Origin of the sequence: Mesorhizobium sp. M0571, assembly GCF_040320985.1 — a bacterium.
In the GTDB taxonomy this organism is placed as follows: domain Bacteria; phylum Pseudomonadota; class Alphaproteobacteria; order Rhizobiales; family Rhizobiaceae; genus Mesorhizobium.
Genome location: NZ_JAMYQT010000038.1, coordinates 1 through 50,335, shown reverse-complemented (window position 1 = coordinate 50,335; position 50,335 = coordinate 1). Strand labels below are relative to the sequence as shown.

38 protein-coding genes and 10 pseudogenes are annotated in these 50,335 nt (G+C 60.6%); 15 read left to right on the top strand and 33 right to left on the bottom strand.

Annotated elements, in window-relative coordinates:
- The first annotated feature begins 271 nt into the window (after window positions 1-271).
- Entirely contained in the window at window positions 272-943 is a 672-nt protein-coding gene (locus NKI85_RS29085; protein WP_352779618.1) for a transposase, read from the top strand.
- 32 nt (window positions 944-975) lie between these two features.
- On the opposite strand, the gene NKI85_RS29080 is transcribed toward NKI85_RS29085, so the two are convergent.
- From NKI85_RS29080 to NKI85_RS29035, 9 genes and pseudogenes are all read right to left on the bottom strand, one after another.
- A complete protein-coding gene (locus NKI85_RS29080) occupies window positions 976-1,968 on the bottom strand; it encodes an adenosine kinase (protein ID WP_352458263.1) in 993 nt (330 codons plus the stop codon).
- Between the two features lie 109 nt (window positions 1,969-2,077).
- A complete protein-coding gene (gene metK, locus NKI85_RS29075) occupies window positions 2,078-3,253 on the bottom strand; it encodes a methionine adenosyltransferase (RefSeq protein ID WP_352779617.1) in 1,176 nt (391 codons plus the stop codon).
- A gap of 61 nt (window positions 3,254-3,314) precedes the next feature.
- Window positions 3,315-3,687: pseudogene (glyA, locus tag NKI85_RS29070) on the bottom strand (serine hydroxymethyltransferase); the annotation flags it as partial.
- Between the two features lie 890 nt (window positions 3,688-4,577).
- Window positions 4,578-4,964 (bottom strand): hypothetical protein, encoded by a 387-nt coding sequence (locus NKI85_RS29065; protein WP_352610601.1) that lies wholly within the window; start codon window positions 4,962-4,964, stop codon window positions 4,578-4,580.
- A 79-nt stretch (window positions 4,965-5,043) separates the two neighbouring features.
- A pseudogene (locus NKI85_RS29055) lies at window positions 5,044-5,836 on the bottom strand (type I restriction enzyme subunit R domain-containing protein).
- A gap of 63 nt (window positions 5,837-5,899) precedes the next feature.
- Window positions 5,900-7,309 (bottom strand): prenyltransferase/squalene oxidase repeat-containing protein, encoded by a 1,410-nt coding sequence (locus NKI85_RS29050; RefSeq protein ID WP_352779611.1) that lies wholly within the window; start codon window positions 7,307-7,309, stop codon window positions 5,900-5,902.
- A gap of 175 nt (window positions 7,310-7,484) precedes the next feature.
- On the bottom strand, window positions 7,485-9,017 hold the full coding sequence (locus NKI85_RS29045) for a Fic family protein (RefSeq protein ID WP_352779609.1): 1,533 nt from the start codon (window positions 9,015-9,017) through the stop codon (window positions 7,485-7,487).
- Between the two features lie 400 nt (window positions 9,018-9,417).
- Window positions 9,418-9,628 (bottom strand): annotated as a pseudogene (locus tag NKI85_RS29040) (bifunctional hydroxymethylpyrimidine kinase/phosphomethylpyrimidine kinase); the annotation flags it as partial.
- 14 nt (window positions 9,629-9,642) lie between these two features.
- On the bottom strand, window positions 9,643-10,803 hold the full coding sequence (locus NKI85_RS29035) for a porin (protein ID WP_352779608.1): 1,161 nt from the start codon (window positions 10,801-10,803) through the stop codon (window positions 9,643-9,645).
- A gap of 1,044 nt (window positions 10,804-11,847) precedes the next feature.
- On the opposite strand from NKI85_RS29035, the gene hemN reads away from it, so the two are divergent.
- On the top strand, window positions 11,848-13,188 hold the full coding sequence (gene hemN, locus NKI85_RS29030; RefSeq protein WP_352779606.1) for an oxygen-independent coproporphyrinogen III oxidase: 1,341 nt from the start codon (window positions 11,848-11,850) through the stop codon (window positions 13,186-13,188).
- Between the two features lie 227 nt (window positions 13,189-13,415).
- Here hemN and NKI85_RS29025 read toward each other — a convergent pair.
- A pseudogene (locus NKI85_RS29025) lies at window positions 13,416-13,756 on the bottom strand (PIN domain-containing protein); the annotation flags it as partial.
- Window positions 13,757-14,480: 724 nt separating this feature from the next.
- Here NKI85_RS29025 and NKI85_RS29020 point away from each other — a divergent pair.
- Window positions 14,481-15,167 (top strand): isopentenyl transferase family protein, encoded by a 687-nt coding sequence (locus NKI85_RS29020; RefSeq protein ID WP_352458542.1) that lies wholly within the window; start codon window positions 14,481-14,483, stop codon window positions 15,165-15,167.
- 166 nt (window positions 15,168-15,333) lie between these two features.
- Here NKI85_RS29020 and NKI85_RS29015 read toward each other — a convergent pair whose 3' ends face one another.
- On the bottom strand, window positions 15,334-15,618 hold the full coding sequence (locus NKI85_RS29015) for a hypothetical protein (RefSeq protein WP_352452632.1): 285 nt from the start codon (window positions 15,616-15,618) through the stop codon (window positions 15,334-15,336).
- Between the two features lie 119 nt (window positions 15,619-15,737).
- Between NKI85_RS29015 and NKI85_RS29010 the strand changes: the two are divergent.
- Window positions 15,738-16,037, top strand: a pseudogene (locus tag NKI85_RS29010) (transposase); the annotation flags it as partial.
- A gap of 73 nt (window positions 16,038-16,110) precedes the next feature.
- On the opposite strand, the gene NKI85_RS29005 reads toward NKI85_RS29010, so the two are convergent.
- Window positions 16,111-17,073, bottom strand: a complete 963-nt coding sequence (locus NKI85_RS29005) for an NUDIX hydrolase (protein ID WP_352779603.1) — start codon at window positions 17,071-17,073, stop codon at window positions 16,111-16,113.
- 147 nt (window positions 17,074-17,220) lie between these two features.
- Between NKI85_RS29005 and NKI85_RS29000 the strand changes: the two are divergent.
- Window positions 17,221-17,436, top strand: a pseudogene (locus tag NKI85_RS29000) (3-methyl-2-oxobutanoate hydroxymethyltransferase); the annotation flags it as partial.
- Window positions 17,437-17,715: 279 nt separating this feature from the next.
- On the top strand, window positions 17,716-18,315 hold the full coding sequence (locus tag NKI85_RS28995; RefSeq protein WP_352492847.1) for a cold-shock protein: 600 nt from the start codon (window positions 17,716-17,718) through the stop codon (window positions 18,313-18,315).
- On the opposite strand, the pseudogene NKI85_RS28990 reads toward NKI85_RS28995, so the two are convergent.
- The 7 genes and pseudogenes from NKI85_RS28990 to groES form a co-directional block, all read right to left on the bottom strand.
- Window positions 18,290-18,824, bottom strand: a pseudogene (locus tag NKI85_RS28990) (ABC transporter transmembrane domain-containing protein); the annotation flags it as partial. The gene NKI85_RS28995 and the pseudogene NKI85_RS28990 overlap by 26 nt on opposite strands.
- A 46-nt stretch (window positions 18,825-18,870) precedes the next feature.
- The gene (locus tag NKI85_RS28985; protein ID WP_352779602.1) at window positions 18,871-20,526 is read right to left on the bottom strand and encodes an MFS transporter; all 1,656 of its coding nucleotides are present in this window, start codon (window positions 20,524-20,526) and stop codon (window positions 18,871-18,873) included.
- Between the two features lie 1,584 nt (window positions 20,527-22,110).
- Window positions 22,111-23,193 (bottom strand): HPP family protein, encoded by a 1,083-nt coding sequence (locus tag NKI85_RS28980; RefSeq protein WP_352779621.1) that lies wholly within the window; start codon window positions 23,191-23,193, stop codon window positions 22,111-22,113.
- A gap of 674 nt (window positions 23,194-23,867) precedes the next feature.
- On the bottom strand, window positions 23,868-24,071 hold the full coding sequence (locus NKI85_RS28975; protein ID WP_352779600.1) for an ABC transporter permease family protein: 204 nt from the start codon (window positions 24,069-24,071) through the stop codon (window positions 23,868-23,870).
- 96 nt (window positions 24,072-24,167) lie between these two features.
- Complete coding sequence (locus tag NKI85_RS28970) at window positions 24,168-24,317, bottom strand: hypothetical protein (protein ID WP_352779598.1); 150 nt, start codon at window positions 24,315-24,317, stop codon at window positions 24,168-24,170.
- A gap of 309 nt (window positions 24,318-24,626) precedes the next feature.
- Entirely contained in the window at window positions 24,627-26,282 is a 1,656-nt protein-coding gene (groL, locus tag NKI85_RS28965) for a chaperonin GroEL (RefSeq protein ID WP_352671077.1), read from the bottom strand.
- 65 nt (window positions 26,283-26,347) lie between these two features.
- Window positions 26,348-26,644, bottom strand: a complete 297-nt coding sequence (groES, locus tag NKI85_RS28960) for a co-chaperone GroES (RefSeq protein ID WP_352453535.1) — start codon at window positions 26,642-26,644, stop codon at window positions 26,348-26,350.
- A gap of 424 nt (window positions 26,645-27,068) precedes the next feature.
- On the opposite strand from groES, the pseudogene NKI85_RS28955 reads away from it, so the two are divergent.
- Window positions 27,069-28,049, top strand: a pseudogene (locus NKI85_RS28955) (S46 family peptidase).
- A gap of 566 nt (window positions 28,050-28,615) precedes the next feature.
- Here the strand turns inward: NKI85_RS28955 and NKI85_RS28950 are convergent.
- The 13 genes and pseudogenes from NKI85_RS28950 to NKI85_RS28890 form a co-directional block, all read right to left on the bottom strand.
- Window positions 28,616-29,767 (bottom strand): porin, encoded by a 1,152-nt coding sequence (locus tag NKI85_RS28950; protein ID WP_352779595.1) that lies wholly within the window; start codon window positions 29,765-29,767, stop codon window positions 28,616-28,618.
- A gap of 315 nt (window positions 29,768-30,082) precedes the next feature.
- Complete coding sequence (locus tag NKI85_RS28945; RefSeq protein ID WP_352577960.1) at window positions 30,083-30,739, bottom strand: antitoxin Xre/MbcA/ParS-like domain-containing protein; 657 nt, start codon at window positions 30,737-30,739, stop codon at window positions 30,083-30,085.
- Window positions 30,740-31,362: 623 nt separating this feature from the next.
- Window positions 31,363-31,527, bottom strand: a pseudogene (locus tag NKI85_RS28940) (NrtR DNA-binding winged helix domain-containing protein); the annotation flags it as partial.
- Window positions 31,528-31,630: 103 nt separating this feature from the next.
- Complete coding sequence (locus tag NKI85_RS28935; RefSeq protein WP_352496597.1) at window positions 31,631-31,873, bottom strand: aspartate 1-decarboxylase; 243 nt, start codon at window positions 31,871-31,873, stop codon at window positions 31,631-31,633.
- Window positions 31,874-31,965: 92 nt separating this feature from the next.
- Window positions 31,966-32,949, bottom strand: coding sequence for a 3-oxopimeloyl-[acyl-carrier-protein] synthase BioZ (gene bioZ, locus NKI85_RS28930; RefSeq protein WP_352779593.1), 984 nt, complete (start codon window positions 32,947-32,949; stop codon window positions 31,966-31,968).
- Complete coding sequence (locus tag NKI85_RS28925) at window positions 32,946-34,211, bottom strand: adenosylmethionine--8-amino-7-oxononanoate transaminase (protein ID WP_352779591.1); 1,266 nt, start codon at window positions 34,209-34,211, stop codon at window positions 32,946-32,948. Before NKI85_RS28925 ends, bioZ begins: the two co-directional genes overlap by 4 nt.
- On the bottom strand, window positions 34,211-34,846 hold the full coding sequence (gene bioD / locus NKI85_RS28920) for a dethiobiotin synthase (protein ID WP_023679599.1): 636 nt from the start codon (window positions 34,844-34,846) through the stop codon (window positions 34,211-34,213). The genes NKI85_RS28925 and bioD overlap by 1 nt, the downstream gene beginning before the upstream one ends.
- 11 nt (window positions 34,847-34,857) lie before the next feature.
- A complete protein-coding gene (locus NKI85_RS28915) occupies window positions 34,858-35,997 on the bottom strand; it encodes an 8-amino-7-oxononanoate synthase (RefSeq protein ID WP_352779589.1) in 1,140 nt (379 codons plus the stop codon).
- On the bottom strand, window positions 35,994-36,992 hold the full coding sequence (gene bioB / locus NKI85_RS28910; protein ID WP_352779619.1) for a biotin synthase BioB: 999 nt from the start codon (window positions 36,990-36,992) through the stop codon (window positions 35,994-35,996). The genes NKI85_RS28915 and bioB overlap by 4 nt, the downstream gene beginning before the upstream one ends.
- A gap of 95 nt (window positions 36,993-37,087) precedes the next feature.
- The gene (gene nadC, locus NKI85_RS28905) at window positions 37,088-37,942 is read right to left on the bottom strand and encodes a carboxylating nicotinate-nucleotide diphosphorylase (protein ID WP_352779586.1); all 855 of its coding nucleotides are present in this window, start codon (window positions 37,940-37,942) and stop codon (window positions 37,088-37,090) included.
- Entirely contained in the window at window positions 37,942-39,483 is a 1,542-nt protein-coding gene (locus tag NKI85_RS28900) for an L-aspartate oxidase (RefSeq protein WP_352779583.1), read from the bottom strand. Before NKI85_RS28900 ends, nadC begins: the two co-directional genes overlap by 1 nt.
- Window positions 39,480-40,454: a quinolinate synthase NadA gene (gene nadA / locus NKI85_RS28895; RefSeq protein ID WP_352508058.1), complete on the bottom strand. Its 975-nt coding sequence runs from the start codon at window positions 40,452-40,454 to the stop codon at window positions 39,480-39,482. Before nadA ends, NKI85_RS28900 begins: the two co-directional genes overlap by 4 nt.
- Window positions 40,455-40,520: 66 nt before the next feature.
- On the bottom strand, window positions 40,521-41,489 hold the full coding sequence (locus NKI85_RS28890; RefSeq protein ID WP_352515987.1) for an NUDIX hydrolase: 969 nt from the start codon (window positions 41,487-41,489) through the stop codon (window positions 40,521-40,523).
- Between the two features lie 173 nt (window positions 41,490-41,662).
- On the opposite strand from NKI85_RS28890, the gene panB reads away from it, so the two are divergent.
- From panB to NKI85_RS28850, 8 genes are all read left to right on the top strand, one after another.
- Entirely contained in the window at window positions 41,663-42,523 is an 861-nt protein-coding gene (gene panB / locus NKI85_RS28885) for a 3-methyl-2-oxobutanoate hydroxymethyltransferase (RefSeq protein ID WP_352779580.1), read from the top strand.
- Complete coding sequence (panC, locus tag NKI85_RS28880; RefSeq protein ID WP_352779577.1) at window positions 42,520-43,380, top strand: pantoate--beta-alanine ligase; 861 nt, start codon at window positions 42,520-42,522, stop codon at window positions 43,378-43,380. The genes panB and panC overlap by 4 nt, the downstream gene beginning before the upstream one ends.
- 94 nt (window positions 43,381-43,474) lie before the next feature.
- A complete protein-coding gene (locus NKI85_RS28875; protein ID WP_352779574.1) occupies window positions 43,475-44,200 on the top strand; it encodes a LuxR family transcriptional regulator in 726 nt (241 codons plus the stop codon).
- Window positions 44,201-44,293: 93 nt separating this feature from the next.
- Window positions 44,294-44,938, top strand: a complete 645-nt coding sequence (locus NKI85_RS28870) for an acyl-homoserine-lactone synthase (protein ID WP_352764637.1) — start codon at window positions 44,294-44,296, stop codon at window positions 44,936-44,938.
- Window positions 44,939-44,941: 3 nt separating this feature from the next.
- Complete coding sequence (locus NKI85_RS28865; RefSeq protein ID WP_352779571.1) at window positions 44,942-45,316, top strand: transcriptional regulator domain-containing protein; 375 nt, start codon at window positions 44,942-44,944, stop codon at window positions 45,314-45,316.
- A gap of 58 nt (window positions 45,317-45,374) precedes the next feature.
- Window positions 45,375-45,785 carry a DUF2285 domain-containing protein gene (locus NKI85_RS28860; protein ID WP_352779568.1) on the top strand — a complete coding sequence of 137 codons (411 nt, stop codon included), beginning with the start codon at window positions 45,375-45,377 and terminating at the stop codon, window positions 45,783-45,785.
- A 796-nt stretch (window positions 45,786-46,581) separates the two neighbouring features.
- Complete coding sequence (gene glmS, locus NKI85_RS28855; RefSeq protein WP_352779565.1) at window positions 46,582-48,405, top strand: glutamine--fructose-6-phosphate transaminase (isomerizing); 1,824 nt, start codon at window positions 46,582-46,584, stop codon at window positions 48,403-48,405.
- A 415-nt stretch (window positions 48,406-48,820) separates the two neighbouring features.
- Window positions 48,821-49,081: a helix-turn-helix domain-containing protein gene (locus tag NKI85_RS28850; protein WP_352496595.1), complete on the top strand. Its 261-nt coding sequence runs from the start codon at window positions 48,821-48,823 to the stop codon at window positions 49,079-49,081.
- Window positions 49,082-49,775: 694 nt separating this feature from the next.
- Here the strand turns inward: NKI85_RS28850 and NKI85_RS28845 are convergent.
- A pseudogene (locus NKI85_RS28845) lies at window positions 49,776-50,335 on the bottom strand (transposase); the annotation flags it as partial.

The window sequence follows — 50,335 nt, the reverse complement described above, 5'->3', positions numbered from 1 at the left end:
ACGGGTGATTTCAGTCCAGGCCATCGTGATCTCCATCGAATCTCGCAAATCCGACAGAATCACAACCTGCTGAAATCACTCAACTCTTTTTGGAACGGACACTTACAGGCATGCGCAGGACGCGCGAAGCCGCTCAAATCTCCCCAGATGGGTCAGCCATCGAAGACCGGCATCACTTGCCCGTTGAGCGGCTATACGATAATGCTCCGCGCTAAGCAGGAAGCGCCAAAAATTCGAGCGGCGACTTCATTCTCCTATTCAGGAAGGAACTATGAGGCGGCAGACGCGACCATTCACCGTGGAAGTCAAACAAAAGCGCAATTATCAAAAATCCGCACGTTCCATCTGGGGCAATTTCGACATCGCCGCGGCGATGGCCGAGACAACAAAGGAAGTCGAGCCGTTAAATCGTCAGCTTGTTGACTCTACTGTAGTGGTCCTTGATGCTGAACCTTTGCACGAACCGCGAGTGGAGCATTTCATGGCCAATCCCCTGGACACCGAGTCAGCAGTAGTTAGCGAACCGGCAGACAAAACGGAAACGCCAAAACCGAAGGCGAGAGCGCGGCGGTCGAGGAAGCCAGAAGCTGAGGCGAGCTCGCCTGCCCGCAAGAACGGCGCCAAGCCGATATCCGCGGCCACTGAAGCACCGCCGTCAGCGCGAACAGGCCGAAAGAGCTACTCCGCGAAGGATCGTGCCCAGAAGCTGGCGCAGATCGAGACCTCGATCGGCGGCGGCGCTACTCTCAAGAGTGCGGTGAAGCAAGCCGGCATCTCGGAACAGACATATTATCTTTGGAAGAAGGCGGCGCCGCCGGCGGACAGTGACGGGCTGAAGGATCTCGTCGCGCTCGAGGAAGAAAACAAGCGGCTAAAGAGCCTGCTTGCCGATCGTCTCCGCAAGGAGAATGCGGAACTGAAGAAAAGGCTCGGGCTGGATTAAGGAGGGTGGGCAGCTGGTTCTTGGCTCGCCACCTACAGCAATCCCGCCTGCTCGGCCTCTCGGCGCAGATTCTGCCGTGGCCTTGGGCCGATCTGCTGGATGACCAGCCCGGCTGCCAGCGAGCCGAGATCGCCGCAATCCTTCAGGCTGCGGCCTTGCGTGTAGCCGTATAGGAAGCCGGCAGCGTAGAGGTCGCCGGCGCCGGTGGTGTCGACCAGCTCGCGGATCCTGGTCGCATTGATGGTCACGGTCTCGTCGCCGCGCACGATGACCGAGCCCTTTTCCGAGCGGGTGACGGCGGCGATCTTGCAATCCTTGCGGATCTGGGCCAGCGCCTCGTCGAAGGACGCGGTCTGGTAGAGCGACTTGATCTCGTGGCTGTTGGCAAAGACGATATCGACGGTGCCGGAGCGCATCAGATCGAGGAATTCGTCGCGGTAGCGATCGACGCAGAACGAGTCCGACAATGTCATCGACACTTCGCGCCCGGCGGCGTGGGCGAGCTTAGCCGTCTGCCGGATCGCCTCCTTGGCGCGCGGCGGGTCCCACAGATAGCCCTCGAAATAGGTGACCGCGGCGCCCGACGCCTTGTCGGCCTCGACGTCCTCCGGGCCGAGCTCGACGCAGGCGCCGAGATAGGTGTTCATCGAGCGCTCGCCGTCCGGCGTGACGAAGATCATCGAGCGCGCTGTCGGCGGTTCGCCGTTAAGCGGCCTGGTGTCGAAGGCGACGCCCTGGGCATGGATGTCATGCGCGTAGATTTCGCCGAGCGCGTCGTTGGAGACCTTGCCGAAGAAAGCGGCGCGACCGCCGAAGGAGGCCACGCCCGCCGCCGTGTTGCCGGCGCTGCCGCCCGAGGCTTCAATGGCCGGGCCCATGCGGCTGTAGAGCAGTTCGGCGCGCCTCGTGTCGATCAAATTCATCGCGCCCTTGATGATGCCGTTGGTCTCCAGGAACGCCTCGTCGCACTGGGCGATGATGTCGACGATGGCATTCCCGATACAAAGCACGTCATAGTCCGGCATCAATTCATGTCTCCGCCAAAAACCCACCGGCTTTCTGCCACGCCGGGCGCGGGCGGGTCTGGCCAGTGGGAATGGGCTTTCCGCTTGCCAATCCGTTCGGCGCCAGCCCTCACGGGGCGGCAAGTCCTGCCTCGCGACGCAATTCGTCGGCCCTGTCTGTCTTCTCCCAGGTGAAGTCAGGCTCTTCACGGCCGAAATGGCCATAGGTCGCGGTCTTGCGGTATATAGGGCGTAAGAGATCAAGCATCTTGATAATGCCCTTCGGTCTGAGATCAAACAACTCAAGAATGAGGCGCTCGATCCTTCTTTCCTCAACCCTCGCTGTCCCGAACGTGTTGACCATGACAGAAACCGGACTGGCCACGCCGATTGCGTAAGCAAGCTGCACCTCGCAGACGTCCGCAAGTCCGCTAGCGACGATATTCTTTGCGACATACCGGGCCGCATAGGCAGCTGAGCGGTCAACCTTGGACGGGTCCTTGCCCGAAAAAGCGCCGCCGCCGTGACGACCCATCCCACCATACGAATCGACGATGATCTTGCGTCCAGTGAGACCGCAGTCGCCGCGCGCCCCGCCGACTACGAACCTCCCCGTCGGGTTGACCAGAATTCTGATGCCTTCCGTCTCCAGGTGGGTCGGCAGGACAGGCTTTATGATTTCCTCAATGACGCCCTCGCGGACCGTCTCTTGCGAGACCTGCTCGTCATGTTGGGTCGATACGACGATGGTATCCAGGGCGACCGGGCGCAACCCCTCATAGCGCACTGAGACTTGGGATTTCATGTCAGGACGCAACCAGCCAAGCTGTCGTGCTTTCCGGACATCTGCCTGTCGTTTCGTCAAGCGATGAGCGAGCTGGATCGGCAAAGGCATCAAGGTATCGGTTTCGCGGCATGCGTAGCCGAACATGAGGCCCTGATCTCCCGCTCCCTGCTGGAGGTCCTGCCCTCGTCCCTCGTCAACGCCCTGGCTAATGTCGGGCGATTGCTCGGTGAGTGCATGAACGACGGAGCAACGCCGGCCGTCAAAGCCGACGGCCTCATCGTCGTATCCAATATCGAGAATCGTATCGCGCGCAACTTGGCTATAATCCACCCGCGCATCGCTGGTAATCTCGCCAGCCAGAACGACTATCCCTGATTTTACCAACGCTTCACAGGCGACGCGCGCCTTGGGATCGGTGCGGAGGATGGCATCGAGGATGGCATCCGAGATGTTGTCGGCCAACTTATCCGGGTGTCCCGCGCCAACCGATTCGGAAGAGAACACGAACTGCCTAGCCATGAAATGCCTCGTTTCGGGTGTTGGAGTTGTATGGGGCATTTTGCTTAGCCCACCTTGCGCTGTTGGTGATGCCCGGGACCTCGAACGCAGCGCACAAATCGGCAACGTCTCTTCGCACGCAGGCATGGAGATCTTCGTCATCAGGCCGCCGGAGGACGCAGTCAATGAAGCCAGCAATTTGCACCATTTCCACATCGCGCATGCCGATGGACGTCACTGCTGCGACCCCAAGCGAATTCCGCTTGTGACCGCCGGATCCCGCGGGTCGCCAGGCACCATTTAAAGTTCGTAATGATGCCTGCCTTCGCTAACCGCTCGGCATAGGCCTTGCCTGATAGTGGTCGATCGCGAAGATCAAGGATCAGCATGTGATTGTCAGTGCCCCCGGTGACCAGGTCATAACCTCGGTCCAGAAGCGCGTGGGCCAGAGGCCGCCAAGCGAGACCGTCCGCAAGTGTCGGGCGGCGCGATGGCGCCGTCGGCGGAGTTGTCCATGGTGGTTTCGCGCTCCAATTGGATCTATTTCACGGTCAAGCATGCGATCCCCTTCGACGGCGCGTCTTGTGTCGCTTCGAGCCGTTGAAGGTCTCGTTTGTGATAGCCATCGCTGTGGGGCAGGAGATCAACCAACAACTGAACCAGCCCGCCGTCCTTACCTGCTGCTTTGAGATGGTACGAGCACCACGGGCGTTGTTCGTTGCAGTAGAGAAAGTCGGCTCTGGCCAGCAGCCGGACGTGTCGTACAACGTGCTCACGACGCAGACCCAGAATCTCCGCTAGCTGGCAGACAGTTAGGTCCGCGTGCGCGCAAAGACCTAGGATTCGAAGGCGATCTAAATGCGCTGCCGTCCGTAGGCGACTGACCAGTGTCAGCATTGGTCAGGACCAAGCCACTTGGAAAGCCTAGGCACTCGTCCTACTGAATTTGTCATTTCGCGTTCTCCACAGATGTTGCGGCTTTCGAACCAAATTATATGGTTGATTGTCCACCGACCGGACAATGTCGGTGGCCGTGAAGATACTGTTTTGAGCCGATATGGCTGTGTCGAACAAACAAGATGGGCGCTCTTCTTGCCATTGCCTTTAGCCGAAATTGCACGCAGTTCGGCGGGTCGGAGAATAAGCGGCGCCACGGTTTGGACCCCACTGACCTCAGACGTTGCAATAAGCCTACCATTCACAGCGAACCGGAGTTGCTAAGAGTCAATGAATTTCCTTGAAGGATCTGTTGCAACGTTTGCCCAGCCCGCTCGTGCTCCCGGTTTGCAGCGGTCAATCTCGAGCAGACTGACCGTGATGCAAAGATGACAAAGAAAGTTCCCTTTCAATCCGATCTTCTTCCGGCGCCAAGGGATACGGCCTGTCCCCTTGTAGTAAAGCGTAGTGAGAAGATTCCATGTGCGGTCAGCTTGATCCTGGATTTTACGCTCGCTGGACTGCTTGATTTTGCGGGGAATGGTGACCCTATCGTCCAGCACGTCCTACCAAACGAGCTGAGCTCAAGGAGGCTCATGCCGTCGAATGGTGAGATTTTGCGAGGCTCATCGGCTTTGAAATATGTGTCGATCAAGTGCCGCATATCAGCCTCGTAGGCCTTCAGATCGAGGCTTTCGTTGCTGGCCAGACGCACAGTGTCCCGCGCATTCAGGTAATGCTCGACCTGTTTCTTGATGCGGGCAACGTGGGCGTTGTTGTAGCCTGCGGCATCCATTTCATCCGCGATATTAGCATACGCCCACAGCAGCCCTGCGGTTGCCTTGTACAGGGCCGCGCGCTGAGGTTCACGCTATTTAAGGTCTGACGCGATTTCGGTGTTGCCGCAGAAGAAGTGGATGTATTTCCAGTTCTCCTTTCGGCGGCTCCACACGCTCGCAAAGCAGGACAATGCGTTCCAGGGCTTGATCGAGACATTCTTTTCCTTTTTTCAGACGGTCCTTGAGCAGCACATCCGGAGCCGGCCCGTCGTCGGAATGATCAAGTTCCGACGTATAGACCGCGATCGCATTCTCAATCTTCTTGAACAGGCCCTTGTAGGCGACGATATAACCGAAATCCTTGTCCTCGCCGTCAAGCCGATTGGTCCGGCAAATCGCTTGGAACAGGCCGTGGCTCTGCATAGACGTGTCTATGTAGACATAGGTGCAGCGCATCGAAAGCTGTGAGCAGCTTGTCGACGACCACCAGCAGCTTCATGTTCGCCGGCTCCTTGGTGAAAAGAGCCTTGGCCGCCTCCTCGTACACCTCGGTTTTGGACAAACCGCCCTTGGCCTCAACGCCCTTCAGCAACTCGGTGTAGGTGTTGTAAATGACCTGCCGGTCGGTATCGGTGTTGGCGCCCGTCCCTTCCTTTGTGATGTCCTGCGCATTCGGATTGTACGATTTGATCAGGGCGCACTTGTTGCGGAACGGGTCTTTTGAAAAAGCTCGAAGTACTTGCAGGCTTCGTAGATGCTGGAGGCGACGAGAATTGCGTTGCCGCGTTCGCTTGACAGGCGGGGCTTCACGCTGAAATCGAAGACGATGTCGCTGACGACACGATCCATGCGGGATCGCGAGCTGAGCACGTTTTACATCGTGCCCCATTTCTTTTTTAGCTCATCCCTTTGCCAGTCATTCAGGGCCTTGGTTTTGGCATCGAACCACTGATCAATTTTGTCCTCTGAACCCAGGCGCTGTCCGGGGGCCGAGCGTCTCAGTGCCGTTTTCGCGGAAGGCTGACAGCGCCAAATCTTCCCGCCGCTCAAACAGCCCATAGAGGAACATTTCCACAGCATGCACGGTCGCTATGGCAGCAAGCCGCCGATTATTGGCGCCGCCTTCCAGCTGCAGCTCTTCTGCCTTGCGGAAGAAGTCGCGCGCCATCAGGAGAAAGCCATCGACCTGCGGCAGCATCTCGTTTTGGCGCGCGAGATATTCAAGCACCAAGGCCGCGACAAAATCCTCTGCCCACGGCTCTGCCTGCCAGCCTCCCAGCACGGTCTGACCGGAGACCAGCCAGGCATCTCCAGCCGCCAGCACGTGGGGCACGTCATCGACAAAATCAGACCGGCGAATAGCCTCCATCGCGAGTGTCGTGGCGATGACCTCGGGATCGTCGTCGCCCGCGTCGCGCGGAAGCGCGCCTGTGTCAGGAATAACTTGTGTGATCAGCCATGACACGGCCTTCCGAATTGCGTCGTGGTAGCGGTCATCGCCAAGCCGCTGAAGGGCGACTGTCGCAAGGGCCGTCGCGCGCAGGCCGGGCCGGGGAACCCCTTCTCTAGTTTCATTCCAGTAGCCCCCACCCTCCTGGCGGCGCACGAGGCGATCAGTCAGGACCGCAATTTCCCGGCGCAGATCGCCGATAAGTTTCGGGCTTCGCGAACAGCGCCAGAGTGCGTAGCCGATATCTTCAACCGGGGCGGCGGCTTCTCCCTCGCCAGTGCCGAGCGCGATCATATGCGATGCGCATTCGGCCAGCGCGCCGTCAAGGCGCCCCGCTTCCGTCGCGCTGCCGTAAAGGTCCAGGAACCACGCCAGCGAATAAGACCAGTCGGCAGGCAAGTCCTGCCCATTGTGATCCCTTGCGACGACGGCCACGACGGCGTTGTGGCCTTCGGGCGTGCGGGGCTCTATCCCAAGGATCGGGTATAATTCGGGTGTCGGCTGCTGAAGGATACGCGCCGGCACGAGCGACAGTGCTTTCTCCAGCGAGGGAGGAAAATCCTCCAGTTCTTCGGCCAGTTCGGCAGCTTCTCTCCTTCGTCCCTCGCGGCGCGCTTCTACATATTCTGCCGCAACCACGGCAACGGTGCGCTGCGCCCGTTCAGCGGTGCTGGTGGCAATCAGCTCGGCCGGAATGTCACCATCCTTGATCGCCCAGTGCGTACGGTGCTGTTCGAACTGTTGAATGCCCAGCCGGTCCGCAATTCTCAACACCGCTGACCGGTCGAGAAAGGGATGTTTCGGATCGGGCTCGAAGGTGAAGGCCAGTTCGTGTCCGCGCCGAACGATATTGCGTATGCGGCTGTGCCGGACCACGCGCGCGTGCGGGCCTCCCGCCCCGACTTCGTACATCAAAAGCGCCGGGATTTCCTCCAGCCGGCGCAATGTTTCAGGGCGCGAGGTCGATAGCCTCGGCCTCGGCGCCGCTAGATTCCTTGAACCGGTCAATGGTTGACGTGAACGGCGGCGTTTCCCACCACTCGCCGTGGCTCGAGACAAGCAAGTTAAACATGGCACACCACCGACCTCACGCCGCCTTCTCCATAGACCACTTCACCCGTTCGCCGAGAAAGGCGGCGAACGTTTTCACATTCATATTGCCGCTCGCCTCCTCCAGCCCTGCGAGGTAGGCCTTCCGGTCATCGACTCTGACGACTGTCCAGGGGTAACCGCCTGAAGCCAGCATCGCGTTCATGAGGAACCGCGCCATTCGTCCGTTGCCGTCCGGATAGGGGTGCACATAGCCCACAAGCCAATGCCCCAGCACGGCACGCACGGAGGCCTCCTTCTCCGCCTCCAGCAGGTCGAACAGCTCATTCATACCATCGGCCACCGCTTCGGTACGCGGCGGCACGTGCTGCGAGCCGCGCAGGTACACAGGGTGATTGCGATATCCCGCAAGCGCGCTGGCTTTGAGGATGCCGGCGGTCACTGACGGCGCGAACAGCTCCCGGTACCACTCCCGGTGAGTGTCCCGCGTCAACGCGCCGGCTGGCTTGCCGTTGATGATCGCGGCAACAGAGTCTTTGACCTTCTGGAATGCGAGGTAGTAGCCACGCGCGGCAAGCGCATCTCGGTTCTTGCGGTCCTCTTCATCAATCTCCGGATTCCAGCTCCCCTCGCGCACCCGGTCGATGAGTTCCGGGGTGACGCTGTACCCTTCTATCGACAGCGAATGGTAGGCGTCGCTTTCGTAGATATCCTCGACGAACTTCATATAGGCGTCTTTGTCGGACGGCAGTCCGGGTGCCTTCGGGAATATCTCGATGATGGCTTCGCGCTGCGATTGCCAGATCGCGCGCAGGCGGGCGACCAACGGCGGTACGCCCGCCGCAATAGTTGTCACTCCAATTTGTCCCGCGAACGGATCGGATTCGCGCACGTCATAGCCGGCGGCTTTGAAGGCGGCCACGATTTCATCGGCAAAGGAGTCGCGTCCTACGCGACGGAAGGCCCCCGCAAGCCGTCCCGCCACGGCGGAATGGCCGCCATCAAGCAGCAGAGCCAGGACGGTTGATACGTCGCGCACCGACGCCATGGCGATCTGCATCTCGATAGGGGCGCGCTGGAAGAACGCTTCCGGCACCCGGGTAAGGGCGGCCTCGACAGTGAACACGCGCTGGCCGTTTTTCTCTGTCAGTTCGGCCGGCATCTCCTTGACCTTGAGGTCATAGAGCGAAGTGCCGAACAGCAGGTCGATTTTGTTATTCGTGCCTTTGGGGGTGTTCACCACCACCTGAGGCGGAATAGTGGGCGCTTCCGCGTGCAGAAGCAGCGACTGCTCCGGTGAGAGGAACCAGTCCTTGCCGAACCGGTCATTGCAGTAAAGGGAGCAGAACTCCCAGAAGCTCGCGTACCAAGGGGTGGTGTCTTGCTGCCGTGCCTGCGGGCCGGTCGACATGAGCCAGCCTTTGATAACATCGCGCAGGAACCCGTTCTGCAGCAGCCGCTCCCGGTGGACGCGGGTCAGCTTATCTGATTTGAATATGCGCCGCCCACCCTCCTGCAGCTCTTTGAGGCCGGCCAGTGATACAGCGAGTTTTTCATGGGGCTTGGCCATGGCCGTGCCTTTGCAAGTTTTTAGAGCTGTGCGATTACAAGTATATAGTGCTGATAGGCGACAAGTCAATGATGCTGTGGAGTTGCAAGTTTTTTTAGTCGTGCGACAACAAGTTTTTTATGCGATAATCGGCAAATGCGATCGTTTCCATAGCCGCACGAAGGATCGTTACCCGGATGGGCCGAGACCCAGCTCCCCCGCAGGCTACGCAGGGGCTCGGGGCGAGCCTAGAGCCTGGCCCTCCGAAGCGCTTCGAAGGAGGACGCGCCTCTAAAAAACTCGCCCGTTGTGCATCGTGGGTACCCGTAAACGCGAATTCTCAAAGGAAAGACGCTCCTTACCTCTCCCTCCCGCCACGATCATCACGGCCGCGCCCGCGCTCACTACGCCGCGACGCCCGCGAGATCGCTGCACGCATCTGATCGGCCACCAGACCGGGTTGCAGATGAAGGATGTCCGTGACGCTGTCGTGTGTTTGCACCGTCACCGCAGTGACGGCAAGGCAGCTGCGCACGCCCATGGAGGAGAGCGTCTCGATATCGCGCGCGATTCCGGCACCCCCAACTGGAGTCCGATCCGCCGACGACAAGTACATGCGATGCCTGCCTCAGCGCCCTTTCATCCGTTAGAATGAGCGTTCGAAACGCAGGATTCCGCCGACACTGCTCTTCTTGTTGGCGTTGGTCCAATTCATGTTGGAAGCGCCGTCCACCTTGCCGACGGCGAAGTTACCGTATCGGCCATAGTCGAGTTCCGCCGTAACTGTGAAATCTGGAAGAAACGCATAGGCGACGTTTGCAGCGACACCATGGTTCTTGAGCTGATCACCGGAGAGCTGAAGGTTGAACGAAGTTGTCTCGTTGGGCTTGTAAGTGGCGCCAGCCCAGAAAGCCCAGTTCCCGCCCCAACTCTTATAGAAGCCGCGACCATGAGCGTCGATGGCGTTCGTGGAGTCGTCGTTGAGCTTGCCGTTGGAACCGTAGCCGAGCATTCCGAACAGCAACAGTTCGTTGGTGACATTGATGTCGACACGGACCTTGGCGGCCACCGATTCGTAGTTGCTATCATAAGCGGCAACGCCGGTGATCGCGCCCCAGCCATGTGTGTATTTCAAGCCGCCGACTACGTGCGGTGCGTAGCTGTCGATTGTGCCGACCACGCCCGAGCCTTCTTCGAGCGAAACCACGGCCGAAAAGCCGTTCCCGACGTCGAAGTAGTACTGAACCACATTGGTATCGAAAGGGCCGTACGGAACCGGCGTCTGGTTGAGTACGTCACCTGCGCCGCCAATAAACATGTCGAAGGCCGACCAGTCCTTACCAACTCGGAGGCCACCAAGCTGAATCCAGGCGAAAGTCAAAGTGCTGTCTCCGTTGAAGGCATAGGGCCGAGAACTGTCCGAAACCGAAGCGCCGCGGTTGCCGAAGTTCATGCGGGTTTCGGTGTAGGTCTTCAACGTGCCGAGTTCGGTCTCCTGGCCGGTCCAAGTTTTCAATGTGAAGCGCGTGTTGTTTTGCCATGTGCCCTGATCCTCACCAGTCCTCACATCCGAGGTTCTTGCGTGATCAACCAATCCGACATGGCCCAAGCCGACGTCGTAACGGACATAGCCGCCGATGCGTACGCAGGTCTCAGTGCCTGAAATGTAGACGTAGCCCGAGCCGTAGACGTCGCAGATTTTAACGTACTCAGTCGGGTCAGGCTCGGCAACGGCGGTCACGGCGCGAGCGTCGGAAACGGCAATCAGTGCCGCAGTTGAGCCGAGGAGGAGGCTCCTAATGTTCATTGTTGATCTCCGTTCAAAGAGTAAAAGGAATGGACGTCAGTGATGAAGTCGTGCTAAGGAAACAGTCGATAACGATGCGCATTGAGTTGAATTTGAGCAGTTTTGATGCGCTCGTCACGCCAGATATTCATCAGAAATTGAGAATATGATTGGGTGTTATTGTTACAAATATGCGATTGTTATTCCAAATATAATAATCGCCGAAACGACTCCATCCAACATTTCTGTACAAATCATCCCCGTCATCTCCGCTAGTTGTGGGCGGGCCGTCACAAAGGCTTCTACTGCAAATGACGTGCCATCCTGACGACGCAGCTGCGGCTTGAAGCTCAAGTGTGCCGGCGGACCTTGGTTCGCTCTTCCTTCCTTTTTGCCTTGCGGATCAACCCAAGCACGAACGGCAAACGTTTCGGCTACGGTTCGTCTGTTCGCTTCGCGACAGTTTCGTTCAATGGCGACAGCTTTGTCTGCTGTGAGCCCCGACGTTGAGACATCATGCGGCGGCACCGCTCGGTACGACGCCGTCATTTTGGCGAGCGCGATGATCGGTAATCACGCGCTGACGCGCAGCCTTGCCTCCACCACGGAGTCAGTAGGCGCGCCGGCCTTGGCATTGCGGCCGACCTGACGGTCGCGTCGAGCAGCCTCTCGTCCTGATAGACGGCGCGCCACAGCTAATGCTTCTTGCCAGCAATTCACACAACGAGCTCATCGAGATGCCAGAGATCACTATGGGCTGCGCTAGCTGGCGAGCAAAGTCTGGTCCCAACGCCGTGTTATCTCGTTGGATGCGGCAGCCGCGCTCAGCAGAATCTACTCGACCAGGCGCAGGCTGAAGGGAAGGGATGGTGGAACCAAACGGTGCGCGTGAGGGTCGCGGCGGGAACAGCCATGGCCAGTCGCTGACCGTCCAGCCAAGACTGAACGGCCGCTATTGCTGAGAAATACAAGTCTCGAGCCCAAAGCGGAACGGACTGACATAGCGCAAAGACACAGGCGAGCGCAGCGGTAAGGTTGGCGGTTATCAGCATGGGACGGTAACTCTTGCAGACCACAAAATATCGCGAGGCCGGCCTGCCTTGGTACACTATCTATCCGACTGTGTCAGAGTTCTCTGGGGCGGTCGGCGCCGAGGCTTATGAGGAATGGCTCAGGAACCTGCCGGCTGACGATCCGGTGTCGCTCTATTTCCACGTTCCGTTCTGCCGATCAGCTTGCTGGTATTGTGGCTTCCCCACCACCATCACCCGCCATGATGCGCCGATCCTCAACTATCTGGCGGCCCTGCGTGACGAGATCCGTTTGGTCTCGGAGCGAGCGCCGCAGACGCTGCCCGTGAGCGACATGCATTTCGGCGGCGGAACGCCGTCTCTCATAGGACCAGCCGAGTTCCTGGCTCTGATGGAGTTCCTGCGACGCCGCTTCGCTCTCACGAAAACAGCTACGGTTGCCGTCGAGATTGATCCGCGCACGTTCACGGCCGAGATGGCCGAGGCCTTAGGAGCAGCCGGCGTGAACCGTGTGAGTCTCGGCGTGCAGAGCTTCGATCCCATTGTTCAAAAAGCAATCAACCGGGTTCAGAGTGAGGCGCAGACGTCGGCTGCCGTGGAAATGCTGCGCCGGCATGGAGTAAGCCGCATCAACTTCGACCTCATCTTCGGTCTCCCGCATCAAACGGTGCAGTCCTGCGTCGAGACCGCGAGGGCGGCGGTCGCAATGCGCCCCGACCGGCTTGCGGTGTTCGGCTATGCGCACATCCCGTCGCTTATAAAGAATCAGCGCCTCATCGAGGAGGCAGTTCTTCCGGGCAGCGCTGCCCGCGCCGAACAGTATGCGGCCGTGGCCGCGACGCTGATTGCCGCCGGCTACCGCGAGATCGGACTCGACCATTTCGCCTTGCCGGACGACGAGCTCGCGCTGGCACAGAAAACGGGTCGCCTGCGGCGTAACTCGCTGGGCTACTCGGCCACCACCTGCAGAACCCTGATCGGTTTCGGCGCGTCGGCTATCGGCCGCGTCGGCGAGGGGTACGTCCAAAACGAAGTTACACGGGATTCCTACATCCAGCACATCGCAGCTGGCCGTCTGGCGACGTCAAAGGGCTATCGCCTCACCGACGACGACCGCGTTCGAGCCGCAATTATCGAGCGACTAATGTGCGATCTCGAGGCCGATGTGCAGGCAATCTGTGCCGCCCACGGATCTGATCCGATCCGTCTTCTCGATTCAGCTGAACGCTTGGCGATGCTGGCCGAGGACGGGATAGTGGACTTCGAAAACGGTTTTGTCCGCGTACGGCGGGAGCATCGCTTTGTAATTCGCGCTGTCGCTGCCGCGTTCGATGCTTTTCTCGATCGGGATGGCCGTAAGTATAGCCACAGGTGAGGGCAAGCATCCAACCGGAAGCTAAACCCGACGCCCTTGGCCGAGGCCTGTCATGAAGCGCGCGTCAAGGATGCGAAAAGCAGAGCTGATCCGCCTATTTCATCTCATCTTCAATGACATCGACCTCGTGGCTGCCACCGAGGCGTTTCCATATTGATCGTGGTAGGTGCGGGGCATCTGGGTGTTTCGCCGTCAGCGCATGAATATCCCCGCCATGTGATGGGTCAGGAAATCGCGGTGGCTGCAATCAGCCCGTCCATCGATGACAGACCGCGGCCACGCCGCTTCGCGAGGCCCGTCAGGTCGCCCCAGGCCAGGACAACCAGTTCGTCCACGGGCAGGACTCTCGGCTCGAAGCGCTGCGGCAGGTCCCGGGCGAGCCATCCGGCCAGTGCGTCACGTTTCCGACCTTTGTCCATGAGGGCAGCGCCGCGCCGGATCTCGGCGATCGACACAACGCTGATAAATGAGCGGTCTTCATCGAGCCCGTCATCCATTCCAGCACGCGCGCGTCAGGGCTCGACCTCGTCACCTCGGAGAGGCCATTAGTGTCGAGCAAGAGCCTCACAATGGCAGACCATGCGGTTCATCGCGTAGCCGCTCGATGTCCAGTTCGGCGTTGCGCAGCGGCGATGCGCAGCGAGTGCCCAGAAAACAGCAGTCAGCTCCCCTTCCGGAAGATCGGAGCGGACGCCACGCAAAAAGCGCCAAATCCTTGGCGCCGGCGGTCTGTGTGTTTGCGCGCTGGCGGCTTTGGTGTACTCCTGTGCCGTTTCGACGAGGCTTCCAGCCGGGAGGAGGCTTTGGCGGCGCGGCCGGCACACGGCCCACCTCGAGGACGAGATCGACGATGTCGGGCAGATCCTCGGTCGCCTCACAAATCGGTGAGGTCGTCGGGACACCGTCTTCCACTTTTGTTGATCAGCCGCCTTCCTGGCCATGTTCCGAGACAATAAGGCGCCCGTGCGCCGCCGCCTCGATTAACCCAAGACGCGCAAGGATCTTTTGCCGGAGACAACGAGGTCACCATCCTGCGGTGCCGCGTTGCGTCACAGTCGGCATGAGATGTGCAAAGTGGACCGTCGTCAAGCGTCAAACAGAGGCGTTGGTGACTGGACTGAACGACCAGAACGGGCTGCTTGCGCCCTTTCGGACTTCACAAAGTTCGAAAATGGCGTCGTTTCAGGGCATAATCGCCGCTTGTCAAAATGTTTGCGACAAGTCCGGTGAAAGCCTACCGAGTATCTTGTGCTTGGGGGGCGGTTAGTTCCGATAAACTAAGCGGCATACACATGCTAATCTATTTGATTTACGGGCCGACCTGCAGCGGCAAAACAGACGCGGCAATCCAAATTGCACGAGAGACCGGATGGCCGGTCATTGCGCTGGATCGTGTACAATGCTGTCCTCAAATCGCCACCGGCAGCGGGCGTCCCTCGGATTCCGAACTGCAATCTACCCAGCGGATCTACTTGGATTCGCGCCCGCTAACCGCGGGCATCATCGACGCCGAGACCGCCCATCGTAAGCTGATAATGCAAGTGGATGAGCGTAGTTCCCAGCCGGGGCTCATCCTCGAAGGCGGTTCGATCTCCCTTCTCAATTTAATGGCGCGAAGTCAGCATTGGGATGGCGCTTTTCGATGGCATGTAAGGCGGTTGCGGCTCGGCAACTCGGACGCCTTTCTGGAGAGAGCCAAGCGTCGGGTCACAGACATGTTTGTCACAAGAGAAGGACAACCTTCATTGCTGCAGGAACTTGCGGATCAGTGGAAGGAAGATGCAGTCCGTCTCACTTTGGAAGACGTTGACGGATATCGTTGCGCCATTCGTTTTGCGAGAGAGCACAGCTTGGCAATCAGCGAAATGCCGTGCCTTCGCAAAGAGCTCCAACAAGATCTTGTAGAGGCGATTGCGAGAGAATATCTCGAATATGCGCGTTGGCAAGAACGCGACTTTCCAGAATGGCAAACTGAGTGAGCAAGCCTCCCCGGACCTCGCCTGCGGTGCGGGCACGGTAGCTCCTGAGAATTGCGCTAAGTGGTTTGCTGAAGCAAGCTAGTGCCAGGCGACATTAGGTCCGTGTGGCAGCGGAAGGATTGCTTTCGCCACGGTGACTGCGGAGGAGGCGACATGGCTGCACTGCTCATTTCAGGCATGGGACGGAATGTACCGATGACAAAGTGCTGCGCGCTTCGTAGCGACCGCTACCGTGGCTGACTCGCGAACTACTATCCGCCAGCCCAGTCTGTGGCGTCGTCTCGGCTTTCATCGCCACCGCCTTCGCCCAGGAAACGCCCGAGGCCGCAAGCGTCGCCGTGGCAGTGCGGCACCCGGCAAGATGGGTGGTCATCGGCCCTATCTGATCGACGGGGAGCACCGTGCTTTCGTCCTGGGCGAGGTTGAGCGAGATGCCAACATGACGCTTCATCAATTGACGGCGGCACTGGCTGAACGTGGTCTCCTGCGAGCGTCGGTCGCTTCCTGCACCGCGAGGGCAAGAGCTTCAAAAAAACCGTTCTGCCGGCCGAGCAGCTCAAGCCAAAGCTGATGCGCGGGCGTGCGCAATGGATGCGCTATCAGACCCGCATTGACCCTACGCGCCTGGTCTCCCTGGATGAAACATGGGTCAAGACCAACATGGCGCCGTTGCGCGGCTGGGGTGTGCGCGGTAAGCGGCTGATGGCCCACGCACCATATGGCCATTGGAAGACGATGACCTTCATCACCGCGCTGCGGCATGATCGGGTGGAGGCGCCTTGGGTCATTGATGGACCCATCAATACGCAGGCCTTTCGCGTCTATGTCGAAACCGAACTCAACAAAACACTGAATCCGGGCGACATCGTCATTCTCGACAATCCCGGTTCTCACAAGGGCCAAGCCATCCGCGACATCGTCAGGGCTGCTGGCGCAAGGCGGGTCAAGCCCGCGAGAGCGGCAATTTTGTTCCGGCTATCACCCTCTCGTCGAGAACGGCGTGACGGAAGCGATAAAGTTGCGCCGGCCGGCCGCCGGTTTCCGCGGTTGTCTCACCGGTCTCCTCGACCAGCTCCTGCTGCTCGATCAGCCGGCGAAAGTTCGGCTTACGCACGAGCCTGCCGGCAAGCGCCTTCACGGTGCGCTGCAGCTGCAAAAGCGTGAAGACCGGCGGCATCAGTTCGAATACGACCGGCCGATATTTGATCTTGGAGCGCAGCCGCGCAATGCCGGTCGCCAGGATGCGACGATGATCGGCGATCATCGATCTGCCCGAGACCCAGGTGGGCGCAGCGGAATGTCCGGCGCGTATTGCTTCCTCCACCAGGGCGGCTTCGTAGAGCAGCTCATAACGTTGAAGCGCGAGTTCCTCGTTCCAATGGCGGTCGTCAAAGCCGAAGGCGATCGCCGCCCGCCGTCGTCGGTCGAGGCGTGTCGTACTGTCGTCAGTGCCATCCGCCCATTCCATCAGGCGCGGCCGCAATTCGTCCAACACGACCGCCGGTGTGCCGGAGCGGTGATCCTCCCACGGGAAATAGTCGTACCAGCTTCCCCAGTGTCGCCCGGCCGGGTCGCCAGCTTCGTCTTGGTGGGTGAGCGCCAGATAGCTGATAGAGACCACGCGGTCGTCAGCGCCAACCCTGTCGCGATCGGCGAAGGTGTAGAGCTGTTCGATATAGCCGAGCGGCTGGCCGGTCTGTTGTTCCACCCATCCCCTGAGGCCCGACTGCAGCGAACGGTGAGCAAGCTCGAACGGGCCGGAGGGCAGGGCGTTTGCCTGCGGGATGGTCAGAACGCAGGGGGCGCTGCTGTCCATGGCGACCACAACGGCGATCAAGTCCGCATTGACGTCGTTGGCCTTGCCTCCAGCTCCGCCTTTCCTAATCCCTTTTGCGCGATCGTCCATGGTCCCCGACGTCGTTGAGCAGAGCCCTGCCGCGTAGGCGGCTGAACCGATTGAATTCCGTTTTTGTCTGATAATTGTCAGCGCGTCAACACCACCCGTCGTGGCGATTTTAGCTCTTCGCAGCTGCACAAAAAGTGCCAACGCGACATCCGTGCTTGGGGAAGGAGGCCCATTGAGTGCGCCGATTCAAAGCTCGTCGATCGACATTGCGACGTTGTTCTCGTCGGGACAGCGCGGCATGGTTCTCCACGGCTTGGCGTCGACGCTGGGCGTGACGCTGGAGATGATGATCATGCACGGTCAGGCCTGCCCCGTGGCCTGGAGCCGGCGCAAATGGTCGTCGACCCGCCGTTCGGTTCCTTTTGAAGAAACCCGGAGCAGGCTTTCCGCAATGCCTGATAAAGCCCTTCCAGTGCGCCCGCGCCAGCATCATCGCACTCTCGCTCCAACACAACCTATGCGAGTCAGTAAATCGACTCGCCGGCACTATTGTTTCAGGGGAAATGAATCTAGTTTCAAAGGGTTCGGCCGATAGGCCGGGCACAGCTGCGGTCTTCACGGCCTTTTTGACATAAACGCGTCGCCCGATTGAGATTATCTTGACGGTAGCGCAGTGCGCCATCCATGCCAGTCGAGATGATCATGGGCAAATATCGAGACCATCGCGAGCCACGCCGGCATCGCTATGACGATGACCCCGTTTCCTTTTCGGAACGGACTTCCGAGCCAAGCTATTTTCAGCGCCCGCCGACCGTGACGGCAGATCCTGTCGATGCGGAGGTATTGTGGTTCACAGTCAGCAAGGGTTTTGGCTTCGTCAAACTGTCGGACGGCACGGAGGCCTATCTGCACGTGCGAGTGTTAGAGGCGGCCGGAAGCCGGGATGTTGCCGCGGGAACGCCTCTCAAGATCACGGTCGAAAAAAGTCCAAAAGGTCATCAAGTCGCGCAGGTGCTGGAGATCGGCGATCACCGCGCGAAAACTCCGTCACATACGCGTGTCGCTGGAGGGACCTTCGTTGAAACCGGTGCGCAGCTGGAGAGCGGGGGCACGGTCAAGTGGTACAAACCCGAAAAGGGCTTCGGCTTCATTGCTCCTGACAACGGTGAGAAGGACGTCTTCGTTCATGCCAGCGCCCTGACGCGCTCAGGGCTCAGCGTGCTGGTGGCGGGACAGAAGGTGTTTGTCGAATGCGGGCAAGGCAAGAAAGGCTGGGAAGTCCGGAGCATTCGCCTTGCCTAGACGGCGATGCATTGCTCGCCTCGAAGGAGATGCCGGAGAGCGTCGGGCGGCCGCCCGAGCCCGCGTAGCAGAAACCGACATTGTCGAAGCGCAGCACGCCGTCGGTGACGACGAGATCCCTGGCGCCCGCCGCGTCCTCGATGTCAAGTTCGGCGTCGAGCAACTCGAACAGCCGCGTGCCGCAGGTCGAGGCGCGCGCGAACGAGTTGACCATCAATCCGAGCTAGCGCACCGGCATCTGTAGAATGGTCATGAAGGTGAGCAACAGGGCCAGCGTGCCGACGCTGATTTGACCTGCGATCACTTTCTGGCCACCGAACCAGAGCACCAGGCCCATGGCGGTCAGGAACGAGAAATTCATGGCGCTGGTGTTGCCGACACGGATGTCGACGCGCTCATTGGCGAGATCAAGGCGCGTCCTGCTTGGCGCGGTCGAACTTTTCCAGCTCGTGCGGCTGCGCGGCGAAGGCACGCACGACACGGATGCCGCCGAGATTCTCATCCATCACCGGATCTTTAACGATCGCTGATGCCCAGATATGGGAAGGTCAGGCTTCAATGACGGGGAAGGTGAAGGATTGACTGGTCGGGTTTCCGGGCCGAGCTTGTCGGCCGCTCAATCGAAAGCGTCATTTGAGGCGCTTCTTCTCCCGCGTGTAACTGGAAGACACGCTCGTCCAGTTCCTTGTCTACTTCCGTGAGACGATGATTGAGGCGAAGGTAGTCGGTCCAGGTCGGCGTGCGGAACGTTTCTGTCCACTGCATAGGCTTCTGAAGGTTGCGCTGGAGCGTCCAGTTCCGAGCACCGACGCGGCTGTGTACATGACGCCGCTGCCGCATGAGGTCGAGGAAGGCCTCGACATTTCTCTCGGCTATCAGATATTCGATCTTGACCACGATCGGGCCGCTTCTCGGCTTCAAACTGAGAGCGACAGCTGGGGCGTCGAATTCCTCCAAAGGATCGGGCTCGGACTCACGGCGCTCGCGAAGAGGAAACAGAACGCCGGCTGCAGCGACGATCAGAAGGGCTACAGCGGAACCCTCGAGCGCCCAGGTCAGCGAATGGTTCTGGGAAACCGTGCCCCATACCCAGCTGCCGGCAGCGATGCCGCCGTCTATCAATGCGTAGTAGATCGAGATTGTGCGACCCACGACCCAGCGCGGGCTCGCCAGCTGCACGCTCACGCCAACCCCCGACCAGGCGGTGACCCAACCGGCGCCGCCCAGGGCGAGTGCAATTGCCGCCACAGCGATCGAAGAGGTCAGAGCCAGGGAGAGGGAGCACGCCGCGCAGGCGAGGCAGGAGAGCCTCATCAGCCTTTCTTGCGACAAGCTCCGTCTGAACAGGCTGTTGGAGAGGCCGGCGAAGACGGCACCGGTCCCGAAGCCAGCCATGAGCGCGCCATAGGCGAGTGGACCTCCTCCCAGCTGGTCGCGGACAACCACCGGCAGCAGCGCGAGTATGGCGATGCTCGCCAAGCCAAAGAGGGTTCCGCGCGCGATCGCTGCCTTGATTTCCGATGACATCGCCGTGAAGCGCAGTCCGTCGTAGATCGCCGTCCTCATCGACTCGCGTGGAAGAGGGGACGAGCGAACCTTCCACTTGCAGCGCCAAATAGTGACCAAGGGTACGAAATAGGTGAGCGTGGTCACGGCGAATGCCGCCATGAGGCCGAATGAGGCAACCACAATGCCGCCGAGCGCCGGGCCCACGGTCCGTACGGTGTTGAAGCCAACGGAAAGCAGGGTAACGGCAGCGGGAACATCGCGCCGGTCCACCATATCGCCAACCGACGCCTGCCAGGCGGGATCGTTGAGAGCGCCGCCGCATGCGATCAAGAAGCTGAAGCCAAGGATCATCCACGGACTAACAAAGCCCAGCGCCACGGACGCGGTCAGCATCGCGGACGCAATCACCATAAGGCACCGACCGGCGAACATGACCCGGCGCCGGCTGAAATTGTCGGCGAGAGCCCCGGCGAAGACGGACAAGACGAAAGCGGGCAGGTTCGATGATGCCTGCACCAGCGCAACCATCAGATCCGAAGTCGAGATCGTTGCCATCAGCCAGCTGATGGCGACAGTCTGCATCAGCCAGCCGAGACTCGAAACCTGCGTGGCGAGCCAGATCGAACGAAAGGTGGGCTGCAAAAGTGGCCCAAAGGTCGTTGGTGCAGCCAAATCTTCGTTTAATCCAGCCACCCTACTCATTTTGCGACCCTTTGCTTCCCGTTATTGTCGTTTCCCATGTAATCTAGGCTGAACCGTGGCGGCTAGAAGAATAGAGAGAAACTGTTTGCCTTGCGGCACAGTTCCTCGTGATTAAGGGTTGCGGCCGAGACGCATGCCCGAGCCGGCTCACCCCGCCTTCGAAGACATCACTGGGTGGAGCCCGGATCTTGCTTGTCGTTTGACGCAGCATGCTTCATCAACGGGCACTTTGCCGAGCGATGCCTTTTCGCGAAACGCGACGATGTTCTTTCGTCGGAAACTCTCTCCAACGGCGTTCGATGCGCTGAGTCTGGCTTGGGGCGAGGTGAGGGCTTGCAGATCTTAGACAGGATTGATTCCTGATAAACGCAGACGGTTGCCGGGCCGCGATCGAAGAGGCGCGCGCCTTGCTGCTTCAGCTTGAACAAAAGTCTGACGCGCTCACACATGCCATCGACGACTTTCTGCTCGATCTGATGAGGCTGGCTTTCATTGTTGAATGTTATGGACACGGCTTTGAACTTTTGGCGCGAACGCTTGCCCGTAGAAGACTGGCAAAGGTCAGGCTTTTGTCGGGGCGGTGGACTCCGCCAGGGGAGAAATGACACCCAAAGCCGGATGGCTGACGCGACGGTCGCCCCGCGTTCCGCACAGTGACGAAGGTAACGGTACGGCTCTTCGGCAGATGGCGCATCCTCATGGTAGCGTCTGGCCGTTCCCTCTGATGCCTCGGCCTCCCACACCTATCCGAACAGGCCCGATCCTGGAGGGTCCTCGAAGTGGGCATGAGGGCGATAGGCCGCGTGGTTGGGGTACCAAGCGTAGGCGCGGTATTGGGCTGGAAATTGGCGATGCGCGACGAAGAAGTCCGAGATCAACTCGTGCAATGGCAATTCCTAACACCGTGAACGTGTTGGAGCAGCCTCATCCTCCTAGTCAGGAACGTCATCAAGGTTATAGGATTGATGCGCGGCGAACCCTCGGAACTCAGGATCATGTTGACATCGCTGTTCGACAGAGCCGACTTGGCGCAAGGAAGCCACATCGTTTCGGAATTGCTTATCGCATGGTCTATCGTCGGCCTAGTCAAACCCTTGGCGCGGCGAGGAAGCGGCGGTCGTCGGCGTGATGCATGACGGGAGTCGGCCGCGCCTCACCAGAGGCGAAATGCAGGAACCAAAGGAAAGGACCACCTGCATGGAATTGCGAACCGCGTCCTCGGCGTCTGAGCCGCGAGCCTTGCCAACGATCACTCAACCCGCGACGTAGAGCTTCAACCCAGCCTTGGACACGCGAACCGCGCTACCATCGTTGCAGAGGAGCCGTCCACCAGATGGTTGCACTTGTAGTCCGCACGCCTTTAGTCGACATAGCGGACTGGCTCTGGCCACCGGCAAGGTTGAAGAGTGTCCGTTGTTGCAGTCGTACTTGGCCTACGTGAACCAGATGCCTGAGCACGCGGTCGCGTTTCAGGGTTGATCTACTCGTAAAAAGGAATTGTCTTAGGCGGAAGGCCGCACTTAATACCGCTATCCTATTGGCGCCCCATCGGGTTCCCGGATTGAGCAAGTCCGGATCACTACTTTATGCCGCTGCCAGCGTTGTGTCGGCCATGTGCACGCGCGCTGCCGCTGTCAGCAGGTCGGTCTGGGTGATCAGCCCAATAATGCGTCGCTCGGTATCGACGATGACCACGGCATGGCTGCGGCCGTCGGTGAGCACCGGCAGCAGGCTCATCGCCGGCGTATCGGGAGACGCGGTGCTAGCCTTCGACATCACAGCCCTCACCGTGTCGGTCGCCTTCGTCAGCTCGCGCAGGCCAACTACACCGACCAGCCCGCCCTCGGCGTCGGTCACCGGCAGCGTCCGGATGTTGTGATCGAGCAGCAAATGACGCGCCTGGTCGGCAGGCGCATGTTCATCGACCGAAATCACATCGCGCGACATGATGTCCTCGCACAGCAGGGTCCGGTGGGAGCGCACCATCGCCTGCAACTCGACCTGCCGTAGCAGCCGCTCAAGATCGTTGCGGTCGATATCGAAGGTTTCCTCCAGCGCGCCGAGCGCGGCATCGACATCCTCGGGCTGGAAGCCGACCCGCTCCCGCGCCGGCGGATCGATGGTTCCATGCGCGCTTTTAAAGGCGGGGGCCGCCACATGCGGATAGTTGCGCCGCGACAGTTTATGGATGCCGTAGCCGAGTGCGACCAGCACGATCGAGTTCAGCGCTACCGGAACGAAGGGAAACAGCAAGCCCGAGCTGAAGACGGCCGGTCCGCCGAACACCGCGGTTAAGGCGGCGGCGCCACCCGGCGGATGCAGGCAGCGCGTGAACGACATGGCGGCGATGGCCAGCGCCACCGCAATGCCGGTAGCAAGGACGGGTTCATGCACGAAATGCGCCACGATCACCCCGACCAGCGCCGAAATCGTATTGCCACCGATAATCGACCAAGGTTGCGCGAGCGGGCTTGAAGGCACGGCAAAGAGCAGCACGGCCGATGCTCCCATTGGAGCAACCAGCAGTGCGACATGTGGGCCAGACCCGTTCGCCAGCGCACTGATCACGCCAGTCAATGCGATGCCGATCATGGCCCCGATGCAGGCGAGCAGCCGCTCGCGCAGCGTTGCACCGGCAAGGATCGGAACAAAGAGACGAAACGCCATGGCATACCCTTGGGCGAGTGGTCGGAACTCCGCGCTCCGCAATGCAGGCAAAGCCACAGATTTGGAAGTTAAGCCAATTCGGAAAGCCGGCTCACGGGGGAATACTTTTGCGCGAAACGGCCATTGCCAAATGGGTGCAGACATTTTGATCAGCCAGAGGAGGCGGACGGCACGCTGATTCGCTCGAGCGCAGCTAGAGGCCAAGGGCTGCCGTGCCGCGGGCAGCCGGAAATGGGGATGGTCGGAGGTCGAGCTGGGATGGACACTAAGGAATTCAGAGGCTTCGAAAAGCGTGCTGACAATGTCGGCATGGCAAGACAAATCAGGCCCTTGCCGCTCCACTTCCGAGGCGCACTCCAGCGGAGTACGGCTTGTACGCGGTGCTTGGTCTGCCTGTCCTTGCCACCATCGTATTCGTTGGCTGCTGAAACGTCCACCTGTTGCCGCTGAGAAGACGACTGCCGCCAGTGCCGTCGTGGAACCGCCATATGACGGCGGCTTGATTACAGAGCCGGCTCGTGTCGATCGGGCGGGGGAGGCCTGATGTGACGTACATGGTCCAGAAAGTGGCCAATGAAGGTGCTGGCATCGTCAACGTGATCAGGTCACGTAATAGCGGTAATACAACCGCGACCACGAGCCTCTCAGGCGTTCGATGAGGCGAGAAAATCCGATCACCAGACCAAGCGCGATTCCGCCACACTGCCACACACGAGACCGATCAGGTCACGTTCCAGGCTCACCAGAAGATTGGAGCCGAGGCCACCTCGGCTGAACTCTGCCATGCCGCGGGCCGCCACCTCTTCCAGCCGCGGTAGAAAACGTGGGTCAGCAGCGCCGGCATGGGCGAGCAACTCCCAAATCGCGAGCAGCGCCATCAGCACCGCAAGCGGCCGCAGATGTCGGCCGATGAAGCGGAAGGCCGGCGGTGCGATGGAAGCGCCGCGACAGCCTATCCCGACCTGCAATCGTGATCAGGCTGATCGTGGGGTCTCCGGACGCCAGCGTTGCAGATAGTTTTCGGCAAGCGTGAGCAGGCCGTGGATCACCAATCCGGTCAGGCCGACCACGATCATGGCCGAAAAGACGAGTTCCAATTGAAAGAGCTGACGACCATAGGCCATCAGGTATCGGAGCCCTTCGAACGATGCGATGAGTTCTACCGCAACCAGGGTCTGCCAGCCGTTGGCAAGGCCTTCTCGCAGCCCTGTAAAGATCGACGCACGGCGGAAGGCAGCACGATCATCGTGAGTTTCGACCAGCGGCTGAACGAAAGGACACGGCCAGACCCCGTCTCACGACGACGCCGTTGCGCTTCGCCGCCATCAGGCTGCGTAGAGGACTTGCACGTCTAAAGCTGTCGATCATGCTCGGCACATAAAAAAGGGCGGCATCGCTGCCGCCCTGTCCGTAAGCTTGCGAGATTGGCTGAATTAGAAATCCATACCGCCCATGCCGCCCATGCCACCGCCGGGCATACCAGCCGGCATGCCGCCGCCAGCCGACTCCTTCTTCGGAGCCTCCGCGATCATGGCTTCCGTGGTGACCAGCAGGCCGGCGACCGAGGCCGCGTCCTGCAGAGCCGTGCGCACAACCTTGACCGGATCGACGATACCCATGGCGATCATGTCGCCATATTCGCCGGTCTGGGCGTTGTAGCCGAAGGTCGCGCCCTTGTTCTCGAGGATCTTGCCGGCGACGATCGATGCTTCCGCACCGGCGTTGGCCGCGATCTGACGGGCCGGAGCCTGCAGCGCGCGACGCACGATGCTGATGCCTGCGGTCTGGTCGGAGTTGGCGCCGGTGACGGTGATGGCCAGCGAAGCGCGCAGCAATGCGACGCCGCCGCCGGGAACGATGCCTTCTTCGACGGCCGCACGGGTCGCGTTGAGGGCGTCATCGACGCGGTCCTTCTTTTCCTTGACTTCGATCTCGGTCGCACCGCCGACGCGGATGACGGCAACGCCGCCCGCCAGCTTGGCAAGACGTTCCTGCAGCTTCTCCTTGTCGTAGTCCGAGGTGGTCTCCTCGATCTGCTGCTTGATCTGGGCGACGCGGCCCTGGATCTCTTCCTTCTTGCCGGCGCCGTCAACGATGGTGGTGTTCTCCTTGGAGATCGACACCTTCTTGGCGCGGCCGAGCATGTTCAGGCCGACATTCTCGAGCTTGATGCCGAGGTCTTCGGAGATGACCTGGCCACCGGTGAGGATGGCGATGTCTTCCAGCATGGCCTTGCGGCGATCACCGAAGCCCGGCGCCTTGACGGCGGCGATCTTCAGGCCGCCACGCAGCTTGTTGACGACCAGCGTGGCCAGGGCCTCGCCTTCGACGTCTTCCGAGATGATGACCAGCGGCTTCGAGGTCTGCACGACGGCCTCGAGGATCGGCAGCATGGCCTGCAGGTTGGAGAGCTTCTTCTCGTGGAGAAGGATGTAGGCGTCTTCCAGATCCGCAACCATCTTTTCGGCGTTGGTGACGAAGTAGGGCGAGAGATAGCCGCGGTCGAACTGCATGCCTTCGACGACTTCGAGCTCGGTCTCGGCGGTCTTGGCTTCCTCGACGGTGATGACGCCCTCGTTGCCGACCTTCTGCATCGCTTCCGCGATCATCGAGCCGACCGAAACGTCGCCATTGCCGGCGATGGTGCCGACCTGGGCAACTTCTTCCGAGGTCTTGATCTTCTTGGCGTTCTTGATCAGCGTCGCGACGACGTCGGCGACGGCGAGGTCGATGCCGCGCTTGAGGTCCATCGGGTTCATGCCGGCGGCAACCGCCTTGTGGCCTTCCTGGACGATCGACTGCGCCAGAACGGTCGCGGTCGTGGTGCCGTCGCCGGCGATGTCGTTGGTCTTCGACGCCACTTCGCGGACCATCTGCGCGCCCATGTTCTCGAACTTGTCTTCAAGCTCGATTTCCTTGGCGACGGTGACGCCGTCCTTGGTAATGCGCGGCGCGCCGAACGACTTGTCGATGACGACGTTGCGGCCCTTGGGGCCGAGCGTGACCTTCACCGCGTCGGCGAGGATGTTGACGCCGCGCAGCATGCGCTCACGAGCGTCGCGGGAGAATTTTACGTCTTTGGCAGCCATTTTTTACTCCTGGGCATTTCGCCCGAAATTCAGATTGGATGGTGCGGATGAAAGGCGGCGGCGTGTCAGCCGATGACGCCCATGATGTCCGCTTCCTTCATGATCAGAAGGTCTTCGCCGTTGAGCTTGACTTCGGTGCCCGACCACTTGCCGAACAGGATGCGGTCGCCGGCCTTGACGTCCAGCGGGACGAGCTTGCCGACCTCGTCACGGGCGCCGGAACCGATGGCGATGATCTCGCCTTCCTGCGGCTTTTCCTTAGCCGTATCGGGGATGATGATCCCGCCGGCGGTCTTCGCTTCGGACTCGACCCGGCGAACGACCACGCGGTCATGCAGCGGCCGGAAATTCGACTTTGCCATTTTTGGATTTCCCTGGTGCGGATGTTGAACGGTTCTCCGTTGCCGGAGCGTGTTTAGCACTCACCAGAAGCGAGTGCTAACGCGGCAGTCAGATAGGCCGTAGGCTCCTGCTAGTCAAGACGGAAGAGGGACCGGCGAAGAGCAAACGAGCGTGGAAGCACTGAGCCCTTTACGTAGACGACGTCGGAGATCGGACATGGATGGGGCGGCTCACCATTTGTAACTGAGGGCTTTATTTATTTGGCACGATTGGTGCAGCGGATGATCCGCAAACGTTGCCCGCGACAAATATGAGAGGTGAGCGCCATCAGGACTCTTGCGGTTAACGGTCCACTCGGTCTTTACGGTGTGGCCGCCGCGCGGGCGCCAGGACTCCGGCCATCCCGATAGTCACCAATCCAATCTGCGGAGAACAGGAGGCAAGATGAGAGCGACAGTCAGCATGAACTCGAATTTGAAATGTTTGGCCAAAGCAACTGCCATCGCCTTGCTCTGGACGGTCACGGCTACGTCGGCGGACGAAGATATGTGGATGCCGGGCCAGACTGCGGAAGTGGGCGCGGCCATGCGCGCGGATGGGCTCCAGATCGATCCCGCCCAGCTGGGCCGTCTGGACGCTGACCCGCTCAACGCGATCGTATCACTGGGCGGATGCTCCGCCTCGTTCGTCAGTCCACAAGGGCTGGTCGCAACCAATCATCACTGCGTGTTCGAATCCATCCAATACCACAGCAAGGAGGGCCAGGACTATCTCACAGACGGGTTTCTGGCGAAGAGCCCTGGGTGAAGAATTGCCCGCGGCGCCAGGCAGCCGAATCTATGTGATCGAGGACATGCGGGATGTGACCGCCGAAATGCTCAAGGGCGTCTCGGACAAGCTGAATGGTTTGCCCGCTATGAGCGGCTCGCCACGAACCGCAAGGCCCTGATCGCCGCATGTGAAGGACAGCCCAATCGCCGCTGCGACGTTGGGGCCTATTATGGCGGCGCCTCCTACTATCTCCAGCAGAAGCTCGAAATCGAGGACGTGCGCCTTGTCTATGCGCCCGCGCTCGGCATCGGTAACTTCGGCGGCGAAACGGACAATTGGATGTGGCCGCGCCACACAGGCGACTTCGGCTTTTATCGCGCCTATGTCGCTCCTGATGATTGCTCCCGGCCATATGCGCGCGACAATGTGCCTTACCGGCCGAAGAGTTGGCTACCCATAGCCTGTGAAGGCGTCAAGGAAGGCGACCTTGTGATGGTCGCCGGCTTTCCCGGCGCAACCCACCAGTTCCTGACGGCGGATGAAGTCCGGTTCAACTTCGCGCAATTCGAACCGCGGTTGCAGCGTTCGCTCTCGGATTATGCCGCCCAGATCAACCAGGCAACGGCAGGCAATCGCGAGGCGCAGATCCATTGACCGCCCGCTTCACAAATGGCTCGGCCTAAAACGCATGGGAAAAGCAGAAAAGGCAACAGATTGGCACCAGAATGAATATGGCCGCGCGAACTGACAGACGCGCCAACAATCGGCATCTCGCATGGTCGGTGGCACTGGACGTGGCGCCCACCCTGCTGGCGCGACTCCCCATCAGGTCGTCGGGGTTTCGCTGGCGAAAAAAACTTCCGCGTGTCTCTGCGCGATCCATCCCGCTTGCGCGTGCCTAGTCAACCAAAAAACTGACCATCTGCACGATCAGGATCAGCAGAAAAAAGCCAAAGGCAGACGCCAAAACAGCTGCAACAGCTGCCTGCAGGACGATGCGTTGTTTCTTACCCACAATTCCCCCGGGAGAGAGTCTGATGATAACCCTTAAAAAAGGGCGCCCGGGAACAGGGCGCCCTTCTCATCGACGAAATGCTCGGATTGGAGGTCCGTGATCAAGCAATTCGCCGAAAACCTCTACAAGCCTCACCACAATGGTTCGGCCGCAAATTAGGCTCGCAGTTAGCGCTCCGAACGCGGGGCAACGGGCTCTTCAATCCTCAGAACGAGCGCTGGAAGCGGAGCAGACCGCCGACGCTGTTCTTCTTGTCGGCATTGGTCCAGTTAGAGAAGTCCACATCCCCGAACTTGCCAGCGTGGAGATAGTCGACTTCGGCCGTGATCGTCAGACCAGGAACGATATCGTAGGCGACATTGGCGGCAATGCCGAGGTTCTTCCACTCGTCATACGCCGCCTGAAGGTTGAAAGAGGTCTTCTCGTTGAACTTGTAGGTGCCGCCGCCCCAGACGGCCCAGTTGCCACCCCACTGCTTGTAGAAGCCGCGACCGCCGGCAGGAATAGCGTAGGTCCCATCCGTTAGGTTGTCGTCGGTCCCATAGCCAGCCATAATGAACAGCGACAGTTCGTTGGTGGCGTTCACATCCAAGCGGACCTTGCCGGCTACCTCTTCGTAGTTGCTGTCGTAGGCGATCACGCCGGTGATGGCGCCCCAGCCCTGCGTGTACTTCACGCCGCCGACAAGATGCGGAACGTAGCTGTCGATCGTGCCGACGACGCCAGAACCCTCTTCGAGCGATACCACGGCGGAGAAGCCATTGCCGGCGTCGAAGTAGTACTGCACGACGTTGGTGTCGAAATCGCCGTAGGGAACGAGCGTATCGTTGATGACGTTGCCGGCATAGCCGATAAACGTATCGAAGGCCGATTCGTCCTTACCGACGCGCAGGCCACCAAGCTGGATCCAGGCGAAGTTCAGTGTGATGCCCTTGTTGAAGGCATAGTTCTGGGGACTGTCGGGACCCGAATAGGCGTTGCGGTTACCGAAATTGAATTTGGTCTCGGTGTATGTCTTCAAAGTACCGAGTTCAGTTTCCTGGCCGGTCCAAGTCCTTAGGTCAAAGCGGGCGTTCTTGCGCCAGGTGCCCTGGTCGCTGCCGTCTTGGACGTCGTGGGTCCGCGCCCCGTCGTAGGATCCAACGTCGCCGACGCCGATGTCGTAGCGGACATAGCCGCCGATGCGCAGGCAGGTCTCGGTGCCGGGGATGTAGAAGTAGCCCGAGCCGTAGACGTCGCAGATCTTGACGTATTCAGCCGGTTCCGGCTCGGCGACGGTCACCGCGTCGGCGGCGCGGGCGCCGGAAACTGCGATCAGAGCCGCAGCGGAGCCGAGAAGAAGGCTCTTGATGTTCATAATTGATCTCCATTCAATGATTTGAAAAGGGCGAGGACGTCGATGGACGAACCGCTCCCTGTCCCCACGATCGAAAAAGATGCGCATCGCGATGCATCCTTCCCGGCTCGAACGCTATTCGCTGGGCGAATTAGTGCAAGTTCAAATTCCGTCTGCCAACCATATATAGAAGTATCCGTTGCATTATTGCCACTATATCTATTGTATTACTTGCACAAATTGAACAACTATACATTTGCACAAATCGCACAATTGGTACATCTGCTTGTGCGCACTTACATAATGCGCGGACAGCCATCGGCATCCGGCCAATTGTCAGATAGATTCAATCAGAGAAACAGCCTGGGCGGCGGATGAAACAACTTCTGTGTTCATACCTTCTCTGAGCAATTCGATAGGGACGCGACCCTTGAGAAGAGGCGAGGGGCTGATCAGCCACAGCCAAGCCAGTCTGGGATCGGAGATCGAGGAAAGGACCTGCCTGATTCCGGGCATAGGCCTGCCGTCGATGAACTGAGCCAGGGGAAATACATGCTTACGGGAGCCTCTCCGAAAGGCAACCACATCATTGTGTTGCTGCCACCAATACAAAGTGGACCGCGGTATTCCAAAACGTCTCTCGAGATGCGTCGACCCCGCAACTGGACCGGCCCATTCTGCAATGCGCGCGCCTTCTCTCGGGCAATCTTTCAGAACCGGATGCCCGAGCGGATGATCGGCTGCCCGTGGTCGCGAAGCGATCTCACCCGCCTGGGCGTTTAGCCGTCGCGCTGCTTCGGCCTCGAGCCTACCAAGAAATTCGGCGGCCACGACGGTCAATTCGTTGGAAGGAGAACCAGAAGGCGCAACAGCAGCCTTGTCACCCTGCTTCGCCTCATCGCATTGGGCAAGAATGCGCTGCACCTCCCTCATGACAAAGCTTGAAAGCTCGGTCTGGCGCTTTTCATCCCCAAGATCACTCGACGCGGACATATCTGGCTTTCCCAATAGCATTCCCTCAGCAAGCCTCCGAAAGAGCGTTGAAGACATGAAGTTGGGGGGACGGCGATGTGTTGCGTTTTCGTATGCGCGCAACCTAGCAGCCGTCTTGCGGCTTCAACTTTTGCCTCTCAATAAAAAGGGAAGAACATCAATTGACGACCGTCTTGCCCCCCACGATCGAAACAGACGCACATCGCAGTGCACGCTTCACAGTGGGACGCTATCCGCGATGCTCATTTGTGCAAGTTTAAAGTTTAGCTTGCCAGTTTTATATAATTAGACGTTTCTTTTATGCAACACTTTTCCATTGTTACTTGCACAAATCGAACGTATCGCACATTTGGACGAACTGTACATTCGACAGCGACTTTGACGCACGTGTTTACTGGCGGTATACATCCTTCACCGTTGCCGCAAGGCATTGGCCCACTCGCGCGGCACCTCCTTCACGACAAAGGTTGAAAGCCCGTCCTCGGGCGTTTCATTTCCAAGATCACTTCGATCCACTCATACGGGCTTCCCGAGCGAGACCGTGGGTTTGGACTTGCGAATGAATTTCTCGTTATAATCGAATTGATTATAAGGGTATATTTCTACGTTGAGTATAAAGGATGTCAAGCCCGCGCCAGCGGCAATTTTGTCCGGGCGACCGCCGTTTCGTCGAGGACATGGTGGCGGAAGCGATAAAGCTTCGCCGGCCGACCGCCGGTATCAAAAGCACTTTCGCCGGTCTCCTCCACCAGTTCCTGCTGCTCCATCAACCGGCGAAAGTTCTGCTGAAGCGCCCCTGCCGATGTAATCGTCAACGCCGTCCGCGTCAGCGCATTGCCATCGGCGAGAAGCCGACGACATTGTTGATGACGAACGTAACGATCCGCGGCTTCAGACAGGAATGTGCGCTTCGTCCAGATGGATGGAGTGGGCTGGCAGGTTCCGGGCGGCCGCGCCGTTGAGGATGCAGCATCGAGAGCCGCGCTCGCCGAGGATGACATAGGTCGAGATTCGCGCGCCGGAAGTCTTGCTCCATGTCTCCACGAATCCATTGGCAGGATCCCGGGTTCTTCGCGTGGTCAGGGTCGAGCAGTATCGAACCGTGGTAGTTGAGCTTTGCTCGGTGACGTGGATGCCGTGCAGCTTGCCGGCGACTATTTTCGCATTGGTCCTGTTGTCCTATTCATCTCACAAAGTCAGTCCTGATGTTGAGCAGCTTCGCTGGGCTAAATCCCGACGACGAGCGCCCCGCCGCTGAGTCCCGCACCTGCCGCCGCCAGGAGTATTTTCTCGCCCGGCCGAAACGGCTCCGCTTGATTGGCGAGCGACAGTGAGAGCGGGATCGTCGCGGCGGAAGAGTTGCCATATTCGGCGATCGTCTTGACGATCAGGTGATCGGCAAAGCCGAGGTTTCGCCCGACCGCATCGAAAATGCGAGCATTGGCCTGATGCGGCACGAACCGGTCGACATCCTGTGGTCGCACTCCGGCAGCGGCTAGCGCGCTTATCGAGCAATCGGTCATCATCTCGACGGCCTTTGCGAACACTTCGCGGCCGTCGGTCATCGTCATTCGGGTTTGCGCGAGGTCGAGGTCACCGTGGAACGGCTTGTTGCTTCCTCCTGCGGGAATCTGGATCAGCCCGTATCGCGAGCCGTCCGAATCCACGGAGGCACCGAGAATCCCCCGATCAGTATCCTCGCAGGGACCGATCACGAGGGCGCCGGCGGCATCGGCAAACAGCACGGCGCTGGCGCGCTCAGAGGGATTGATGCGGCGGCTGAGGATATTGGCGGCGATAACAAGGCTCGCTTTGCCGTGCAGGCGGGTAAATCCGTCCGCAAACATCAGCGCATAGATGAACCCGGCGCAGGCGCCGGTCAGATCGACAGCGCCGGCGCGGCCGAGCCCCAGCCGATGTGCGACCAGGGGCGCGCTGGGCGGCAGGAGGTGATCGGGCGTCGAGGTGGCAAGCAGCAGCAGACCGATGTCGTGGCGCGCAATGCCGGCGCTGGCCAGCGCCATGGCCCCGGCCTGGGCAGCAAGACCAGACAGCGTGTCTTCGTCCGTTGCCCAGAAGCGCGACCGGATTCCAGTACGCCGCTCGATCCAGCCCGGTTCCAGGCCGAGATTGTTCTCGATTTCGGCATTCGCCACCTTTCGCCCAGGCGCATGATGGCCAAACCCGAGAAGGCGCGACAACCTGCTCATGGCTTTGAGCCGAAGCGTTCGCCGGCCTCCTCGATCGCGTCATGGAGCCGATCGAGCTCGTCGCCGGTGACGCAATAGGGCGGCAGGAGATAAAGGACATTGCCGAGCGGGCGCACAAGCAGTCCGAGCTCGAGGAAAAAGGCCCGCAGCTTAGGTCCGATCTCGGCCAGATAGCCGGCTGAGGCTGTGCGCAGATCGAGGGCCGCGATCGTGCCGGTCACCCGGCTGTCGGTGAAGTAGCGATTGTGGCGAAAGCGTTGAAGTCCGGCGGCCTGCCTCGCGCTCAAGGCCGCAATACGCTCGGCCACCGGCTCGTCGCGCCAGATCTCGACATTGGCGAGTGCGGCCGCGCAGGCAATCGGATTGGCGGTGTAGGAGCTCGAGTGGAAAAACGTCTTCTTGCGATCCGCCGAATAGTGAGCCTGGAAGATGGCATCGGTGGCGAGCGTAGCGGCCAGCGGGACGGCACCGCCGGTCAGGCCCTTCGAGGTGCACAGGATGTCTGGAGAGATGGACGCTTGCTCGCAGGCGAACATGGTTCCGGTGCGCCCCCAGCCGGTCATCACCTCATCGGCGATCAGCAGTGTGCCGGAGGCCTCAGTGATGTTTTTCAACTCGGACAGAACCCAGGCCGGATACATCAGCATGCCGCCGGCGCCAAGCACGAGCGGTTCGACGATCAGCCCGGCGGCGCGCCGGTCGCGGCTGACGGCCTCGAATCTATCCAGCGTTTCCTGCTCGCGGCCGGCGGCCGGGAAGGGAATGGTGTCGACCTCGAACAGCAAGGGTTCGTAGGCGGCGTTGAACACGCCACGGGCACCGACGCTCATCGTGCCGATCGTGTCGCCATGATAGCTGTGCTCCATGACGACGAGGCGCGAGCGCGGCGCGCCGATGTTGCGGAAATAGCCGAGCGCCATCTTCAGCGCGACTTCGACGGCGGTCGAGCCGCTGTCAGAATAGAACACCCGGTCGAGGCCGGCGGGTGCGAGGTCGACAAGCGCCCTGGCCAGCCGTTCGGCCGGCTCGTGGGTGAAGCCCGCAAAGATGATCTGATCGAGGCTCGACGCGGTCGTCTCGATGGCCTTCATGATGCGGGGATGGCGGTGGCCATGGGTGACGACCCACCAGGAGGAAATGGCGTCCAGAATGCGCGCTCCGTCGGCCTTGTGGAGATAGGCCCCTTCAGTCAGCAGGATTTTAGGGGTCGAAGGCTCGAGCGCGTGCTGGGTGAAGGGATGCCACACACGGGAATGCGACATCACTCGCCTCCGGCAATCAAAGCGAGGTCGAAGCCGGCAATCATCGCTTGTCTCAGCGTTTTGTCCGTCAGCGGATCGAGGTGCGGCAGCCTGCCGAGTTGCGGCACGTCGCCGAATTCCACGATCGTCCGTTGCGTATCGGTCATCTCATCGCCGATGAAGGCGATGCCAGCCAGCGGGATAGCGCGCGCCCGCAGGGCCTCAATCGACAGCAGGGTGTGATTGATTGTTCCGAGCGCGGTGCGGGCGCACAGAATGACCGGCAACTGCCATTGCTCGAATATGTCGATGAACCTTGTCCGGCGGTTCAGCGGCACCATCAGCCCGCCGGCGCCTTCGATGACGAGCGGTGTCGGCAGGACCGGAAACGAAAGATCGGCAGCCTCGATCGAAACGTCGTCGATTTCGGCCGAACGATGCGGCGAAAGCGGGCTCTTCAAGCGGTAGGCTTCCGGCAGCACGCGCCCCGACGGCAGCCCGGCAAGTCGCGCAACCGCCTCGCTGTCGGTCTCGCCGTCGAGGCCCGATTGCACCGGCTTCCAGTAGAAACCGTCAAGCAGGCCGGCAAGCCCGGCCGAAAACACCGTCTTGCCAATTCCGGTGTCTGTTCCGGTGATGACGATGCGCTTGGTCATGTCGCCTCCGGTCATGTCTGGGCCAACACCTCGACGAGCGCCTCGACCATGGCGGAAATGTCGGCTTCGCCGATATTGAGCGTCAGTGAGATGCGCAGCCGTGACGTGCCCTCGGGCACGGTCGGCGGACGAATGCCGCGTATGTCGAAGCCGCGGGCCTGCAGGCGCGCCGACACTGCCATGGTGCGCCTGACATCGCCGATCACCAAGGGCTGGATCTGAGAGCCACTTGGTATCACGCCGCAGCGATCGACCAATTGGCGGCCTGCGAGGGCGACGCGTTCATGCAGCTGAAAACGCCGCATAGGCTCGTCGGCGAGCATTGCGAGCGCTTCGCGCGCCGCGACCGCCATCAGCGGCGATGGCGCGGTGGCGTAGATGAATGGCCGGCAACGGTTGATCAGATACTGGCACAGTGTCCTCGGCCCGGTCACGAGCCCACCAGATGCGCCGAGCGCCTTGCCGCAGGTGTGGAGCGCGACGATGTTGTCGCGGCCCTCGAAAGCGGCGGCCAGCCCCCGGCCGTCCGGTCCCCAGACGCCGGTCGCGTGCGCCTCGTCAATGACGATGAATGCGTTGTGCCGATCGGCAAGCGCGGCCAGGCTCTCCAAAGGCGCGCAGTCGCCATCCATGCTGTATAGGCTTTCCACCGCAATCCAGACGCATCCCATGCCGCCTTCGGCGCGCCAACGCTTGATCGCGTCCTCGACAGCATCGACGTCGTTGTGCGCGGCCAGCTTGAACTCGGCACGTCCGGCCTGTGCCCCCTCATGCATGCTGGCATGGGCGAGCTCATCGAGGACCAAAAGGTCGCCCTTCTGCGGCAGCGCAGTCAGCAGAGCGAAGTTGGCGATGTAGCCGCTGCCGAAGAACAGCGCGCGGTCGGCTCCAAAGAATGCCGCCGCGTCTGCCTCGAGCTGCTCGTGTTCCGGTGCATTGCCGCGCAACAGCCGCGACCCGGTGGCGCCAACCGACGTGCCCCGCGCAATCGCCGCCGCAACCGCTTCGCCAAGTCTTTTGGAGGCGGCAAGCCCGAGATAGTCGTTCGACGAGAAGTCGCGCCCGGCGCGCGGCTTCAGCGTCCGCAGCCGGTCCTTGCGCGCCAGTCCCTCCAAGGTCGCCTCATAGCGGGCAAGCGGTGCCCCGTTCATTGCGCCTCGAGTTCCATCGGCTCGATGCCGAGACGCCGGAACAATAGGCTATCCTTGTCCTCGCCCGGATTGTCCGCAGTCAGCAGCGTATCGCCGACGAAGATCGAGTTGGCGCCGGCAAAAAAGCACAGCGCCTGCATCTCGTCGGTCATGGCGGTGCGGCCGGCGGAAAGACGGACATGCGATTTCGGCATCATGATGCGGGCCAGCGCGATCACGCGCACGAATTCAATCGGCTCGATGGGCTTGGCGTCGGCAAGCGGGGTGCCGGGGATCGGGATCAGCATGTTGATCGGAACGCTTTGCGGATGTTCCGGCAGGTTGGCCAGCGTCACCAGCATGCCGATGCGGTCCACCGGCTCCTCGCCCATGCCGACAATGCCGCCGCAGCAGACCTTGATGCCGGATTGGCGAACGTGCTCGAGCGTCTCGAGCCGCTCGGCAAAGCTCCGCGTGCTGATGATCTCGCTATAGTAGCGTTCCGACGTATCGATGTTGTGGTTATAAAAATCGAGACCAGCCTGCTTCAGTCGAGCGGCTTGCTCACGATCGAGCATGCCGAGGGTCATGCAGGTCTCCATGCCCAGCGCCTTGACGCCTTCGACCATCGCCACCACGGCATCCATGTCGCGCGCCTTGAGGTTTCGCCAGGCGGCTCCCATGCAATAGCGGGTTGCGCCAGCGTCACGCGCTTTCTTCGCCTCGGCGACGACGCGCCGGACCTCCATCAGCTTCGACGCCTTCAGGCCGGTCTCGTGATGCGCCGACTGGCTGCAATAGCCGCAATCCTCCGGGCATCCGCCCGTCTTGATGCTGAGCAGCCGGCTGAGCTGGACCTTGTTGGGATCGAAATTCTGGCGGTGCACGGTTTGCGCGAGGAAGAGGAGATTGTTGAAGGGGGCATCGTGAAGTGCCCGAGCCTTCTCCAGGGTCCACGCTCCAGGGTCAGGGGATTGAGCCTGTGGCGATGTCTGCGTTGGACTGGCTGTTTGCATGTCCATGCTGTTCCTCCGGTTCTGCCTTGCTTTGCTGTCTGATTGATGACGATCGGAAAGGACAGTTGATTCGATCCTGTCCGTTCCTCAGGCAATCATGAGCCCCAATAGTCGAGGCCGATATCCAAGATCGGCGCGCTGTGGGTCAGTCGGCCGACTGAAATCAGATCAACGCCGGTCGCGGCAATCGCTCGCGCTGTATCGGATGCGATCCCGCCAGAAGCCTCGGTGATAGCACGGCCGCCAACGATTGCGACGGCGCGGCGAAGATCGGCGAGGGACATGTTGTCGAGCAGAACCGCATCGGGAGCGAAGCCAAGTACCTCCTCCAACTGGGCCAGCGTATCGACCTCGACTTCGATCTTGACGAGATGACCGGCCCATCTTCGTGCTCGCTCGAGCGCCGGGCGAACGCCGCCTGCGATGGCGATGTGGTTGTCCTTGATCAGAATTGCGTCGTCGAGGCCGAAGCGGTGATTGGATCCGCCACCTGCGCGCACGGCATATTTTTCGACTGCCCGCAATCCGGGCGTCGTCTTGCGCGTGCAGACGATCTTCGCGCCATATCCACGAACCGCAGCGACGATCGATGCCGTTGCTGTAGCGATGCCGCTCAGATGGCACAAAAAATTGAGTGCCGTCCGTTCGGCTGTGAGAATGGCCCGGGCAGGGCCAACCACTGATGCAATGACCTCTCCATCCATGACATTGCAGCCGTCTGCCCGCTCCACCGAAATTTCGACATCAGGATCAATCAAGCGGAAAGCGAGCATCGCCAGATCGAGGCCAGCGACAACTCCGGACTGGCGCGCCGCCAGCACGGTTCCCGCTTGGTGTGCCTTCGGCACGATGGCCTCCGTGGTCAAGTCGCCGGCTCTGCCAAGGTCTTCAAGAAGAGCTACCCTTACAAGCGGCTCAAGCATGACCGTGGGAAGCGGTGAGAGCGTCATCACTTTGCCCCTTCGAGGCTTGGCGAGTGTCCGAGTTCCCGCGCAGCGGCCAAGGCGGCTTCGAGGGTGATTTCGGACCGTCGGGCGACAGTCGCATGATGAGGAAAGTCTGTCCGGTAATGAGCGCCGCGGCTTTCTTCGCGCAACAGGGCGGCAACCGCGATCATTAGCCCGACAGCCGCCGGATCCGAGGCCGCGTCCTTGCTTTCGGCGAGCGGCAACAAGGCATATGCGGCTGCTTTCAAACCTTCACCATCCCGGACGATGCCGAGTGCGCGCGACAGGAAAACACGCACGGGTGTCGGCGCGGGCGATGGGTAAACGTCCGCAAACGCAGGCTTTGTTCTGCGAGCAGGCGTTCCGGCGACACTTTCAGCGACCCAGCGCGCGCACACGACGGCCTCGGTCAAGGAATTGCTGGCGAGCCTGTTGGCGCCATGCAGTCCTGTCGAAGCGACTTCGCCGCAGGCCCACAGCCCCTTGACGGAGGTCCTACCGGAGCCGTCCACGGCAACGCCACCCATGTGGTAGTGTTGGGCCGGACGAATGGGGATGAGATCGCGCGCGGGATTGATGCCGGCTCCACGACAGGCTGATGCGATTGTCGGGAAGTGTCGAGCAAATTCCGGGCCAGGCCGTTGCCGCGCGTCGAGAAAAACACGGTGGCCGTTGGCAAGATGGTTCCAGACGGCGCGCGCCAAGACATCACGAGGCGCAAGTTCCGCCCCTGGCACGCTCTGGAGAAAAGCCTGGCCGGTTTCGTCGATCAGGGCAGCACCTTCGCCGCGGACGGCCTCGCTGACCAGCACCATAGGGCGTTCCGGGCCGTCAAGCGCGGTCGGGTGGAACTGGATGAACTCGAGGTCGGCAAGGACAGCTCCAGCGCGGGCCGCAAGCGCCAGGCCCTGTCCGTAACTGCCCCAAGGATTGGTGGTGTCGAGAAACAGTCCCCCGATCCCACCGGTGGCGAGGACGACCCGCCGTGAGCCGAAGAAGACAGGTCCTATCGAACCGCTCGCCCAGACGCCTCGGATCGCATTCTCTCGCACCGCCAGCCGGCGCGCTTCCGCGCCCTCCACGACAACAATCGACGGAGTGGAACGCACAGCCGCGATCAGGGCACGCATGATCTCACGCCCGGTGCCGTCACCATGCGCATGAACGATGCGACGTCGGCTGTGTGCGGCCTCCAATCCGAGGCACAGTGATCCTTGCGGCGTACGGTCGAAGGGAACCCCAAAGCCCGCAAGCCCCTCTATCGCCTTGGGCGCGGCTTGGAGGATGCGGCTCGCCACGTCTGTGTCGCAGAGACCATCCCCGGCGGCAAGCGTATCGGCCAGGTGCAGTTCCGGATCGTCGTCTTCGCCGAAACTTGCAGCCAGACCACCCTGTGCCCAGGTGCTCGAATTGTCAGCTCCCAGCAGCGTCCTGGACAGAAGCAGCACCGGCTCCGGCGCCAGTTGAAGCGCGGTCATCAATCCGGCGATGCCGCCGCCGATGATGATGGGCCGCCCGAAGAAGCTGCGGATATCGGCGCTCAAATTGCCAGCATCCGTTCGACCGCAAGCCGCGCGCGCCCGGCGATCCCGGGTTCGATGGTTACGATATGGTGGTTCTGCTCGAGCGCCATGCGGATGTTGGCAAGCGTGATCCGCTTCATGTGAGGGCACAAATTGCAGGGCCGGATGAACTCGACCTCTGGGTGCGCTAACGCGACGTTGTCGCTCATCGAACATTCCGTCATCAGCACGACACGTGCCGGCCTTTGCCTCTCGACATAGTCGGACATGGCAGCGGTCGAGCCGGAAAAATCTGCTTCAGCCACGACGTCGGGCGGGCATTCGGGATGCGCGAGCACGATCACGCCGGGATGGCTTTCGCGCAACTCGCGGATGTCGGCCGGTGTAAAGCGCTCATGCACCTCGCAATGCCCTTTCCAGGCGATGATTTGCACATCGGTCTGGGCGGCGATATTCTGGGCCAGATATTCGTCCGGCAGCATGATCACCTGGGGAACGCCAAGGGATTGGACGACCGCCTTGGCGTTGCCGGATGTACAGCAGATATCCGACTCGGCTTTCACTTCGGCCGACGTGTTGACATAAGTGATGATCGGCACGCCGGGATAACGCTGGCGCATCAAGCGCACGTCTTCTGCCGTGATCGATTCCGCCAACGAACAGCCTGCCCGCAGGTCGGGAATGAGCACCGTCTTTTGCGGATTGAGCAGCTTGGCCGTTTCGGCCATGAAATGTACGCCGGCCAGCACGATGACTTGCGCCTCGATCGTCGCAGCCGTGCGGGCCAGTGCCAAGCTGTCGCCGACGATGTCGGCCACGCAATGGAAGATCTCGGGGGTCTGATAGTTGTGCGCCAGGATGATGGCGTTGCGCTCGCGCTTCAGTGCAAGGATCGCCTCGATATCCTCGACGAAAGCCGGCCATTCGATCGGCGGGATCACTCGTCGGACGCGCTCGTAGAGAAACGCGGTCGCAGGCAGCATGGCGCTCATCGACCCCTCCAGCTTATACTCTAGTTGAAAATAACCAGCATATACTTGCTGTGAGTATAAGCGATGTCAACCCCGCGCCAGCGGCAATTTTGTCCCGGCGATGACCCTCTCGTCGAGAACGGCGTGGCGGAACCGGTAAAGCTTCGCTGGCCGGCCGCCGGTCTCCGCGGTTGCCTCTCCGGTCTCTTCGACCAGCTCCTGCTGCTCGATCAGCCGGCGAAAGTTCGGCTTACGCACGAGCCTGCCGGCAAGCGCCTCCACGGTTCGCTGCAGCTGCAAAAGCGTGAAGACCGGCGGCATCAGCTCAAAGACGACCGGCCGGTATTTGATCTTGGAGCGCAGCCGCGCAATGCCGGTCGCCACGATGCGGCGATGATCGGCGACCATAGACTTGCTGGGCACCAGCGGAGGCAGCGTCGCGTCCCGTCCGCTTCCGGCCTCTTGGACCAGGCCTGCTTCGTAGACTAACTCATAGCGTTGAAGCGTGAGTTCCTCGTTCCAAAGGCGGTCGTCGAAGCCGAAGGCTATCGTCGCCCGCTGCCAGCGTTCACGTCGCGTGGCCGCGTCGCTGACGCCGTCTGCCCATTCAATCAGGCGCGGTCGCAGAACGTCCAGCACGACCGGAGGCGTGCCGGAGCGGTGGTCCTCCCATGGAAAATATTCATACCAGCTCTGCCAGCCGCACTTGGGCGAGCCAGCTGCCTGTTCCTTGCGGGTCAATGCGAGATAGCTGATGGAGATGACGCGCTGCTGGCGCTCGGCGCCGATGCGATCCCGATCCGCGAAGGTGTAGAGTTGCTCAATGTACCCCAGCGGATGGCCGGTCTGCTGCTCGACCCACCCCCTCAAACCGGATTGCAGCGATCGGTGCTCAAGCGCAAATGGTCCGGAGGGAAGGGTGTCCGCCTGGCCGATGGTGAGGACACAGGGTTCACTGTCGTTTACGGCGACGACAAAGGCGATCAGGTCCACTTTGACTTCGTCGGCCTTGACGGCGGCTCCGTCTTTCCTGGGTCCTTTTGCCTGATCGTCCATGTTCGCGAAAGTGGTTGGCCAGCTCGGGGGCGCCTGAATCGATTTAAGTGTAAGCGCGCCTGTCCGCACGTCAACACCGCACAGCTGCACGACCATTTTTAGCTCTTCGCACTTGCACAAAAATGTGGCAAACGCGACACCCGCGGTTGGTAACGTAGGGGAAGGAGGGTCCATTGAGTGCGTTTGGTGACACCAAGGCGATCACACCGCCGGATATTCGTTCGCGCAAAGGTGGGACGCCGCTCGTCTGCCTTACCGCCTACACGACGCCAGTCGCCCGGCTTGTCGATCCCCATTGCGATGTGGTGCTGGTCGGCGACAGCGTCGGCATGGTTCTCCACGGCCTGCCCTCGACGCTCGGTGTGACGCTGGAGATGATGATCATTCACGGCCAGGCCGTGCGCCGTGGCCTCGAGCAGGCGCTGATGGTCGTCGACCTGCCGTTCGGTTCCTTCGAGGAAAGCCCCGAGCAGGCTTTCCGCAATGCCGCGCGCGTCGTGGCCGAGACCGGCTGCGCGGCCGTCAAGCTCGAAGGCGGCGAAACGATGGCAGAGACGATCGGCTTCCTCGCCGCGCGCGGCGTGCCGGTCATGGCCCATGTCGGCTTGACGCCGCAGTCGATCAACACCATCGGTGGCTACCGCGTGCAGGGCAGAGGCGGGGATGCCGAGCGCATCAGGCGCGACGCGCTTGCGGTGAGCGAAGCGGGCGCCTTTGCGGTCGTGCTGGAGAAGGTTCCCGAGGCGCTCGCCCGCCGGATCACCGGGGAGGTGGCGACCCCGACCATTGGCATCGGTGCCTCGGCCGCCTGTGACGGCCAGATTCTCGTCGTCGACGACATGCTGGGCCTCTTCGGCGACTTCCGGCCCAAATTCGTCAAGCGCTATGCTGAACTGGGGGAGGCTGCTGCGGCTGCGATCGCGGCCTATGCGCGGGAAGTGAAGGAGCGCCAGTTTCCGGCCGCCGAGCACGTGTTTGCCGATGCGCCCAAGCCCGCCGACGGGGACGCCACCAAGAGCGGAGAAGCAGCGTGAGCGTGCCGATTGTCAGGAGCGTTGCCCAGCTTCGCCAAATCGTCGCCGCATGGCGCCGCGAGGGCGTGAGGATTGCCGTCGTGCCAACGATGGGCGTCCTCCATGAGGGCCATCTCAGCCTGGTGCGCGCGGCACTCGTGAAGGCCGACCGGGTGATCGTGACGCTCTTCGTCAACCCGAAGCAATTCAACAGCGAGGCCGATCTCGCCGCGTATCCGAGCACCGAGGACGAGGATGCCGCCAAGCTGGCACCGCTTGGCGCGCACCTGCTTTATGCGCCGGACGCAGAGGAGATGTATCCGGCGGCCTTCGCCACGACCGTTTCGGTGTCCGGTGTCAGCGAGGGCCTGTGCGGTGCCTTCCGGCCGGGACATTTCGATGGCGTGGCGACCGTCGTCGCCAAGCTCTTCCTGCAGACCAGCGCTGACTTCGGCTTCTTTGGCGAAAAGGACTTTCAGCAGCTTCGGCTAGTCAGGCGTATGGCCCGGGACCTGGATATTCCAATCACCATTGTTCCTTGCCCGACAGTCCGCCAAGCCGACGGTCTTGCACTATCATCGCGCAATGTCCGGCTCTCGCAAGCAGAGCGTGCTGTTGCCCCCGAGCTATCATCGGTCTTGCTCGAGACGGCTGAGCGGCTTGCCCGCGGCTCGCCCGTCCTGCCAACGCTTGCCGAAGCGCGCGCAGCAATTCTGGCTGCGGGCTATCGCGAGGTCGAATACCTGGAACTTCGCGACGAGGCAGATCTGCGACCCATGACAAGCCTTGACCGACCTGCACGCTTGCTTGTCGCGGCCTGGCTCGGCGGCACACGGCTCATAGACAACGTCAGAATATCACGGGTTTCAACAGATTAACGGGGTTCTCGGCACGCGCTGTATCCGTCCGGGATCGTTTAAAACAAGGTCTCTGCCTGGCATCGAGCGATCACGGAGGTTACGCAAAGCGCAAATGCATCGCGTGTTTGAGAACTTCGTCGAGCAACTGTCTGCAAGTGTTGATGCTGCCGATCTCCGTGAGGCAATGGCATCCGCTGCAGCCGGCTTCGATTTTCCGCTATTCGCCTATTTCACTTACCCGTCGGCCCCCGGCGACGCCCCGCAATTGATCTCAAACTATCCTTCATCCTGGACATCACGTTATCTGCAACAGCGGTACCACAGTCTTGATCCGGTCATCCTGCGCGGGCTGCAAGGCTGGGATACCTTTGATTGGGGTGTGGATCGCGCTCGGCACTGTCTGCCGAATTCGCAGCAACAAATTCTGGAGAGTGCGGCTGAGTTTGGCATCCGCGGCGGCCTGACGATGTCCATGCATGATCATTGCGGCCGGTTTGCTGCCCTGACCTTTGCTTCCGACGAGTCCCGCCCGCCTCTGTTGCGGTCACTGACACGTTACGAAAAAGCATTGCAGCTGGTGGCCATCAACTGTCATATCCATGTCCGGCGCAGGCTCGCCGACGATCGCGTGGTGGATGGTGTAACGCTCACCCCGCGGGAGTTCGAGTGCCTGAAATGGGCGGCGCGCGGCAAGTCGGCTTGGGTTATCAGCCAGCTTCTCGGCGTCTCAAAGCGCACCGTGACCTTTCATCTGGAAAACGCCAAGGCAAAGCTTGGCGTTCGAACGATCAACCAGGCCGTTGCACGACTGGCTGCCTCCGGCCAGGCGAGATCCTGATTCGTCGGCCACGATAGCTGTAAACCTCTACAGGCTGCATCGCTGCCGGCTTTGCCCTTCGATGGCGGGAACACATCCCGCACGGAGGCGACCATGATGCAGCTGATAACACCAGACCTTTACGACGAGTTCGCAAGCGAGCTCAAAGACATGCACGGGCTGAGGTTTCGGGTGTTCAAGGAAAGGCTGGATTGGGAAGTTGATACCGAAGACCAGATGGAAACAGACCCGTTTGATGGTCTGAAGCCTGTCTATCTGCTCCTCAAGGGATCCGACTGGCGAATTCGCGGTTGCGTGCGTCTTTTGCCCAGCACCGGACCCACAATGTTGCGCGACACGTTCCCGGTGCTGCTGGGTGCTGACGTCGTGCCCTCGACCTCCGACATATGGGAGAGCAGTCGTTTCGCGCTCGATCTCCCTCCGTCGGCGCCCAAGGCAGCGGGCGGACTGGCCCAGGCAACCTACGAGCTCTTCGCGGGCATGATCGAGTTCGGCTTGGCCAAGGATCTGACCCGGATAGTAACGGTGACGGACACGCGCATGGAACGGATCCTTCGCCTCGCGACGTGGCCATTGTCGCGCATCGGACAACCCAAGTCCGTCGGCAAAACGGAGGCGGTGGCCGGGTTTCTCGAGATTTCCCGCGCGAGCCTTTTGCGCATCCGCAGCAGGGGACGTCTGAGCGGACCGGTACTGTGGCAACCGGTTCTAGGCCCGTGCGGCATTGTGGACACCTGAGCCGTGAAGGATGCTGGTCTGCCCAAGGAAGCGACGGTCGGTCTTGTATGCTGGCCGGACTGGCGTTGTCACGAAGCTTACCACTACGCCAGACGATTGCCACGCACTGCCTGGGCCTGGGAGTTTCTTCGGCGCAATCCACAATTCCAGCGCGACCACGCCAAAATGGCACCGTCCGCCTGCATTGTCGGAGCCCAGGCCGACATGAACATAATCGAGTTGACGACAGGATCATCTTTCCTAAGACAATGGAGCCTCCTTTTTCGCGGACGCGCCACAGTGGGACGCTACGTCGGCAAGGGTCTTTTGGGATCCGCGCGACTGCGCCCGTATTCTACGAGCGGCCGCGGAGCTGGTTGGGCTCGACCACGATTTTGAACCGCTTGATCTTTCGTCGCTCTCATGCTGCAAGGACATCCTGCTGACACCTGCCGGCGTGCAGCACGTGCTGCTGAGGGAGGACTGCCGGAGTCTGCAGATCGCCCTTTCCGGTGCATCCGTTCTCCGCCCGTTGCGGCTATATGTCGACGCGATCGTGCAGCCGCAGCACCTGAAGTTCCATGTCGCTGCCCTTCAGTTCCTGAACGACATCAGTGGTTGCGGCCGCCTGGCAGCTGCTTGCTTTCCGCCGGAACCCCGCGGAGCGCGTCTGCGTATCGTGCTCCAGGCTTTGGATGGCTCGCTTGCGGGAGCATCTCATCAGGAGATCGCCATTGCCCTGTTCGGGAGACGCCGTGTCGAAGAAGATTGGTCTCATCCAGGTAGCCATCTTCGCGATCAGGTGCGTCGCGCCATCCAACGTGGCCGCTACCTGATGGGCGGTGGCTATAGACAGTTCCTGATATAATTCGGGTGACAGCTCGGTGATTGTTTATCCGAAAACGGGCAGGCATCAATCTCCATTTCTCACTGCTATTGTGCCTTGTACAAAACGTGACACGCGCCTAGTTCTTCCGCTGCGGGAATCGGGTTTGAGTAATATGGACGAAGCACTAAGAACCAACGCTTTCGTGATAGTGCATTCATGCCCCGAGAATCCTGATGACCGTTACGAACCCCGACAAAGCCGGCGCTGACTGAAACGGTCGCTGAACGTGCTCTGTGGCGTGCGCCGCCTGACTCTCGGTTTCGGCCATGCCGACCAACAGCGTATTGATAGGCCATCGCGGGCTAAACTCTACCGGCGAAAGCCGCGTCAACAGCGGCAGGCATTAAACTTGATCGGCGGCGACGATGATTATGATCAACGTGACGAACACGTGAATCATGCCGACGGCGCCGACGCTGCTGATGATGATGATGCCGATCATGCGTCGCTGATGCTGCCTAACTACAGTTGTGATCATGCCGATCACCGCGTGATCACGAGCGGCGGCGCTTCGTGTCAGGTGCGTAGCCGGGATGGTCGCGCATGGCCGATTGTTCCTTCGTGCCGCGGGGTGTGGGCTTGCGTTCGGTCATGAGGGCGTCAGGCGCAACGAGAAGTTTAGATCAGGGGCTCATCCATGGGGTAGATGATAGTTATCCCTACAATCAATTGTACCAATATTACCGAATACTACTACAAGATCCCCAATGAAAGCGGCCGGATGGGTATCCGTCTCGCGTGGGCTGAAGCTGCCGGCAAGAATGGGAAGACGAACATGTGCGGGATTGTTGGCATCGTTGGGCAACAGCCGGTGTCGGATCGGTTGGTCGACGCATTGAAGCGTTTGGAATATCGCGGCTATGATTCCGCCGGCGTTGCGACGATCACCGAAGGTGCCTTGCACCGCCGGCGCGCCGAGGGCAAGCTCGTCAATCTCGAGAGGAGACTGAAGGAAGAGCCGCTGAGCGGCAACATCGGCATCGGCCACACGCGTTGGGCAACCCATGGGGCCTCGACGGAACGCAATGCGCACCCGCACTTTACCGACGGTGTCGCCGTCGTCCATAACGGGATCATCGAGAATTTCACCGAGCTGAAGGACGAATTGGCGGCGGCTGGCGCCGAGTTCCAGACTGACACCGACACCGAGGTCGTCGCGCATCTCTTGGCAAGACACCGCCGGGAGGGCATGAGGCGGCAAGAGGCGATGCGTGCCATGCTGAAACGCGTCAGGGGCGCCTATGCGCTTGCCGTCCTCTTCGAAGATGATCCGTCGACCATCATGGCGGCGCGCAACGGACCACCGCTGGCGATCGGTCACGGCGACGGCGAGATGTTCCTGGGCTCCGACGCGATCGCGCTCGCTCCCTTCACCAATGAAATTACCTATCTCATCGAGGGCGACTGGGCCGTTGTCGGCAATTCGGGCGCCCATATCTTCGATTTCGACGGCCATCCCGTCGAGCGTCCGCGCCATACCTCCACGGCCGCGGCCGATCTGGCCAACAAGGGCAGCCATCGCCACTTCATGGAGAAGGAAATCTACGAGCAGCCCGAAGTCATCGCCCATGCTCTCCGTCACTATAGCAACATCATAGAGAATCGCGCCGACACGGTTTCTGGCATCGATTTCGCCAGGATCCCGAGCTTGGCGATCTCGGCCTGCGGGACCGCCTATCTCGCCGGACTGATCGGAAAATACTGGTTCGAGCGCTATGCGCGCCTGACAGTTGAAATCGACGTTGCGTCCGAATTCCGTTACCGCGAGATCCCGTTGTCGCCGCAGTCGGCGGCTCTTTTCATTTCGCAGTCCGGCGAAACCGCTGATACGCTCGCATCGTTGAGGTACTGCAAGGAGCGTGGGCTGAAAATTGGCGCTATCGTCAATGCCTGCGAATCGACCATCGCTCGGGAGGCCGATGCGGTCTTCCCGATCCTTGCCGGACCGGAGATCGGCGTCGCCTCCACCAAGGCGTTTACCTGCCAGCTTGCCGTTCTAGCCGCACTCGCCATCGGCGCCGCCAGAGCCCGCGGGACCGTAACCGAAGACGAGCTGCAGGCGCTCGTCAGGAGCCTCGCCGAAGTGCCGCGCGTCATGGGCCAGGTACTCAACTGCATCCAGCCGGAGATCGAGTTCCTGTCGCGCGAACTGTCAAAGTGTCGTGACGTCCTGTATCTCGGCCGTGGCACCAGTTTCCCGCTAGCGATGGAAGGTGCGCTGAAGCTCAAGGAGATTTCCTACATCCATGCCGAGGGCTATGCGGCGGGTGAATTGAAGCACGGTCCGATCGCATTGATAGACGACAACATGCCAGTGATCGTCATCGCGCCCCATGATCGCTTTTTCGACAAGACCGTCTCCAACATGCAGGAAGTGGCTGCCCGTGGAGGGCGGATTATCCTCATCACCGATGAAAAAGGGGCAGCCGCATCGAAACTCGACACCATGCACACGCTCGTGCTGCCGGCTGTCGACGAGATTATCGCGCCGATGATCTTCTCGCTGCCGATACAGCTTCTTGCCTACCACACGGCGCTCTTCATGGGCACAGATGTAGACCAGCCGCGCAATCTCGCAAAATCGGTCACGGTCGAATGATTGTGAACCTTTATAGGTGGCGATGCTTGTCCATCTTCGCTGCATCGGCGGTGGAAATTGGTCGAAGGTATCAGCGTCCGCGAGGCTGGGTGGACGGTGCCGCGAATAGCCACTGGAGGCGTCAGTGAGAGTTCGAGTTGCTGTTCAAGAAAGCCATCGGGGAGAATGAGTCGTGTAGGATCGCAGGTCGAATGCGCTACAGCCGATCAGGCCATCTCATGGCGGGCAGGTTCTTAGAACTTGATCAGAAGCAGGTGAGCCGCCATATTCCGACCCGGCTGCCAATTTCAAGTGGCCCATTCCATGGATGAGGCCGGTCCGGCCGAATGGACGTCCATTTTTTTGATTTGCTGGGTGTGCGCCAGGGTCGGGGAGGAAATCTCCCGATTTGTCAGGCGCTCCCATCTTCTTGGAGATGTTTATGAAGGATTCGCGCATTCCCGAGCCAGTCTTGACGGCTATGTCGCAGGGGACCCACATCATCCGCGCTTATCGTGAGCACCTTGGGTATTCAATCGAGGACCTCGCGGTCGCGTGCGGGCTTGCCGCTCAGGAAATCCAAAACATCGAGCGGGGTCTAAAGTACAATAAGGGCTATCGGAATCGGATAGCGAGATCGCTGTCCATACCTGTGGGAATTCTTGAGGCAGAGTCGGACATATCGGACGCCGCCTGATCAGTCGGATAATCTGCAATGGGTGGAAGACCGCTCTTGTGATGTGACGTTTGCGGCTGATAGTCGTCGCTTGATTCCGTTGGACGCGAATGCCTTCTGGCGCAGTACCGCCAAGAGAATTCTCGTCCACTGTCCGAGTCAGGAACTGCACACGGGCTCGCCGAACAGGAAGTTGGAACGCTTCGTCATGCTGTCTTAGGCGATATAGCCGCCCGGAGTGCTGCGACACGTGCACGATAGCATTGGCTCGCGAGGATGGATTGCTAACGGCGAACCCATGCTGGTCGGCAAGGCGATACTGGCTGGAGCATCAACTCGGCCGACGAGAGTGGCCCCCCATCCTAGGCAGGATCGGCCGACATGGCCGGCATCGCGAGCCGCTCTGAAAAGAGCACAGCGGGCATCCAGACGCTGCCGGGTTGACTATGGGTGTCGGAACCGCAAAAAGGGGCCGCTCTTCATGAGTGGCGTGCGCCGGCAGTCTAACCCCAAGCCCCCCGCCAGGCTGCCGGCGCGCTTCTAGCCGCCTTGATGCACGGCGATAAGCTTTTGACGGCCTGAAGCGACATTGTGGTCGCCGTTGCGGTGCTTTTCCACGCGCCTCGTCAGGCGCCGGGATTGCTTCGTCGTGATGGCAGGCGAGGGTTTGCAGGTTGCGGTCGACGGGTTCGTTTCGGGGCGTCTGCCCCCATCGTTATGTCGCGAGTTGGGGGATGCGATCGAGGACGATGCGCAGGATGCGCTGGTCGGGGCACCGATGTCGGCAGGTGCAGGCGGATTTGCGATTTCATCTCGACCACCCGCGCAGCGATTTTGATGAGGCGCAATCGCAGCGTGTCGAATTGGGCGACGGCAAAGCTCGAGCGCCTAGGCATCGCGGCCCGCAAGCCCCACATCAACCAGTAAGCACCGGCATGCAGGAATAGCCGGAACTGGTTGGCCGTCGCTCTGGTGCAGGATGTGCGGTCGGCGGCAAGATGCGTCTTCCACGACTTGATGTGGTTCTCGGCCGCGCCGCGCCGGCAGTAGACATCCTCGTAGAGCGCCTTGGCCTTCCCACCGGCAAGGTTGGTGACGACGAAGCGGATATCGCCACCTTGGGCGCCGACCTCGACCCGCGCGATGATGCGCTCGACGCGGCTCCAACTAGCGGCGCCGTCAACGAACTCCTTGAACCTGCGGACCTTGCCTGTCTTGGCCGACGCTTCGAAGCGCGCCGTCGTGCTGGCCTCCAGATCCGCGACATGCTTGCGC

Coding starts and splice junctions, on each gene's coding strand:
- NKI85_RS29085 (WP_352779618.1), top strand. CDS start 272: ATGAGGCGGCAGACGCGACCATTCACCGTGGAAGTCAAACAAAAGCGC.
- NKI85_RS29080 (WP_352458263.1), bottom strand. CDS start 1,968: ATGCCGGACTATGACGTGCTTTGTATCGGGAATGCCATCGTCGACATC.
- metK (WP_352779617.1), bottom strand. CDS start 3,253: ATGGCTAGGCAGTTCGTGTTCTCTTCCGAATCGGTTGGCGCGGGACAC.
- NKI85_RS29065 (WP_352610601.1), bottom strand. CDS start 4,964: ATGGATGCCGCAGGCTACAACAACGCCCACGTTGCCCGCATCAAGAAA.
- NKI85_RS29050 (WP_352779611.1), bottom strand. CDS start 7,309: ATGTACGAAGTCGGGGCGGGAGGCCCGCACGCGCGCGTGGTCCGGCAC.
- NKI85_RS29045 (WP_352779609.1), bottom strand. CDS start 9,017: ATGGCCAAGCCCCATGAAAAACTCGCTGTATCACTGGCCGGCCTCAAA.
- NKI85_RS29035 (WP_352779608.1), bottom strand. CDS start 10,803: ATGAACATTAGGAGCCTCCTCCTCGGCTCAACTGCGGCACTGATTGCC.
- NKI85_RS29020 (WP_352458542.1), top strand. CDS start 14,481: ATGCTAATCTATTTGATTTACGGGCCGACCTGCAGCGGCAAAACAGAC.
- NKI85_RS29015 (WP_352452632.1), bottom strand. CDS start 15,618: ATGAAGCGTCATGTTGGCATCTCGCTCAACCTCGCCCAGGACGAAAGC.
- NKI85_RS29005 (WP_352779603.1), bottom strand. CDS start 17,073: ATGGACGATCGCGCAAAAGGGATTAGGAAAGGCGGAGCTGGAGGCAAG.
- NKI85_RS28995 (WP_352492847.1), top strand. CDS start 17,716: ATGGGCAAATATCGAGACCATCGCGAGCCACGCCGGCATCGCTATGAC.
- NKI85_RS28985 (WP_352779602.1), bottom strand. CDS start 20,526: ATGAGTAGGGTGGCTGGATTAAACGAAGATTTGGCTGCACCAACGACC.
- NKI85_RS28980 (WP_352779621.1), bottom strand. CDS start 23,193: ATGGCGTTTCGTCTCTTTGTTCCGATCCTTGCCGGTGCAACGCTGCGC.
- NKI85_RS28975 (WP_352779600.1), bottom strand. CDS start 24,071: ATGGCGCTGCTCGCGATTTGGGAGTTGCTCGCCCATGCCGGCGCTGCT.
- NKI85_RS28970 (WP_352779598.1), bottom strand. CDS start 24,317: ATGGCCTATGGTCGTCAGCTCTTTCAATTGGAACTCGTCTTTTCGGCC.
- groL (WP_352671077.1), bottom strand. CDS start 26,282: ATGGCTGCCAAAGACGTAAAATTCTCCCGCGACGCTCGTGAGCGCATG.
- groES (WP_352453535.1), bottom strand. CDS start 26,644: ATGGCAAAGTCGAATTTCCGGCCGCTGCATGACCGCGTGGTCGTTCGC.
- NKI85_RS28950 (WP_352779595.1), bottom strand. CDS start 29,767: ATGAACATCAAGAGCCTTCTTCTCGGCTCCGCTGCGGCTCTGATCGCA.
- NKI85_RS28945 (WP_352577960.1), bottom strand. CDS start 30,739: ATGTCCGCGTCGAGTGATCTTGGGGATGAAAAGCGCCAGACCGAGCTT.
- bioZ (WP_352779593.1), bottom strand. CDS start 32,949: ATGAGCAGGTTGTCGCGCCTTCTCGGGTTTGGCCATCATGCGCCTGGG.
- NKI85_RS28925 (WP_352779591.1), bottom strand. CDS start 34,211: ATGTCGCATTCCCGTGTGTGGCATCCCTTCACCCAGCACGCGCTCGAG.
- bioD (WP_023679599.1), bottom strand. CDS start 34,846: ATGACCAAGCGCATCGTCATCACCGGAACAGACACCGGAATTGGCAAG.
- NKI85_RS28915 (WP_352779589.1), bottom strand. CDS start 35,997: ATGAACGGGGCACCGCTTGCCCGCTATGAGGCGACCTTGGAGGGACTG.
- bioB (WP_352779619.1), bottom strand. CDS start 36,992: ATGCAAACAGCCAGTCCAACGCAGACATCGCCACAGGCTCAATCCCCT.
- nadC (WP_352779586.1), bottom strand. CDS start 37,942: ATGACGCTCTCACCGCTTCCCACGGTCATGCTTGAGCCGCTTGTAAGG.
- nadA (WP_352508058.1), bottom strand. CDS start 40,454: ATGAGCGCCATGCTGCCTGCGACCGCGTTTCTCTACGAGCGCGTCCGA.
- NKI85_RS28890 (WP_352515987.1), bottom strand. CDS start 41,489: ATGGACGATCAGGCAAAAGGACCCAGGAAAGACGGAGCCGCCGTCAAG.
- NKI85_RS28875 (WP_352779574.1), top strand. CDS start 43,475: ATGCATCGCGTGTTTGAGAACTTCGTCGAGCAACTGTCTGCAAGTGTT.
- NKI85_RS28870 (WP_352764637.1), top strand. CDS start 44,294: ATGATGCAGCTGATAACACCAGACCTTTACGACGAGTTCGCAAGCGAG.
- glmS (WP_352779565.1), top strand. CDS start 46,582: ATGTGCGGGATTGTTGGCATCGTTGGGCAACAGCCGGTGTCGGATCGG.
- NKI85_RS28850 (WP_352496595.1), top strand. CDS start 48,821: ATGTTTATGAAGGATTCGCGCATTCCCGAGCCAGTCTTGACGGCTATG.